Annotated in this window: 42 protein-coding genes, 20 tRNA genes and 1 rRNA gene; 9 read left to right on the top strand and 54 right to left on the bottom strand. The window is 38.7% G+C overall.

Translation table 11 applies throughout. The features are described 5' to 3' along the window. The first annotated feature begins 178 nt into the window (after positions 1-178). Positions 179-1,264: a helix-turn-helix domain-containing protein gene (locus FYJ75_RS12410; protein ID WP_154430741.1), complete on the top strand. Its 1,086-nt coding sequence runs from the start codon at positions 179-181 to the stop codon at positions 1,262-1,264. Then, positions 1,245-2,960 (top strand): ABC transporter ATP-binding protein, encoded by a 1,716-nt coding sequence (locus FYJ75_RS12405; RefSeq protein ID WP_154430740.1) that lies wholly within the window; start codon positions 1,245-1,247, stop codon positions 2,958-2,960. The genes FYJ75_RS12410 and FYJ75_RS12405 overlap by 20 nt, the downstream gene beginning before the upstream one ends. Here FYJ75_RS12405 and FYJ75_RS12400 read toward each other — a convergent pair. Beyond that, positions 2,942-4,159 (bottom strand): HD-GYP domain-containing protein, encoded by a 1,218-nt coding sequence (locus FYJ75_RS12400; RefSeq protein WP_328596942.1) that lies wholly within the window; start codon positions 4,157-4,159, stop codon positions 2,942-2,944. The genes FYJ75_RS12405 and FYJ75_RS12400 overlap by 19 nt on opposite strands. On the opposite strand from FYJ75_RS12400, the gene FYJ75_RS14960 reads away from it, so the two are divergent. Together FYJ75_RS14960 and FYJ75_RS12390 are read left to right on the top strand one after the other, a co-directional pair. Further along, positions 4,143-4,421: a hypothetical protein gene (locus FYJ75_RS14960; protein ID WP_154430738.1), complete on the top strand. Its 279-nt coding sequence runs from the start codon at positions 4,143-4,145 to the stop codon at positions 4,419-4,421. The genes FYJ75_RS12400 and FYJ75_RS14960 overlap by 17 nt on opposite strands. Further along, entirely contained in the window at positions 4,339-4,548 is a 210-nt protein-coding gene (locus FYJ75_RS12390; protein WP_154430737.1) for a Fe-Mn family superoxide dismutase, read from the top strand. The genes FYJ75_RS14960 and FYJ75_RS12390 overlap by 83 nt, the downstream gene beginning before the upstream one ends. Here FYJ75_RS12390 and FYJ75_RS12385 read toward each other — a convergent pair. The 3 genes from FYJ75_RS12385 to yfcE are packed head-to-tail and all read right to left on the bottom strand — an operon-like array spanning position 4,532 to position 7,179. Beyond that, the gene (locus FYJ75_RS12385; protein WP_154430736.1) at positions 4,532-5,704 is read right to left on the bottom strand and encodes an MFS transporter; all 1,173 of its coding nucleotides are present in this window, start codon (positions 5,702-5,704) and stop codon (positions 4,532-4,534) included. The two genes, FYJ75_RS12390 and FYJ75_RS12385, sit on opposite strands and share 17 nt — an antisense overlap. A gap of 29 nt (positions 5,705-5,733) precedes the next feature. Beyond that, positions 5,734-6,630 carry a LysR family transcriptional regulator gene (locus FYJ75_RS12380; RefSeq protein WP_154430735.1) on the bottom strand — a complete coding sequence of 299 codons (897 nt, stop codon included), beginning with the start codon at positions 6,628-6,630 and terminating at the stop codon, positions 5,734-5,736. 12 nt (positions 6,631-6,642) lie between these two features. Next, positions 6,643-7,179, bottom strand: coding sequence for a phosphodiesterase (gene yfcE / locus FYJ75_RS12375; RefSeq protein WP_154430734.1), 537 nt, complete (start codon positions 7,177-7,179; stop codon positions 6,643-6,645). Between the two features lie 131 nt (positions 7,180-7,310). On the opposite strand from yfcE, the gene FYJ75_RS12370 reads away from it, so the two are divergent. Continuing rightward, on the top strand, positions 7,311-8,519 hold the full coding sequence (locus FYJ75_RS12370; protein ID WP_154430733.1) for a glycerate kinase family protein: 1,209 nt from the start codon (positions 7,311-7,313) through the stop codon (positions 8,517-8,519). Positions 8,520-8,593: 74 nt separating this feature from the next. Continuing rightward, the gene (locus FYJ75_RS12365) at positions 8,594-9,409 is read left to right on the top strand and encodes a bacteriohemerythrin (protein WP_154430732.1); all 816 of its coding nucleotides are present in this window, start codon (positions 8,594-8,596) and stop codon (positions 9,407-9,409) included. A gap of 161 nt (positions 9,410-9,570) precedes the next feature. Here the strand turns inward: FYJ75_RS12365 and FYJ75_RS12360 are convergent, their stop codons facing one another. Both FYJ75_RS12360 and FYJ75_RS12355 read right to left on the bottom strand, forming a co-directional pair. Continuing rightward, on the bottom strand, positions 9,571-10,491 hold the full coding sequence (locus FYJ75_RS12360) for an aminoglycoside phosphotransferase family protein (protein ID WP_154430731.1): 921 nt from the start codon (positions 10,489-10,491) through the stop codon (positions 9,571-9,573). Between the two features lie 67 nt (positions 10,492-10,558). Beyond that, positions 10,559-10,861 carry a hypothetical protein gene (locus FYJ75_RS12355; RefSeq protein ID WP_154430730.1) on the bottom strand — a complete coding sequence of 101 codons (303 nt, stop codon included), beginning with the start codon at positions 10,859-10,861 and terminating at the stop codon, positions 10,559-10,561. A gap of 544 nt (positions 10,862-11,405) precedes the next feature. Here FYJ75_RS12355 and FYJ75_RS12350 point away from each other — a divergent pair. Both FYJ75_RS12350 and FYJ75_RS12345 read left to right on the top strand, forming a co-directional pair. Then, positions 11,406-11,561 (top strand): hypothetical protein, encoded by a 156-nt coding sequence (locus FYJ75_RS12350; protein WP_154430729.1) that lies wholly within the window; start codon positions 11,406-11,408, stop codon positions 11,559-11,561. 102 nt (positions 11,562-11,663) lie between these two features. After that, positions 11,664-12,416: a plasmid recombination protein gene (locus FYJ75_RS12345; RefSeq protein WP_154430728.1), complete on the top strand. Its 753-nt coding sequence runs from the start codon at positions 11,664-11,666 to the stop codon at positions 12,414-12,416. A gap of 251 nt (positions 12,417-12,667) precedes the next feature. On the opposite strand, the gene FYJ75_RS14625 is transcribed toward FYJ75_RS12345, so the two are convergent. Next, positions 12,668-12,799: a hypothetical protein gene (locus FYJ75_RS14625; RefSeq protein ID WP_268878606.1), complete on the bottom strand. Its 132-nt coding sequence runs from the start codon at positions 12,797-12,799 to the stop codon at positions 12,668-12,670. A gap of 255 nt (positions 12,800-13,054) precedes the next feature. Between FYJ75_RS14625 and FYJ75_RS14695 the strand changes: the two genes are divergently transcribed. Then, positions 13,055-14,323, top strand: coding sequence for a tyrosine-type recombinase/integrase (locus FYJ75_RS14695; protein ID WP_154430727.1), 1,269 nt, complete (start codon positions 13,055-13,057; stop codon positions 14,321-14,323). 91 nt (positions 14,324-14,414) lie between these two features. Here FYJ75_RS14695 and FYJ75_RS12335 read toward each other — a convergent pair. The 47 genes from FYJ75_RS12335 to FYJ75_RS12110 form a co-directional block, all read right to left on the bottom strand. Then, positions 14,415-14,486 (bottom strand) — tRNA-Lys (locus tag FYJ75_RS12335). A gap of 96 nt (positions 14,487-14,582) precedes the next feature. Then, positions 14,583-15,464 (bottom strand): hypothetical protein, encoded by an 882-nt coding sequence (locus FYJ75_RS12330; protein WP_154430726.1) that lies wholly within the window; start codon positions 15,462-15,464, stop codon positions 14,583-14,585. 12 nt (positions 15,465-15,476) lie between these two features. Beyond that, the gene (locus FYJ75_RS12325) at positions 15,477-15,890 is read right to left on the bottom strand and encodes a hypothetical protein (protein WP_195839020.1); all 414 of its coding nucleotides are present in this window, start codon (positions 15,888-15,890) and stop codon (positions 15,477-15,479) included. 148 nt (positions 15,891-16,038) lie between these two features. Further along, positions 16,039-16,674 (bottom strand): hypothetical protein, encoded by a 636-nt coding sequence (locus tag FYJ75_RS12320; protein ID WP_154430725.1) that lies wholly within the window; start codon positions 16,672-16,674, stop codon positions 16,039-16,041. Between the two features lie 815 nt (positions 16,675-17,489). Then, complete coding sequence (locus tag FYJ75_RS12315) at positions 17,490-18,818, bottom strand: phage portal protein (protein ID WP_154430724.1); 1,329 nt, start codon at positions 18,816-18,818, stop codon at positions 17,490-17,492. Between the two features lie 123 nt (positions 18,819-18,941). Next, the gene (locus tag FYJ75_RS12310; protein ID WP_154430723.1) at positions 18,942-20,528 is read right to left on the bottom strand and encodes a phage terminase large subunit family protein; all 1,587 of its coding nucleotides are present in this window, start codon (positions 20,526-20,528) and stop codon (positions 18,942-18,944) included. Continuing rightward, positions 20,518-20,937, bottom strand: coding sequence for a hypothetical protein (locus FYJ75_RS12305; RefSeq protein ID WP_154430722.1), 420 nt, complete (start codon positions 20,935-20,937; stop codon positions 20,518-20,520). Before FYJ75_RS12305 ends, FYJ75_RS12310 begins: the two co-directional genes overlap by 11 nt. Further along, on the bottom strand, positions 20,930-21,076 hold the full coding sequence (locus tag FYJ75_RS12300) for a hypothetical protein (RefSeq protein ID WP_154430721.1): 147 nt from the start codon (positions 21,074-21,076) through the stop codon (positions 20,930-20,932). The genes FYJ75_RS12305 and FYJ75_RS12300 overlap by 8 nt, the downstream gene beginning before the upstream one ends. A gap of 77 nt (positions 21,077-21,153) precedes the next feature. Then, positions 21,154-22,419 carry a hypothetical protein gene (locus FYJ75_RS12295; protein ID WP_154430720.1) on the bottom strand — a complete coding sequence of 422 codons (1,266 nt, stop codon included), beginning with the start codon at positions 22,417-22,419 and terminating at the stop codon, positions 21,154-21,156. A gap of 18 nt (positions 22,420-22,437) precedes the next feature. Continuing rightward, the gene (locus FYJ75_RS12290) at positions 22,438-22,611 is read right to left on the bottom strand and encodes a hypothetical protein (protein ID WP_154430719.1); all 174 of its coding nucleotides are present in this window, start codon (positions 22,609-22,611) and stop codon (positions 22,438-22,440) included. Between the two features lie 402 nt (positions 22,612-23,013). Continuing rightward, positions 23,014-23,178, bottom strand: a complete 165-nt coding sequence (locus FYJ75_RS12285) for a hypothetical protein (RefSeq protein WP_154430718.1) — start codon at positions 23,176-23,178, stop codon at positions 23,014-23,016. Between the two features lie 402 nt (positions 23,179-23,580). After that, complete coding sequence (locus FYJ75_RS12280; protein ID WP_154430717.1) at positions 23,581-24,468, bottom strand: hypothetical protein; 888 nt, start codon at positions 24,466-24,468, stop codon at positions 23,581-23,583. Between the two features lie 106 nt (positions 24,469-24,574). Continuing rightward, the gene (locus tag FYJ75_RS14365) at positions 24,575-24,751 is read right to left on the bottom strand and encodes a helix-turn-helix domain-containing protein (protein WP_195839019.1); all 177 of its coding nucleotides are present in this window, start codon (positions 24,749-24,751) and stop codon (positions 24,575-24,577) included. A 13-nt stretch (positions 24,752-24,764) separates the two neighbouring features. Continuing rightward, on the bottom strand, positions 24,765-25,001 hold the full coding sequence (locus FYJ75_RS14955) for a helix-turn-helix domain-containing protein (RefSeq protein WP_154430716.1): 237 nt from the start codon (positions 24,999-25,001) through the stop codon (positions 24,765-24,767). A 66-nt stretch (positions 25,002-25,067) separates the two neighbouring features. Then, positions 25,068-25,931 (bottom strand): hypothetical protein, encoded by an 864-nt coding sequence (locus FYJ75_RS12270; RefSeq protein WP_154430715.1) that lies wholly within the window; start codon positions 25,929-25,931, stop codon positions 25,068-25,070. Between the two features lie 14 nt (positions 25,932-25,945). Further along, positions 25,946-26,227, bottom strand: a complete 282-nt coding sequence (locus tag FYJ75_RS12265; RefSeq protein WP_195839017.1) for a hypothetical protein — start codon at positions 26,225-26,227, stop codon at positions 25,946-25,948. 46 nt (positions 26,228-26,273) lie between these two features. Beyond that, the gene (locus FYJ75_RS12260) at positions 26,274-26,768 is read right to left on the bottom strand and encodes a capsid assembly scaffolding protein Gp46 family protein (protein ID WP_154430713.1); all 495 of its coding nucleotides are present in this window, start codon (positions 26,766-26,768) and stop codon (positions 26,274-26,276) included. A 2,112-nt stretch (positions 26,769-28,880) separates the two neighbouring features. After that, positions 28,881-30,005, bottom strand: coding sequence for an Ig-like domain-containing protein (locus FYJ75_RS12255; RefSeq protein ID WP_154430712.1), 1,125 nt, complete (start codon positions 30,003-30,005; stop codon positions 28,881-28,883). Beyond that, positions 30,002-30,145 carry a hypothetical protein gene (locus tag FYJ75_RS12250; protein WP_154430711.1) on the bottom strand — a complete coding sequence of 48 codons (144 nt, stop codon included), beginning with the start codon at positions 30,143-30,145 and terminating at the stop codon, positions 30,002-30,004. The genes FYJ75_RS12255 and FYJ75_RS12250 overlap by 4 nt, the downstream gene beginning before the upstream one ends. A gap of 15 nt (positions 30,146-30,160) precedes the next feature. Next, positions 30,161-31,096, bottom strand: a complete 936-nt coding sequence (locus tag FYJ75_RS12245) for a tyrosine-type recombinase/integrase (protein ID WP_154430710.1) — start codon at positions 31,094-31,096, stop codon at positions 30,161-30,163. Positions 31,097-31,191: 95 nt separating this feature from the next. Beyond that, a tRNA-Lys gene (locus FYJ75_RS12240) sits at positions 31,192-31,264 on the bottom strand. A 6-nt stretch (positions 31,265-31,270) separates the two neighbouring features. Further along, a tRNA-Gln gene (locus FYJ75_RS12235) sits at positions 31,271-31,342 on the bottom strand. 23 nt (positions 31,343-31,365) lie between these two features. Continuing rightward, positions 31,366-31,439, bottom strand: a tRNA-His gene (locus FYJ75_RS12230). A 6-nt stretch (positions 31,440-31,445) separates the two neighbouring features. Continuing rightward, a tRNA-Arg gene (locus tag FYJ75_RS12225) sits at positions 31,446-31,519 on the bottom strand. A 43-nt stretch (positions 31,520-31,562) separates the two neighbouring features. Next, positions 31,563-31,633, bottom strand: a tRNA-Gly gene (locus FYJ75_RS12220). 12 nt (positions 31,634-31,645) lie between these two features. Further along, a tRNA-Pro gene (locus FYJ75_RS12215) sits at positions 31,646-31,720 on the bottom strand. 64 nt (positions 31,721-31,784) lie between these two features. Next, positions 31,785-31,857, bottom strand: a tRNA-Lys gene (locus FYJ75_RS12210). A gap of 57 nt (positions 31,858-31,914) precedes the next feature. Continuing rightward, positions 31,915-31,988: transfer RNA gene (locus tag FYJ75_RS12205), tRNA-His, on the bottom strand. A gap of 7 nt (positions 31,989-31,995) precedes the next feature. After that, a tRNA-Arg gene (locus FYJ75_RS12200) sits at positions 31,996-32,069 on the bottom strand. Positions 32,070-32,099: 30 nt separating this feature from the next. Then, positions 32,100-32,170, bottom strand: a tRNA-Gly gene (locus tag FYJ75_RS12195). A 19-nt stretch (positions 32,171-32,189) separates the two neighbouring features. Beyond that, positions 32,190-32,264, bottom strand: a tRNA-Pro gene (locus FYJ75_RS12190). An 88-nt stretch (positions 32,265-32,352) separates the two neighbouring features. Next, positions 32,353-32,946, bottom strand: coding sequence for an XTP/dITP diphosphatase (locus tag FYJ75_RS12185; RefSeq protein WP_154430709.1), 594 nt, complete (start codon positions 32,944-32,946; stop codon positions 32,353-32,355). A gap of 1 nt (position 32,947) precedes the next feature. Continuing rightward, on the bottom strand, positions 32,948-34,006 hold the full coding sequence (locus FYJ75_RS12180) for an N-acetylmuramoyl-L-alanine amidase family protein (RefSeq protein WP_154430708.1): 1,059 nt from the start codon (positions 34,004-34,006) through the stop codon (positions 32,948-32,950). Positions 34,007-34,022: 16 nt separating this feature from the next. Next, the gene (locus FYJ75_RS12175) at positions 34,023-35,732 is read right to left on the bottom strand and encodes a lectin like domain-containing protein (protein ID WP_154430707.1); all 1,710 of its coding nucleotides are present in this window, start codon (positions 35,730-35,732) and stop codon (positions 34,023-34,025) included. A gap of 15 nt (positions 35,733-35,747) precedes the next feature. Next, positions 35,748-36,896, bottom strand: a complete 1,149-nt coding sequence (locus FYJ75_RS12170) for a THUMP domain-containing class I SAM-dependent RNA methyltransferase (protein ID WP_154430706.1) — start codon at positions 36,894-36,896, stop codon at positions 35,748-35,750. A gap of 60 nt (positions 36,897-36,956) precedes the next feature. Further along, positions 36,957-37,271 carry a rhodanese-like domain-containing protein gene (locus tag FYJ75_RS12165; RefSeq protein ID WP_154430705.1) on the bottom strand — a complete coding sequence of 105 codons (315 nt, stop codon included), beginning with the start codon at positions 37,269-37,271 and terminating at the stop codon, positions 36,957-36,959. An 84-nt stretch (positions 37,272-37,355) separates the two neighbouring features. Then, on the bottom strand, positions 37,356-37,532 hold the full coding sequence (locus FYJ75_RS12160) for a hypothetical protein (RefSeq protein WP_154430704.1): 177 nt from the start codon (positions 37,530-37,532) through the stop codon (positions 37,356-37,358). 283 nt (positions 37,533-37,815) lie between these two features. After that, complete coding sequence (locus FYJ75_RS12155; RefSeq protein WP_154430703.1) at positions 37,816-39,855, bottom strand: cyclic nucleotide-binding domain-containing protein; 2,040 nt, start codon at positions 39,853-39,855, stop codon at positions 37,816-37,818. A gap of 156 nt (positions 39,856-40,011) precedes the next feature. Beyond that, positions 40,012-40,085 (bottom strand) — tRNA-Arg (locus FYJ75_RS12150). Positions 40,086-40,116: 31 nt separating this feature from the next. Further along, positions 40,117-40,200: transfer RNA gene (locus FYJ75_RS12145), tRNA-Leu, on the bottom strand. Between the two features lie 21 nt (positions 40,201-40,221). After that, positions 40,222-40,294 (bottom strand) — tRNA-Val (locus tag FYJ75_RS12140). Positions 40,295-40,374: 80 nt separating this feature from the next. After that, positions 40,375-40,448 (bottom strand) — tRNA-Asp (locus FYJ75_RS12135). Positions 40,449-40,479: 31 nt separating this feature from the next. Then, positions 40,480-40,553 (bottom strand) — tRNA-Ile (locus FYJ75_RS12130). A 9-nt stretch (positions 40,554-40,562) separates the two neighbouring features. Further along, positions 40,563-40,635 (bottom strand) — tRNA-Thr (locus FYJ75_RS12125). Positions 40,636-40,676: 41 nt separating this feature from the next. Beyond that, positions 40,677-40,748, bottom strand: a tRNA-Glu gene (locus tag FYJ75_RS12120). A gap of 22 nt (positions 40,749-40,770) precedes the next feature. After that, positions 40,771-40,842, bottom strand: a tRNA-Asn gene (locus tag FYJ75_RS12115). Positions 40,843-40,892: 50 nt separating this feature from the next. Further along, positions 40,893-41,123: ribosomal RNA gene (locus FYJ75_RS12110) — 23S ribosomal RNA — on the bottom strand; the annotation flags it as partial.

Genomic DNA, 41,123 nt, shown 5'->3' with positions numbered 1-41,123 from the left:
TGTGTTATCATGTAGGTATATCTCCTTTAGGTGGATTGGTTGATATTTTTTCGCAACTCTATTTTACCATAAACCTTGAGGAGATATTTTATTTTAACAACAAAAAATGCCGTATTTATGCGGTTTTGGGCGTTTCGCAAACACCTAAATAAATAACAGATCGAGAGGAGAAATCATTATGACATTAAAGCTTTCCGATAATATCCGTTCATTTCGAAAAGAACGCTCACTCACCCAGGAGCAGCTGGCCGAAGTACTCGGAGTAACTACAGGTGCTGTATACAAATGGGAAGCGGGTCTGTCGATCCCGGATCTGAGTCTGATCGTTGAAATGGCTGATTTTTTTGACACTTCCATGGATGTCCTGATCGGCTATGAAATGAAAAACAACCGGGTTGAAGAGACTTTAAACCGGATTCGGGAATATATCTACAACAGAGACTACACTATGATTTCCGAAGCTGAAAAGGCACTCAAAAAATACCCAAATCATTTCCGGATTGTTCATCGCTGTGCACAGATGTATCGCATCTTCGGACTGGAGCTGGCCGATGAAAAAAAACTCCGGCGTTCCCTGGAACTCTACGAAAAAGCCCGTCTTCTTCTGAACCAGAATACCGATCCGCTGATCAGTGAGTTTACGATTTACGGGGATATCGCAGATGTCTATCTCTCTCTTGGCGAAAACGAAAAAGCCGTGGAAATCTTCAAAAAGCACAATTCCGCCGGACTTTATAACGACCGGATCGGACTTACGCTTGCCACCAACGGAGGAGACAAAGATGAATCTCTTTTCTATTTATCCGAAGCACTGATTGCCTCGATCAGTTCGATCATACGTACCATTACCGGGTATGTAAATGTATTTTTTGACAATGAAGAGTTTGAAGATGCCGAAGCGATACTGCTCTGGCTTGATCAGATCCTGTCCGGCTTAAAATATGATAATATTCCCAATTCCTTTGACAAGCTGAACGGAACTTTTCTGTCCTTGCTTGCACATACGCAGCTTGCACTTCACAAACCGGATGCGGCAAAGCAGACTCTGCTCCGTGCAAAGGAACTGGCATTATGTTTTGATGCAGCACCGGACTATGCTACAAATGCCATGCGTTTTATGCATTGTGAAGAACTTTCCAGTACTCATGATGATCTTGGTGCCACCGCAGTCTCCGGAATTGAGAAAACAATTTCCTCTCTGGAAGATCAGACACTGACCAATTTGTGGAAGGAGATATTGAAAAATGAAACAGAAACCGCTTAAAAAGCAGTTGATCGAACAATTTTATCACAAAAACAAACTATTTTTTACCATCGCAATCATCGCATCCCTGCTGACCGGATCACTCAATCTGATCCTCTCATGGCTGATCCAGCAGTTGATTGACGCCGCATCCGGTTCTTCCGGATGCTTTACTTTAAAAACCCTAACTCTCATCAGTATCGGATTCATCTTCCTTTGTATCGGAAGCCTGCTCCTTGATTACATATCGGAGCCACAATATATCGAAAAAGCGATCCGTCAGTACAAAGATTTAGCATTTCAGAAACTGACCCAGAAGGGCATCGCTTCCTTCAGTGATGAGACGACTGCCACCTATCTCTCTGCTCTGACCAACGATGCCACAAGCATTGAGAATGATTATATTTCCCAGCAGTTTACACTGATCACCAAATTTGTCATGTTTGTGGGTTCACTTGGCATGATGCTCTGGTATTCTCCGCTTATGACAGCCATTTCCGCCGGCCTTACCATTCTGCCGCTGGCCGCTTCTGTCATGACCGGAAATAAACTTGCCCCTGCAGAACGCAAAGTATCGGACCGCAACAAAGATTTTACCTCCTCTCTGACAGACTGCCTTACCGGTTTCACCGTTGTCAAAAGCTTTCAGGCAGAAAAAGAGATCTTTCAGCTTTTTGCCGGAAATAACCAGACGCTGGAAAAAGAAAAATTTCACCGCCGCCGTATCAAAAACATGGTGTCCATGATCGGCGCTACCACTGGAATCTTCGCCCAGCTGGGTGTATTTATTGTCGGCACTTACCTCTCTGTCGCCGGACATGGACTCACACCGGGTACTGTCATCATGTTTGTAAACCTCATGGGATTTCTTGTTGATCCAATCGCAGAACTTCCTGGACTTCTCGCAAGCCGTAAGGCTGCAAAAGGACTGATCGGCAAACTCGCTGATGCACTGGAACAAAACAACGAAAAAGACGGTGGAACCGATATCCATACCCTTACCGATGGAATCCGTCTTTCCCACGTATCCTTCGGCTATGAGGAAAACAAAGAAATTCTGCACGATATTTCAACCACACTGGAAGCAGGAAAATCTTATGCCATTGTCGGAGGCAGCGGGAGCGGAAAATCCACACTTTTAAATCTTCTGATGGCATCCAATTCCAATTATTCCGGCGAGATTCGTTTTGACCATACCGAACTGCGTGAGATCAGCAGTTCTTCCCTCTATCGCCTGATCTCCATCATTCAGCAGAACGTCTTTGTATTTAACGCATCTATCCGTGATAACATCACCATGTTCCGCAATTTCCCGAAGGATGCAATCCACTCAGCGATCGACCATGCGCACTTAAATACGCTCATGGAAAAACGCGGTGACCAGTATCTTTGCGGTGAAAATGGAAAAGGCTTATCCGGAGGCGAGAAACAGCGAATTTCCATTGCACGAAGCCTGCTTAAAAATTCTGCTGTCCTCTTTGCGGATGAAGTCACTGCTGCCCTCGATCCACAGACCGCTTATCAGGTCTCCAGCGATATTCTGGATCTCAAAGGCATCACACGTGTTGTGATCACACATTCTCTTGACGAAGCCCTTTTGAAACGCTACGACCGTATTCTGGTCATGAAAGATGGCAGTCTTACCGAACAGGGAACCTTCGATGAACTGATGGCAAAGAAAGATTATTTCTATGCACTTTATACTGTTGTGCAATAACAATCAATCAGTTTTTCTGTAATCTCACCGTCGATCCAGTTTTTGGCGGCCATATCCCTCATAATGGCAAAGGCCTGCTCCTTTGCCATTCCTTTTTTATACGGACGTTCCTCGGTCAGTGCCTGAAAAATATCCACACATGCCATCATGCGTTCCTGAACTCCAAGGTCCTTTGCCGTATAACCAAATGGATACCCGCTTCCATCCAGTCTTTCGTGATGTAATGCAGCCCACCTGGTAATCTCTTCAAAGCCCGCAACCTGATGCAGCATCTTATAGGTGTACCACGCATGATCTTTCATGCTGTCATATTCTTTTTCCGTCAGTTTGTCCGGTTTCTCCAGAATATCATTTTTGATCGTAATCTTTCCAATATCATGCAATGCCCCTGCAATATACATTTTCTGGGCAGTATCCATATCCATTCCCATAAAAAGCGAAAGCCGGTATGCACTCTTTGCAACACCGATCGAGTGCTGACTCGTAAAATGCGATTTGTAATCCGTAATCCCGGCAAATATGTCCGTCAGGTCTTTTAGCACTTCAAAGCTATACTCTTCTTTCTGTCTTGGCAGCATCTCCCACAGCTGATTTGTAAATTCCCCCGACTCTAACAATCCAACGTATTTTTCTTTTGCAACCCGCTGAAGCGCCGCCACACACTCACTGTCAAACCATGTATTTTCATGCTGTTTTACAAAATCCTTGGCATTTTCCCACACATGTTCTGCATAATTGTCCGCCTGAAAAAATCCATCCAGCACATCACACATATGTATGATCCTTGCAAAAAGATGCACCTCATTCCATTTTTTTTCAAATGGTCCCGTTCCATCCGCTTTCTCATGATGATACAGGATCACATTTGTCATGTCGGTGTGAAACGGATATTTCCGCATATTCCGCTCTCCATAAATACAATGAAGTCCGATCCTTCTAGGCGGCTGTTTTGCGCTCGCAATGAAGGGCTCGTTGTGATACTCTTCTGCAATATACTGCGTCAGCGCATTGTCATGCATCAGCGCACAGGCCGCCAGATCCTGAATAGCATTCCCTGAAATTTCCATTTCCTGTGCAATACAGATGCTCATGTATGCAACACGCTTTGCATGTCCTGTTGTAACATGAATCAGTTCACTCTCCACACAGTCTAATGCATAGGAAAATGAAATCAAAAGTCCAATGATATCTATTTTCACCAATCTATCCTCTTTCAAAACTATACGAATGTTTTCTGTTGTACCTTCTAATTATAAATCGCATACACTAAAAAGAAAAGGATTTCACACCATGAACTATCCTTTCACCAATCCACCGCTCCCATATGCATATGATGCATTGGAGCCTTATATCGATACTTTGACGATGCATCTGCATCATGACCGGTCATCTGCAGATCCTTCCACTTGCCAATCAGGATACTCCTCTTCCACTCCGGCTTACCCCACTTTTAAATATTGATGTGTGGGAACATGCCTATTATCTGAAACATTATAACCTTCGAAAAGACTACATTGCCGACTGGTTTCAGGTTGTTCACTGGAGCAACGCAAACAGGATCTATGAAGAATTTATTTCTTTTTTGTAAAACAGATTGCTGCGATCAGCAATACCGGAAATACAATTGCTGCAAGGATTCCGATTCTCAGATTATCTGCTGCTGCACTTGACACGTATCCGACCAGAGTCGGTCCGCCGGAACAGCCCAGATCTCCGGCAAGCGCAAGCAGTGCAAACATCGCAGTCCCACCATTTCGAATCGCTGCAGACGCCTTGCTGAAGCTTCCTGGCCACATAATTCCAACGGACAGACCACAAATGGCACAGCCAGCCAATGACACCACCGGTGATGGTGCAAGTGCAATGCAAAGATATGAGAACACACAGAGTCCGCCGCTCGCAATCATAAATCTGTCCAGATTCAGCTTGTCCCCAAACTTCCCGTAAAAAGCACGTGCACTTCCCATCAATATTGCAAAAGCCATCGGTCCGGCCAGATCACCGATTGTTTTGGTCACCCCAAGCCCCAGCTCTGCAAAAGTAGATGCCCACTGGCTTACTGACTGTTCACTTGCCCCTGCACATAACATCATAAGCATAAGAAGCCAGAAGATCTTGTTCCGGAATAATTCCTTCATGGAAAGCCCGCTCTCTCCCTCTTCGATCAGTGGTGCGATCGGGCTTTTCAAAAATACGATTCCATTCACGACAGGTATCACTACCCACAAAAGTGTAAGGATTCTCCAGTTTTCAATTCCTGCCAGGCGAAAAAATATCGTAGATAGCAGCACAACCCCAACATGTCCCCAACAGTAAAAAGAATGCAGAAGACTCATTGCCTTTTCCTTATTGTCCGTCGGACAGCTTTCCATGATCGGGCTGATCAAAACCTCGATCAGTCCGCCGCCAAGTGCATAGATCACTACGGAAATGCAAAGCCCGGTATATGCATCCGGCAAAATCTCAGACAGAAAAACAAGTCCAGCCAGCCCTGCTGCTGAAAATATATGAGCAAGTACAATAGAGATCCGATATCCGATCTTATCTACAAATCCAGCCGACAAAAGGTCTACCACAAGCTGAACACCAAAATTCAGCGTAATCAGCATTGTGATCCGGCTCATTTCGATTCCATAGGTTCCCTCAAATGTTAAAAACAAAAGAGGCACAAAATTATTTACAATCGCCTGAACAATATATCCTGCAAAACATGCATACATTGTTCTCTGATAATTCTTATTCATAACTGATTCTCCAAAATCATTTTTTATGGTCAGATATATTTTCTGAGAGCTTCCAGATATGTTGAAGCAAGCCTTCCCAGTTGTCCCTTCTGATGCATGATATAACCAATGTGCATGTCCTGATCATCTTCAAGTGGAACTGCAATAATATCCTGTCCATTCAGTTTCTTGTCAATCACACCACTGCATACCGTGTAACCATTCAGGCCGATCAACAGATTAAACAGTGTTGCGCGGTCGCGTACTCGTATGTTTTTCTTTCGCTCTTCCTGCGCAAATATTTCTTCGGAAAAATAAAAAGAATTGTGTTCGCCCTGTTCAAACGACAAAAACGGATATGGCTCAAGATCCGAAGCAGAGACCGACTTTTTCCCTGCAAGTGGATGTCCACTGCTGATAAATACATGTGGTTTTGCAACGAAAAGCTCCTGAAAGCTCAGCTTCTGCTCCTTTAAAATCTTGCGGATGACTTTCTCATTAAACTCATTCAAATATAATATGCCGATCTCACTCTTCATGCGCGCAACATCCTCAATGATCTCATATGTCTGCGTCTCTCTCAGGCTGAAATCATATTCATCCTGACCGTATTTTTTGATCAGATCCACAAATGCATTCACCGCAAACGAATAATGCTGGGTTGACACACAGAACTGTCTTTTCCCGCCGTCATTGCCTTTGTACTTATCTTCAAGAATTGCTGCCTGCTCCAATACCTGCCTTGCATAGCCTAAAAAGACTTCTCCTTCTCTGGATGGCGTAATTCCTTTATTAGTCCTGTGAAAAATCACAATGTTCATTTCTTTTTCCAGCTGCTGGATTGCACTCGTCAGACTTGGCTGTGAGATATAAAGTTTCGCTGCCGCATCGGTGATCGTTCCAGTCTCCGCAACTGTCGTCACATATTTTAACTGCTGTAATGTCATACTGCCTTCCTTTTATCTTTCCATCTGGATATTTCCGTCCAGATCCTTCCATAGAAAATGTCCGTTTTCAAGTATCATATATCCATGCCAGCTTCCTTCTTTCGGGATGGACACAGACCCCGGATTCATATACGTATACTCTTCATGCTCAACACATTTCGGTACGTGTGTATGTCCGTGCAGCAGAATATCCCCTTTATGCAATGGTGGCAGATGATCTTCATGGAAAATGTGACCATGTGTCGCATAAATCAACTGTTTGCCCTCTGCGATCACGCAATAATCCGCCAGAATTGGAAATTCCAGAACCATCTGGTCCACTTCTGTATCGCAATTGCCACGCACACAAAGAATATCCTGTTTTCTTGCATTCAAAAGCTCAATCACCTTCTTAGGATTGTATTCCCTTGGAAGATCATTTCTTGGTCCATGATACAGAATATCCCCAAGCAACAGCAGGCGGTCCGCTTTCTCTCTGTCATATGCCGTGCAGAGTTCCCTGCAATAATATTCTGAACCGTGAATATCCGATGCGATCATCCATTTCATTTAGCAATTCCTCCGAATAAAAAGTTTATCTCCGTACATTATATCATTACTCTGATTTTCAATACAATGTTCCATTTTGCATATTTTTTGTTATGATTAGTATAGTAAATATCTACTTCTGGAGGCGTAAAATGCGAGTAACCATAGCAATCGATTCATTCAAAGGCAGTCTTTCTTCTATCGAAGCCGGTCAAAGTGCTTCGGAAGGAATTTTAAGAGTTTTCCCGGATGCATCTGTTCAGGTCTGTCCCATTGCGGATGGCGGTGAAGGCACCGTTTTGGCTTTAACCTCCGGTATGGGAGGCGAATTACATGACATCACCGTGACCGGACCTTTATCTGAGCCGGTTCTCTGTCATTATGGAATTTTTCACAATTCAGATGAAACTTCCCAGGCTCCATCCAAAACAGCGATCATTGAAATGTCCGGTGCTGCCGGGATCACGCTTGTTCCGGAAAACAGGCGTAATCCTCTTTATACAACCACATATGGTGTTGGCGAAGTGATTGCCGATGCCATACAAAATGGATGCCGGAATTTTATTATTGGGATCGGCGGAAGCGCTACCAACGATGGTGGTGTTGGAATGCTCCAGGCTCTTGGCTTCCAGTTTCTTGATAAAAATAACCAGCCTATTCCACGCGGTGCCATTGGTCTGAAAGACCTTGCTTCCATCCATTGTGAACAGGTTCTTCCTGAACTGAAGGACTGTCATTTCCGGATTGCATGTGATGTCACCAATCCACTTTGTGGCACAAATGGATGCAGTGCAATCTTTGGGCCTCAGAAAGGAGCTTCTCCGGATATGATTTCCGAGATGGATCACTGGCTCAAAAACTATGCCAGGATTGCCTGTCCTGTAATGAACTCTTCCACTTGCAACAATTCTGATTTTCCCGGTGCAGGAGCTGCCGGCGGTCTTGGTTTTGCATTTCATGTATTTTTGAATGCTGCACTTGAACCCGGAATTGACATCGTTCTTGAAGAGACGCATCTTGAGGATTTCATCAAAAATTCAGATATTGTTATTACTGGAGAAGGCAGATTAGATGACCAGACCGCAATGGGAAAGGCACCTGTCGGCGTTGCCAGAATTGCCAAACGCTATGATCTGCCAGTCATTGCGCTATCCGGCTGTGTCACCGATGGTGCCCATGTATGCAATGCATCCGGAATTGATGCATTTTTTCCAATCTTAAAAAATGTTGTCACCCGTGAAGAAGCTATGTCCACAGAAACTGCCCGAAAAAATCTCGCCGATACCGCAGAGCAGATTTTCCGGTTAATTCATACCTGTTTCCTGTATGAACAAAATTTAAAACCTGGCTTTTCTAACTAGACCGCCTCCATCTGCCGTGGTATACTCAAGTCATCACAGGAAGCATCCGTCTTAGACAGAAAGAAGGTATACTTATGATACAGTTTACAGATGATTGTAAAATCGGGGTAGAACGCATTGATAACGAACATGCACATTTATTTTCTCTTTTAAATGATGCTTATGAATTACTGCAAAATACTGAAGAAGATTACAGTGCAAAGGTTCAGGCTCTCTTATTAGAGCTTCAGGCTTATGCCGCTACGCATTTTAAGCATGAGGAAGATTACATGATCGAGATCCGCGATCCGGAACTGATCTCCCAGAGAATCCAGCATAAACATTTTAAGGATAAGCTTGCAGAATATGATTTTTCATCCATTGACGTTTCCACCCAGCGTGAAACACTCCTGGAGCTGATTGATTTCATTACAAAATGGCTCTATAAACACATCCTTGGAAGTGATATCCAGATCGGACAGTTTGAGCCGATGGAAGAATGGATGACACAGGAAAACGTATTTGCTTTTACAGATGAATACCGGACTGGAATTGAAATGGTCGATCTGGAACACGAACAGCTTTTCCATATTATTGACAAAGCCAATACTCTGGTTGAATCTTATAATCCGGAATTCGGCTATGATAATGTCATGGAACTGTTAAATGAACTGAAAGAATATACGGAAATGCATTTCCATGATGAAGAAGAATATATGGAAAGCATCCATTATGACGGACTTGCCGCCCAGCAGAATGCCCATAATGCTTTTATTGAAAAACTTGGAAGCATTAACCAGTTACAGCTTGATGAAGATCCGGAAAAATATCTGCACGACCTTATTGATTTCTTAACCAAATGGCTCATACAGCATATTCTCCGGATGGATAAACAGATTCCCGTTAAATAACAAAAACGTCACTCAGGTAAATGAGTGACGTTTTTGTTGTCCGTGGTTCGAATCCGGTATATATGATTCTCATAATGAGACATCGGGGATTCGAAGTTCTACGAATTTCCCAAACCCGCTAAAAGAAAGGAGTTCAGCGGTTCTTTTTCTCGACTTACTCATTACTTACTCAAAGCACATTTTTTATACTTATCTGTATACCATTTTGGTATATATGTATTAAAATCTTCATAGTCTTCAAATGCCATACGACATCGTGCTACCATTCCATCAATTTCCTCTTGTCCAAATTTTTCAGCCCATTTGATTGAATATAATGAAGCATGTGCAACATATACTGCAAGTGTAATCCAAAAATCATTTGGTATTTCATCATCAAAATAAGCATCTATCTGACCTATACAATATGGAATACTATTTTCAATTCCAAAACTTTCGAGTTTATAAAATTCTTCGTAAGGGTCGCCTATTTCCCAACGATTAAAATCTATTACACCAATTGCCCCCTCTTTTGTATAAATTAAATTTCCTGGATGATAGTCGCCATGCATATATACTGGTTTCTGTCGCCATATTTGGTCAATATTTTCCTTTACATAGTTGATAGCAATCTCATCTCCATCTATTCTAACTTTTGAATCCTCATAGCGAGATAACTGTAATATTTTTTTTGGTTTTTTTGTATCTTTAGGCAAATCATCTTCCTCAACCACTATGGAATGTATTTTCTTCAAAATCTTTCCCGCTTCTCTACCAAGTTGATACTGTTCATTTTCAGTCAATGTAGGTAATATTTCTTCCAAATCTTTACCCTCTACCCAAGTAAGCAACATATATACATTTTTTTCATTATTGCAAATTCCAAAATCAATAGGCAAAGACATATTAATACCAAGCTTTGAATACTTTTTTATAATCTCATACTCTTTTTGCTTGATACTATACTGCTCAATATCGGATATTCTAAGCAATAAGCATTTTCCATCTTTTGTCTTGATAAAATATTTGTTATCACTTGACCACCCCTTTGAAACTTTTTTAATACTCTCCCAAGTTTCACTATTCTTTATATCTTTAAACATTTCTACACCTTCCCTTTTAAAATCTGTTTAACGGATTCTATTCTACCACATTCCCCAAAACATTTCTTCAATCAAATAGATTAAACTTTGGAATCTCTTTTTTATCTCTGTAATTTCTTAAATGATTTACTGCTTCCATGAAGCCCCATCCATATAAAACTTGAAGTGTGCCGATATTGTCTTTATATGCTTTCGTGGTGGTGTTGAACTGATAACTATGGTCATCATATATCACGATGTGCGATTTGTCCTTTTTTACGATTGTTCCATTATTACGAACCCTATAACTTGCTCTATCATACTGGAGTAAATACTCCTTTAAATTGATTTGTTTAAGTTCTTCTATTTCTACTCTTTCTATTCCGTGCATTATTAAACCTCCATAAATTGTTATGCTTAAAGAAAAAGAAGCAAAAAGAAAGTTCTTGGTAGCAAGCGAAGCCCTAACGGGCTTAACGCAATCTTTTTTCTTTTAACTGCTCAATCTCTCAAGCGTCTATTGTTTCTCACGCTCATCTTCCTCTGCTCGCTCTTGTACGCTCTAGAGCTCTCAAGGTGTTTTTTGACAAAAAAAGAACAGCAGAAAATAAGCTATTAAGTTGCATACCTTTAATAACCAAATGAAATAAATATAAAATTGCCAGCAATCAAATAAATGCACACTGGGAAACAAAGAAACCGAATTACTGTTTTTCGTGTGCGTGTTCTTCCCCTGAGAAAGTCCAGTGATTAAAAGCATGGTGTTCTCTGTGAGTTAAATGAAAGGTTTTTAAACATTGCTTTTATGTAATTTTGACTTTCTACTCACAATATGCTCGATTTCATTTCAAATGTGAGAAAATTTTTCAAAAGTATAAAATTTTATGCTTTTGCTACTAGTCAACAAGCATATTTAGATTGAGGAGGTGGCAGGAATGAACGAAGATAAAGAAAGTTTAGACAGTAAAATTAACCGCTATCGTGAAGAATGTAAAAGAAAGGCTTCTTCCAGTTCTTCCGATGGTACGGAACAATTTACGGAATTAGTAGAAAAATACAAACCATACACTTTTGACGATGACGAAAGATGATTTTACCCGCGACCTTGCTTGCCAAGGTATAGCGGGTTAGACCTTTACAAGATTTAGAAGCATAGGCGGTCTTGTAAGGTCGCAGATGAAAGGAGGGGAATTATGGCAGTTTTATCTTTTCATTGCCAATGTTATAAAGCAGGTGCATTAAAAGGAATTGACGCACATAACAGACGATTACATAAAAAACACATAAGCAATCCTGACATTGATAATAACTTATCATGTAATAACCGAATATATAAAGCACCCGTGAAGTCTTTATATGCCGATTGTAAAGCCTTAATACAAAAGAAAGTGATAGCAAACGGAAACCGAGTAAGAAGAGACAGTAATTGGATTGTTGAATGCATCTTTACATTTCCCGAAGATTTGCCCTTGGAATTACTCGATAGTTATAATACACTTGTGCTTTCTTATATGGATTCTCGTTTAGGTGGCAATGAGAATCTAATTGAGGCGGTGTGTCATGTCGATGAAATAGGAAGACCGCACCTACACGCTGACTATTGCTTAATAACATCAGAGAACCGTTTATCTTCCAAAACGCTTATTACAAGAGATTTCATTAAGTCCATACACGACAAACTCCCTCTAGTATTGCAACATCATAATTTTGATGTGCAAAGAGGAGAATCCATTCCACAAAGGCAGGGAAAATTAAACCCTGCGGACTACAAAAAAGCAAAGGAACGAGAAAAGAAAGAACTCAATGATAAAATCAATAAGTTAGCAGCAGAATATAACCGCCTTGTAGAACTTTATAACAAACTACTAGCGGAAGCGGTCATGTTAAAGGAAAGAAATATTCAAAAGGCAAGAGCCATTCTTGAAGAAATGGAACGAAGCCGATAAAAGACAAATAGGAATTGGGCAACCAATTCCTATTTTGCTAGATAATCTTTATAATCTTGTAAGTGCTTATTATAAATCTCTTGTAAGGTCATATCATCGTAAATGAATGTATATGGCTTACCATGATATATCATTTTAAAATCGTTATAATCTTCTATTTTCGTTTCCTTTAAAGTGAGTTTACTAGCTTTAAAGTTTAAATTCCCTGTGCTATGTACTGAATACCAATGAATTGGGGACATATCCGTTCTTTACACATAAACTCTTAACAGTTCATCTTTATCATGTAATATAACTACTTTGTGAAAAATACCATCATGTATATCTTTCTCTATCTGTTTAAAGATTGCATTTAGTCTTTGTCTTTTTCCATCGTATTTCATCAATCCCACCTCCAACAAAGTGATTATATCATAGATACCCATAATTTGCACCAACTGAAAAATGTGCCATGGCACGAAGTGGCTCGGTACATTTTGAAGGCGGTAGGACAAGGCTTGTCCTTGTCAGATTCTTTTTCTAATCTATCGAAATACTTCGGCAAAATTGCTTCATTTTGGCTATACAGACGTCCCACACTTTCTTTCTATCTTGCATGCTATATATGTAAGACAAAAAAAATCCTAAAATGAAAGGTGGTGATTTCTATAACTGAACTTGAAAAAAATGAACTCTTGAAAATTCTTGAAAGCGGAGTTACACTCGGAGCAGACGAGAAACAAGAACTCGCTGATTTAGTTGAAAAAATGAATAAAAGAAAAGTTATAGAAAACCACCCTTATGCTATCTCTGTAATACAGATAGACGGAAAACCATACTATACGACCTATGTTGCAGATGATTCTAAAAAGGACGGACGACGAAAGATTTCAGCCCAAAAGCGAGAACACCTTGAAAACAAAATATATGAAGATTATAAGCAGAAAACAACTCTCTCTTTTGACATGGTATGTAAAGAATGGTTAAAAGCACATAAGAGCGAAGTGAAGCCACAAAGTTTCCAACGCCTCATGACCGATTACAACCGCTTTATTCCTAATTGCAATTTTGCCAAGAAGCCAATTAAAAGCATTGAAGCACTTCAAATAAGGGAATACTTACAAAAGACGATTATTGATGAAAAACTCGGCGAGCAGGCATATAAGAATTTAAAAACGATACTTCGTGGAACATTTGCTCATGCAGTGGAACGCAAATATATTCTCATCAATCCTATGAGAGATTTAACTGTATCTACTGTTAATTTGGCAAAGCCAAAGAAAAAGGCAAGGGAAGAAGTTGTATTCACAATCAAAGAACGAGACTTACTTCGTGATTACATTACAAAAGATAGTGAAAACTATGGCGATACTGTACCTTATTCCATTCTGTTAAGTTTCCAGTTGGGTTTGCGTGTTGGCGAGTTAGTTGCTTTAAAATGGTCTGACATCAGCAAAGGCACTATTCACATTCAAAGACAAGAAGTGATTTATGATGTGTATGATGACGATTTAAACAAAACAAAATCCTCTGTGCATGAAGTTGTAGAATATACAAAGACGCAGGCAGGCGAGCGAATTTTACCACTCACACCAGAAGCAAAACGCATTTTAGACAAAATCAAAGAATGGAATAAAATCCACAAGTTAAAAAGTGATTTCATCTTTGTAAATGCAAGCAATCACAACTTTAACAGACAACGAATTAACACCTGCTTATATTCTTACTGTGAAAAAGTAGACATTATTAAAAAATCATCTCATAAAATAAGACGCTCTGTAATTTCCAGTTTATTGGATAACCTCGCCAATAAAAAGGCGGTGCAGGAATTTGCAGGACATGAAAACATTGAAACAACTTTCAACTCTTATTATAAAAATATTAGTGATGATGATGATTTAATAACTGGAATGTGTGCTTGTTTGTAAGTAAAAATTACTTACTCACTACTTACTCAAAAAATTTAGACATAAAAAAGCGGAAGTGCCTAATTTTAGGTACTTCCACAATTTTACTTAATGAGACATCGGGGATTCGAACCCCGGACAACTTGATTAAAAGTCAAGTGCTCTACCACCTGAGCTAATATCCAAGAAAATCAATAGTCTCACTTAACTTTTCCGATTCTATTACGCTTAACTATCTGCGCTATGTCGTTATAGTACACCATCAGATTTAGATTGTCAACTACAATTTTGTATATTTTACAAAAACGTCACATCCATAAGAATATACCCTTTTTCCTTTTGAAATGTTTATTGTAAATTTAGTATCATTATCAACCCAGCAATTTAGTGTTCTCTGTACAATATTGTCATTAGCACTTGTCACAGTTGATACCATATCACTAATGTCTATAGTATTACCAGTTATTACACGAGTATCACTTTTCCACAGTGGAGTCACTGAGACAATGGTTTCCGCAAATTTGTTTTGTTCTTTGTATGATGAGAAAATTATACTTGATGATGGTTGCGAACTTGAACCATTTATATGAAACACTTTAAGATAAATAGGCTTACCATCTACCCATGTTTCACCTGTGGCAATCTCAGTATCATAAGCATATGTAATTGCTGAACCACCACCAGAAGAACCACCACTAGCACCATCTTTACCATCCTTGCCATTAAGGATGTTGAAACTCTGTGTGCCATTAACGTCTGTAATAGCAACTGTATGTCCATTAGTTGTCTCAGTAACAGAAACAGTAGGAGATACACCATTAGTACCATTAGTACCTTTTTCGCCCTGTGCTCCTTTTTCTCCACGTGCGCCCTTTTCTCCACGTACATTGCCAAGATTATGAACTGTGCCATCAGTCAGCGTAATGATAAGTTCATAGTTGACCGATTTAATAGAAGAAATTCCAACACCTGCATCACCCTTGTCACCCTTTGTACCAGTGCCACCGCTAGGCAGATTAGCAAGTAACTGATCTGTTTCTTCCTTAGTATAGTAATTAGTAAGGTCTACTGTTCCACTAGGTAAATCAGTAACCTTATTATCTACATAAGATTTTAATTTGGTCGCAAGATATTTGCCACCATCTCTGTCTAAATATTCCATTGAAGCTCCTTTCTAAAACCATGAATCAATCTCTGAGTTAGGAATAGATGAAATATTACCGCCCACATTCTGTCTAGGTGGTTGAGCATTACCATCTGTATACATCAGAGAGAAACAAGAATACTCCTCATCTGGCTCTGGAATTGAAGCTATCTTATCTTTGATTTGTCCTATTCGTTGCTCTATATATTTATATGCAGCACCTACTGTTGTAAACTCTGTACTGATTGACTGCATGAGGTCGGTATCATTTGCAACCGCTTCAAATATGTCTATTACAGTAAGCAGTAACGGTTTCTGCATTGTTGATTTATCATATTCATCTGTTGGAGTTAATGAGTTCTCTGCAAGGAACTGAATGTATTGCTCATCAGAGAAATACTGTTGATTGGATAACTCCATCTTTAATCTATCTAATACTTGCATTGTTGTCTCCTTTCTTTATTATATGCAATAAAAAAGGATACGAAAAAAATTCGCATCCTCTTAGGGTTGTTGTGTATAATTTTAATTTTTATTTGCTTTTACTTTCGCAATTTATAATAAACTATCAATTTATATTTCTCCCTTATTTTTACTCTCGTTTATAATACCATTCAGAATATGTACCATCTTTATCTATATGAATAATAGTGTTTTTTCTTATTTCACCAAAGAAAGATATTGTATATCCAATAATAGGAAACTGGCTTGTCTCTCCATATTTAGTTCCTTCATACATTAAAATATCATAATAATACTCATTGCCATAACCTGTTCTATTATTACTTGATTGAGCATTTATAGATATTGGATTATCAAAAAGTATAATTTCATCTTCTGATTTTTGCTTTTCCAAATTTTGCTGAAAATGAGTATAAAATAATTCAAGAAAATCCAAAACAGGTACACTTAATTTAGGAACTGAGCATCTGTTTTCTGTCGATAATCTTTTCCTGTAATTTATAAGTAGATCGCAGTCACAGTATTCATATCCATATATTTTTTTAAATTCAGTCATCGTAATATTAGTAGCGACAATTTTTTTATCAACAGGAATCTTATTACTTATAATGAAGTTAATCCTATATATTTTATCCATATGTATAATATCAAAACAAGTATCTATAAAAAAATACTGCTTCTTTGATTTGATATACTCATCTAATATTTTAACAGAACCTTTATCAAATAAAGTGGCTTCAAATGTATCTTGTGGTCTAAGTTTCATTTGCTATCCCCCGATATATTTTTATTAAATTATACCATATATAGCAAGAACTGACCACTATTTTGTGGGAAGTGCATTGTGTGCATATCTGAATAGAATTTTCAAATTTCTGAAAAGGCTATTAGTCCATGATTGTCTAAACCGACTATATCGGTTTAAGGGTACACACTATCTGTGTAACGTCTACGATTTCGTGGTGGTTGTGGATGTACCTTGCAAATAAGGCTTCCGAAACTTTCGGAATCTAGCTTGCCGAATAATTCGGTTCTGCCAAATTTTGCTCTGTGGGGGAATTTTTGATTAGCTATTCGACCGCTTTAACACTAGGGGTAATTGGTATTTTTGCACAATATAGGCATTATAAACACTATAAATATATAGCATTTTGCACAATTTTACACTCATTTGATTGATAGTCAAGTGAATGTAATCCCATGAAATTTCGGTTTCTTCTGATTATATCCCCATCTGATACCCCATAATTCTACGGAAAAATGGGAAAATACCGTAGCACCCATTAAAACAGTGCCTAATAGTACAATATTAGATACTGTTTTTAATACCAGATGCGTCAAATATAAGCAAAATGCCTGATAAACTGTACGGATAAAGCCATTACCACCAGATATTGTGGTTGCCGAAATTTCCAAAACAAAATGTATGAATTTTATAAAATACATAAATGCGTCATAAATACAGCCGAATTTTCGGCTATGATATAAGCAAAATGCGTCAAATATAGTGTGTATATTACCTTTGAATTACCACATATAACCACCAAAAAAACTTCACTCCGTGAAACATCCGTGAAACATTTATTTAATTCCTACTTCTTTACTAGGATTATCAACCTTCTGTGAAACATTTTGTGAAACATTTTCACCACTCAACCTCTTCTTTTCAACCTCTACATCACTGACAATATCGCTCTTTTCCATAATTGTTTCCTTACTAATTGCTCCCATTTCCTGCAATGCCTTCAGATTAGCAATCATTTCAGTAGTAGCAACTGGCATAGACACATTATAGATAACATCAACGTCACTCTCTACACTTATGCCCTGCATACTCAGTATCTTCTTGAATCTCTCAAATCTCTCTCTGAATCCAATATTAAGCCACTTCTTAGTTTCATCTGCATTAACCTGAGCCATAGCATACAATATCTGCATAGCTACGGAACTAACATTAGCAATATTGGTACTAGAACCTAACACACTAGGAATACAACTAATATCATTGAGCATCTGTTTAAGGTTATCCAAATAAAGCTTAATCGTATTATAATCCATAGAAGCACTAACTACCTTATAGTCACCTGCATCCAAATTTAGTACATAGCCTACAGCCGTACTAGGAATTGAACTCTCTATTCTCTGTCCGATTGCTACATTCATAGGATTGAGTGAATTAACATAAATAGCATCACCCATCTTGCTCATAACGTCCTCTAACTCATCCATTATAGGTTTAATGTCCGTAAGCATACTCACACCATAATTATAGTCTTCATCACTGAAATTATGATAGTGGATAGGCAGACCAACAGACATAGTGGTAGATACTAAATGCTCATCTGCACCCTCATTACTCCAATGCTCAACGTATGTAGGATAATATACGTTCCAATAAGTGATACTAGAGAATACATCAGTCCATGTTTCAATGAAAGCAAGATACTCTCCCAACTCATCATATACAGGATAACTGCAAGCACTATCAAGCACCTTACTCTTAATCACTCCATTATCAATGTATACAACCTCATATGCGTCACCAAACTTATTTACTCTGTCAAGTATCTGATAGTCAACTGTCTCGTACTGACCAAGCCTATAAATATCATTGAATGTATTAACTGTATCATTATCATTTGAGCTTAATGAAACCTTCTTTCCAAGCAGAAATGTATCATGGAAACGTAGAACAGTTTTAGCATAATTCAATATAGTCTTACGTGTCTTTAATACCTTACCTTTGTAATAGCAATCTTCTCTGCTTAATACCTTGTGTCGTCCTGCAAGATAATCCATATTTGCTACAACACCTGCAATTCTAGCCACATGATTCTTCTGATTAACTTCTTCCATGAACCAAGTAGCAGAACCATCATACTGCTTATCTATATATTCTTGTATTGTCATAATTCTTCCTTTCTATTTACTGTTACAATAGGGAAAATAGACAATAAAAAAAGCTAGGCATATAAATCTATACCTAACATCATTAAAGTCCTAAATTCCCTATTCTGTTAATAATTATTACCTTTAGAATGGATACCAGAACCCACTCTTCATGCCCTGAATACAGAGCCAAAATGCTGACACTAAATCGTCGTGACAGCCAGTAACCGCATTAAATGAACCATTCTCTTCTGCAACAAATGTTTTCATTTCCTCTAAAAGATTATTGCTCATAATACGAACCATACCTTTATCAAACCATTCCCTTGAATCATTAACCGCAATGCTCTTTGTTTTGTTATTGGTATCGAATCCTACCTTCCATACGGCACGATTATATTCATCATAGGTCTTATATTTAACCATGTTCATATACTTATGCTCATATCTCAATCTCTCAATAACAGAATGACCGCCTGATGCTTTCTCGACACAAAGCAAAGCTTTATTATAGAAGCGTCCGACTGCATTACATATATCTGCATAGAGATATGGTTGTACCTTATTATTATGGAACTCCGCTACTTGCTCACCATCCTTATCCATTACAAACATAGTAGAATAGTCATGTTTACCTCCGAGTCCCTCCGATACATCTATCCCAATCGTGTATTTCATTCCTCTTTTTGGAACTGCATATATATCAAGTGATTTATTCTGCACATAAGTCCTAAGTATCTGTGGCAGACCAACTATCTTATCAACAGATAGTGGCTTAACCTTTTGTTCTACTAATGCCTGTTGTAGCTTAACTACTTTAGCATTGTCATATACAACTGCACTTCCTGTTGCCACAAAACTCTGTTCTGGTGTCGCAGGATATTCAACGTGGAAAGATTCTAAAGAAGATTCTGCAATTTTTCCTCTTCTCCACACGGCTTGTTCTGGTGTCATACCTAATTTAGCCAACTGTAATTCTTCCTCATCATAATCACACTCAGTGAGCATCTTGCCATTGTGACGAGCCTTATACAATCTGACTGCTTCATCATACTGTGGCTTGAAGAGTGCTCTTCCGTTTATAAAGTTAAAGAAAAATGGTTTCCAGTCATTCTCTCCATTCTTTGCTCCTAAAAAGAGTGACGAATACTCATTGTAGCCATTCGATGTTGACTCAATTATCACGGTTGCCGAACTTGTTACTGCCTGCATAATAGAGGTCAACTGTTCCTGCTGATTCTTATAAAAAGCAAACTCAGATAAATGAACTATGCCATTATAAGTAGAACCTCGTCCAATCGGACGATTACCACAAGTCATACATACGATACTAGAACCATTTTCAAATGTAAGTGCCTGTCTGTTATTAGTAAGCAAATTTGGTCTTAACCAATCTGGTAAAGAATAAAACTGTTGCTTTAATTTCTCGAACACGGCATTGGTACTTGTCTGTGTATGAGATATAAGCACACACGTTGTATTAGGATATATCACACTCTGTCTTATGGATAAGGCTAGAGTTATTGACGAGATTCCGCATTGTCTTGACTTGCTTATGATATTTTTATGAGCCAGATTCTCAACAAGATTTCTCTGCTCATCAGTCAAGATAAATGGAACTGTATGTGTCTCTTTATCCGTAATCTTAATAAAGGTTTCTATCCATGCAATCTTGTTTTCATCTTTCCATAGCCAATTTAATTTCTTGGCAGTATCTAAACTAATTGACATTGATATTCACCCCCATGAGCAACTTATCAATCTCATTTTCAGTATTCTTATCAACATTCATTTTATCAAGCATTTTATCCATCTCATCAACATACTTTGCACTGTTCACATCACCGCTTAATGCTTTCTTATTCATCTCTTGGTAACGCTTCATAAAGTTATAACGCTTCATATATTGTAGATAAACAATCATTGCCTTTTGAACATCATCTCTAATGAGCCAGTTCTGTTCTGCAAAATCCTCTGTTTTATTCTCTCCATTTTTACTTCTAAAGTTAGAATCAGTTTTACACAAATCATCCCAAGTAATTCTCTTGTTAGGGTCAGAGTAATACCAACAAAGATATGACGCAAGATAGTTAGGAACAACCTCTGTTAATGCTTGCATAATTGTCTTTTCCTTAGTCATGATATACCTCTCTTTCCTTAAGCATCAAGCAAATATCCTTTATATCTATTTGTGTCTTTGCATATGTCAACTGACGCTTTAAATCTTCAACCTCATCTTTTAATCTTTTGTTCTCTGCAATTAAATCTTTCTTTCTCATTTTATGTTCCTCACTTTCTATAATCTGACTCCACAGAATCGTGCCACAGAATCGTGGAGTAAACTAAAATAGGATGCCTATACAATAGACACCCTATCAAATAATCTGTTCAATTCTTCCTCATCTTCCGGAGATGTCGGTATCTCCATAAATCCATCAGTGTTTCCATTTTGGGAAACGTCATCCAATAAAAAATCCTTTAATTCATTATCAAGCACCGCTAAATCAAGTGACGTTCCATCATCAAAGTCCTCGTCAAAGTGTGTGAATAATAATTTCTCAATAGCCACTATATCAGTAGCATCTTCCCAAGCGTCATAAGTCATATGAACATTTCCATATTTATCTTTCCACTTCTTATTGAGTAATTCTCTACGACTAACTCTGCGAATAACATTTGTAACGGCTGTTGCAAGACCATCTTTATCACAGTCCTGATTGATTGTTTCTTCTATAGAAGTAATATGTATTGCTCTATAGTAGGATTGAATTTTATGATTTTCATCAATATTACAATTACCATGTGAATATTCTTCATCAATACGCACGTTGAGAATATCCCACACAGGAATATCATTCAAATCCTGATTCATAAAATCATCAAACTGTTCCTTAATCTCTGGCTTTCTATTTATACACATAAGCAGTTGCCTGCCTGCCATCTTCTGACTGAGATTGTAAGCATCATTGAGTTCATTACAATACTTCTCTTCAAGACAATGCACTGTATCATTCAACTCATTTGTGAATATATTTCCCATGCGACCACGTTTATTCATCTTGTAATAGAACTCATATCCATCTATGTACTCGACTAAATTTTTCTTAGCCATGACCTCTAAAGCTTTTAAGAATATATCCTTTGTATGCTTTCTAATCATTCCCATGTACTCACGAAATAATCTCGGCTTGGAGATATGATACTCAGCACAAAATGCTTGTAACTCTTCATCTGAGCCAAACTGTTCAACATATATATCCCTATCCATTAAGTCAAGACCTGCACTGCCACAGAACCAATGAGTTAATGTCATATCATTATCTATATTGATGTCGTTTGCAATACGAAGAAGATAATCAATCATAGGTGTAATATTCTTATTATTATTGCTACCACCATTATTACTTTTACTTGGTTCAACTGGTTCTCTTAATTGCTTTGTAAAGATATAGGATTTCTTCTCCTTGTGGGTTTTCTTATTTATAGGATGATACCATTCAAAGCAACTCTCAATCTCTTTGATTTGTGCTTTCTTAGAATTACCACCTGAATATTTTTTCCATCCAACGATTTCGCAAATCTGCGAATATGTATATTCTTTATTTAATATAATTTGCTTCATTTAATAATCTCCTTCAAGTTAATATTTCATTTTGTTTTCGTTATTAAGCCAACGAGTAAATAATGGATTGCTCTCGTCTTTATCAAACTCCCAAACCCATTTACCTCTACTGAAATAAATATCTAATGGCTTTAATCCATTCTCATAATAAAAACCTGCTTGTACTGGATTGATAATTTTTACTGTCTTCATTCTTTAATCTCCTTTTTGTGCTTTGTTTTACATATTTATTAGTTCGTGCTGACGCACTCACTCTTGTCGCATTTTGATTTTCCATTTTCGTCCATTCAGAAAGTACATATCTATTATTATCTTCTAATATGTGTGTTCTGAATGGACGATTTTGGAAAGTTGTAGGTACGAGTGGCATACGCCTGTGTTGTTTTCTTCACTTGGTTTCCATTAAGAAATGTGTTTCAAAATGTAAGTTAAGATATGATAAAACTGGACACGCAAGTGGACAGTTAATGAATATGTATCTTCCAAGTGAAAAATTGCAAACTTCTCTTTCTTACTTCAAGGAACGGATGCCCGACAGGGCAGACGATTATTCCTTTAAGTGATAAAGATAAATTTGATTCAATTTTGAGCCACTTATATATTCTCCAAAATTCCGTCTTCATTCTTGAAAACGAATACACTGCGTTTTCCATCTGGATCAGTTTTATCTGGCTTAATATCCACAAGCGTATAACCCATCTTCAATAAAGCTCTCGATTTCTTCGCTGTGAAGATTATCACTGTATCTTTTTCTTTCATGAATCTTATTCTCCTTTCTGTATCTTGCAAAAATATTTGCAAACTCTCTGTTGTTTAAGTCCTTTGTCATTTCATAAAAATATTCATTCATCTTTCTGTGTCCTTTCTTTTTGGAGGATTAGGTAGCCCATAATGGACTACCTATAAAATATTAACTATGCAAAAAATTTAAGGAGTATTATGGAAAATACTCTACCTAAATAGGTAGCTAATTCATCTGCTCAGTAATAGAGTCAATAGCTCTTTCTATATTATTCTCCACTTTGAATAAGAATACTGAGCGTTGCTTGTTCTTCTTATCTGCCTTGACGTGAGTTATTCTGTACCCACGACGAAGCAATTCATTGGCTACATATCCACTGAATATATAGCACTCTGTTTTATGTTCATTTGAATAATTCATTACATCACCTGTTCTGATACTGCTACTGCATATTTACTTGTCATGGCATAAGAAAAAGGATTATCACAAATAGTCTTAATACTACTTGGAAATCCTTGTATGTTTACAATGTTGTCTTTGTATATGCCATTACGATAGAACTCGGCTTCTGGTAGCTTAATTTCTATGTCAGTGTTCCACCATAAGATTTCATTTACTGCTTCAAGGTCTATGTCAGTGCATAACTTTTTATCTTCTACCCAAATCTTGCTACGACCTTTTACTAAGCCTAGCTCTCTTTTAAATTTGTTAAAATCTTCCTTTGTATGACTGCGCTCAAACTCTAATAATTCTGGCAGATCAAGTACCTCATTTATCCAATACTCATGTATGCCAACCCATCTCTTATCTGTGTAAAAGCCAGCATCGCTTGAATCAATCGCTATGAGCAACATCATTAGTTCATCTGTTAATTTTGTCTTTGGTAAATCATATAAAGACCATAGAAGTAGTACAGTTGATAGATTATACTTCTTGCAGTATTTCTCTCTGTAAATGTTCTGTACTCTGTTTAAATTGATTGCTTGTGAATTTATTTCTTCGTGATATGTAAACTGTGTAAGATGATTGTCGAAACATTTTCCCTCTGCTTTTGCAAAGTCTACACCAATCTGCTCATTATCTGTATCAGCAATTTTATAATAGCAGTCAAGTTTCTGCTTATCTTTTTCATGCACTTTATTATCATTGAATATAAATGCACTTTCAATATTCCAACCTTTAATATGTTGTAGTATGGCACATGATAAAAGTGAATCCAAATCGTCAGTTAAAGTAAGACCATATTTATCTGTACCATCAATCCATTCGTTTCCTGTTAATAATTTCTGTCTATATTCTTCCTTCACTCTTTAATCCATAGTGAGATAATCCGCTACGAATTAAGATGAAGGTGAAATAATTACATAACAAATTATCTCACCTTCCTTTCTCGACCTATAGTCGCTTATTTGTTTATTTGTTATTTGTTTCATAAAATTCCATGACCTTGTTATATAGGTCTGGATATAAATTGATTTGTTCTTTTTCCCAACGACAGATAGTTGACTTATTACATTCCGCAAATGACGCAACTACTTGTTGAGAAATCTCTTTGTATCTTCGCCATATGCGAAACTCTTTTCCTGTCATTGTGTTGCACCTTCTATTCTTTTTGTTTCTTTTTCCTAGAGGTCTGATTACATCGTGGTTCATGTGGCAGTGGCTTACCAGTACCATAGACACAGTTCAGATAAGCTTCATATGTTTCCTCGCTTGGTACTTCTTTATTCTGTTCAATATAAATGATGTACCTCTTAGATACATTGCACCAATCAGCCACTTGCACTAATGTCTTGCCCGACCTCATTCTTAATCTTTGTAATACAGTTCCGTCTAACATTTGTCTTGTCCTTCCTTAAAAGGGCAGTGTCATTTAAGACACCACCCCCACTAAGTCAAATTATTTTTACGCTTTAGCACGAACAACAACGATTCCTGATTCGTCAATCACACCGATTGCATAAGCATCTGAGCAGTAGATTGTATTAAGTCTCTTAGAAGCGTCACGAGCAACCTCAGAGAATGGAGTCTCTTTTGGAATAATTCCAAGAGCATCAGTTTTGATGATAAGCATTACTGGTTTGCTAGACTCTACACATCTGTCAGAGAGGTATACGTTGATTCCAAGGAATGAACCAATGCAATCGTTTCTTACGATACCATTACCTGCCTGTGCAGTTGTTGATGTACTCTTAACGAATAAATCCATGCCGTAGAATGATTTAGCAAATGCAGAGTGTGCTACGATACCTGCTCCTGCGAAGTCCTCGACATTTCTGTCGTCACCAAACAGACCAAGAGCGTCAAGTAACTCATCCTGTGTAATCACACCGCTTGTAGCTACAGTTGCTCTGAATGGAGCTTTAAGTGCTTCTGTGATACAATCGGCATCCATTTTTCTTGCGATGGCTGTGGACTGATTTTTCGAAGCGTTCTCAATAGAGTTACCCATCTCAACCTCATTGTCGAAATCATAGATTTCATATGCAGGTGCTGCGATTGCTTTGATTGTAAATGTCTTTGTCTTTGTCTTGAGATTTGTTGCTGACATAGCAGTACCAGGAGTCCAGTCAGTTGCGTCTGAATCATATACGATTGAAGGTACAGTAAGTGTCTCGCCTGGCTTACCCATTAAGTCACCAAGTACCTTTGCCATGTTTGCTACGTGGCACTTTCCTGCAATCTTTTCCTGTACAAGTGCTGAGTACACTTCTGGAATAATCATGTTTTTATTTACTGCGCTAGTTGTTGTATTGTTAATTGTTGCCATATACATTCACCTTATTAACCTTTCATGTTTTGCTTAATTTCTGTTACATCGTTCTTAATAGTGTCCAAATCAGATTTGTATGAGTGTAAAACTTCTACAAATTCTGAATTAGTGTTGGTCAACTGTTCATTGACCGCCTGTGCTTTGCCAAGATACTCATATAACTTATCCTCTCGCTCTTTGTTCTGATCTTGCTGACTCATCCAGATCTTCCAGATGAACCAACCCAAGAAAAGAACACACACGATAGGAAAGCCAAGCGTACTTATGGCAGTTTGGATTGTGTTTACATCCATTCGTCAGTCCTTTCCGCACAATAAAAAAAGAACTGCTTAACAGTTCCTATTTACTAAGTGCTTTATAAAGTTCATTGTTCTCCTGAAAAAGTTTTGCTCTTTCAGAGTAAGACATTTTGGCGAAATCGGCTTTGGTGATTCCTTTGTTGGTAGCGTGATTGCCACTGGGATTTGATACCTGTCCGAGAAAGTAGTTGCCGAGTGCGTCACCTACCTTATCAATCGAGCCATCAATATCCTCACCAATATTAAGATACTGAGCCAGTTCGCTAGGAAGTCCTTTAGCTTTAAGTTTGTCGGCAATCGTCATTGCTCTTTCCTTATTGGCTAGTTCCTTTTCTTTTGCTTCAAGGTTAGCAATACGCTGTTCTAAAGCAAGTTCAGAATCAGATTTCTGCTTTGGCTTGTACTGTGCTAATTCATCATTGACAGTTTTAAGTTCCGAACTGTACTTTGTTCTGACCTTATCTGTTTCCGACTGTACAAGTTTTGTTACTGCTTCAATCTGTTCCTGTGTTAATCCTTCAATATTAAGTTCCATTAGATTTCTCCTTCCTGTGTTGCTCTATCATGCCCTCATTGAGTTCATGTTTACGCCCCACAATACATTGTGTGTTTGTTATATATGTAAATCAAATCCGAAAGGTTCGGACTTGAATCTACGCAACTTTGTTTCATCAAAAAAGGAACATACCGAAGTATGCTCCTAAAATATTTCAATATTCTATTTACTATACATAATAAGAAAAATGGACATAGTGCCTGTAACCCTAGTAAAATCAAGGGTTGTAGGGCTTTTATAAAACTCGACAAATTGAGGTTTCTTCTATATACATTTAAGAAAAACATATTTTTTGTAAAAATGTACCAAAAAACTATTGATATATAATGATTTTGAAGATTTTCTATTTGTTCTTAATTTTCGTTTTCTCTTTCTACATTTAAGGAAATCGAATTTTTTACAAAAATGTGTCAGAAACCATTATAAATTAAGGGTTTTAACAATTCTCTAAAAAGTAACATTTTGCTTTTCTTCTTTCTACATTTAAGAGAATCGAATTTTTTGTGAAAAGTACCTTGAAAGCATTATAAATTAAGGACTTTCGAACTTGCTTGCTTCGAACATTTTTGTGTTTCTCATTCACATTGATTTCCATATATGATATATGCGAAGCCAAAAACAGGATTTTACCCTTATAATTTATAGGAGATATAAGGATTTCTATTTGTGGTAATGTCCATTTCTAAATCAAACACTGTATTCCATATATGATATATACATACACAAAAATACAATTTTACCCTTATAATTTATAGGAGATATAAGGATTTTAAAACGTCTAGTATATGATTTGGCTTAGTCTTACTCTTTCTCCTCATAAGGGGGCATTTACTTAAGCTCTAAAACCATTGATACTGCTATGTTTTCTGTATGTCAAAATAATTATGTCTGCACGAAAATAGTCCATTTTGGATGCGAATTTTTCTTCCCTCCATATAACACCCATTGTAATGACCTCGGAATGCCTTATTTTACAAGGGTTTATGGAATTTAATTCGGTAATAATCGTGCAGTTTTTCTTCCCTCCATATTACACCCATTAAGTCAAACGCTAAAAGCATTGAAAAACCTAAGAAAATCAATGATTCTGAGAGAGTTACTAAGTAATAATCGTGCAATAATTACACCATTTTTTGTGCATGATATGTTCCCTCCATATTACGGACGTTGTTAAAATCGCTGGAAGCCTTGATTTTACTGACTTTTTGTTAATTATTCATAAAGTTACTAAGTAAAATTTGTGCATGATATGTTGTTCCCATATAGCCACAAATGAAAGTCCATATTGAATGGACTATCCATATAATCGTAGTCCATTGAGAGTGGACGAATCAACTGGTGGGACATAAGCTAAATTCAGAAAAATTACCCTCTCCTATGTAACTTTAAAATATGCAGTAGAGCTAGAGTTGTAATTAGCTATCAATTTCGCATTTTTGTGATTTTTTGTAACTACCCTCTCCTATGTAAAATAAATTTGGTCACGAAATTCGTTGTCTGAGATTTACTCGATTTGCGAATTTTATAATAAAAAATGTCAAGGTGGATTATACTCCCCCATAGTAAAATAAATTTCGCCCTCACATCAGGAGCGAAATAAGCCCTCAATTTCGCATTTTGCCTGTTTTTTTGTAATTTTGAAGCCGAGCCATATTAAAATAAATCAATGTTTTTATTTTTGCTCGTCCCCCTTAGTCCGTTTTCTCATTTTTTGGAAATCGCTGAAACGCTTATATAGCAAGGGTTTTGGGGAATTGATGTAACGCAAGCCTAAAATTTTATGCAAAACTTATCTTCCTACCATAATAAGAAAAACGGACGTGGTTGTTGTAAACCTAGTTAAATCAAGGCTTTCAAGATTTTTCTGAATCAAGATTTACACTTACTATACATTTAAGAAAATCAAATTTTTTTTAAAAAGTACCCGAAACCTCTTATAAATCAATGGTTTTCAAGACTTACTTGCTTCGAACATTTATGCGTTTCTCTTCTATACATTTAAGGGGAACGAAATTTAGTTCCAATATCCCCATAATCACCTGATATATAAGGCAAAAATGGGGATTTCTATTTCGCTACAAAATTTAGTTTCTACTCAGTTATTTCCAAATCCTTACTTGCCGTTACACCATTGACTGTAACCTTGACAGTGAGTGTCTGTCCAATGTAATTATAATCAGAACCAAGTTTAATCTTCTTGCCATTAACAGTAGTTCCTGCTTTCCATGTAACAAATGTATTATCTGTATATTCAGTTCCGTCAATAAAACAAGTCCATGTAAAGTCAGCAGTTGTCATATCTGCAACAACTGTTTCTGTAATATCCTGTCCGTCTTTATCAGCAAACAGACAAGTAAGTGTCTTATAATAGCCACCAACTTTAATAGTATCAGATGATGATGTAATACTAAGTGTATATGTCGATGCTGATGTATTAGCAATAGTCATGGTTGTTGTACAGGTAGCACCACCGCATGAAGCGACAATATCAACTGAACCCTCTTTGAGCATAGTCATAAGACCATTCTCGTCAACTGTAGCAATCTCAACATTAGAAGATTCATATGATATATGTGGATTCTTTACAACATTCCCATTGTTTGTCACGGAATAAGTCAACTGATATGTGTTGCTCTCCTTCATATCTAATGTGGTAGCACCTGTATATGTGATTTTATAATAATCGTCTTGTGGCTTAACTGTCTGCTTCAGATTGAAATATACAATACGTCCGTCAATGAACCTATTTCCTACTTTATAATAATTGCCAAAGGCTTGTAAGACATCATTGACTGCAACGGCTGATGTTATATTATTCAACTGAGCATAGATAGTTACGTCACCATTAATATAGTTCAATACTGAACCATTTTGTATATTAAAAGTTTCCTTATCAATTGCAACTGGAATTTCATTTCCTGCAAGCGTAACAATCTCATTACACTGTTTTGCTATGGCTGAATAGAAATATCCACTCTCATCTGCATCTTGATTGATTACAATATACTGTTTACCATTCAAAGTAAATGTAGTTCCGTAGTCAATCTTAGAGGTTTGCTTATAATATAATCTCACTTTACCCTCTGGCGATACGCTTCGATTGTTTCTACGGAAGAACACATCATACTTTGTTCCATTAAAGTAATCAATTACAGATACATTCTCACGTTGCACTGTCTTGTCAAACTGACGCTCTGTAATGTTCTGTATATTCATTTGCTCTCCTTTCTTAATAATTCATCATCAAACCATTTCAAGTTACCATTCTTATCTAATGGCAGTTCCATCTTTGAGCCATCATCAAATTTAATCACCTGTGTTACTCTTCCGTTATCTGCATCGATCCATTTCTTCATAGTACTATTCTCCTTCTACATCCTAATCTGTGATTCTTTCTTTTTCATGTTGTCTAGTGGATTGAATTTTTCAAAATCCATTTGTAAGTCTTGCCCGAACATTTGCAGATATTCATTTGTCACGGCTATATTACTGTGACCAAGTATGGTTTTAAGTCTCATAATATCTCCATGATTGAGCAACCATAGACGTGAGAACGAATGACGGAAAGCATGAATTGAGGTAACATTGACACCACGTTTAATATTGTAGCGATATACCAATGTCTGCCATGTTCTGTTACTTGCCTGTCCACCATAGTTATTGCAGAAAAGAAAATCATCAGGATCTCCACCACGTACAACTAAATACTCTTGTAGGATTTCCGCTAGGCTTGCGCTTAGTGGGATAATCTGCTGTTTGCGGTTCTTTGTCTTACGCAAGGTAATTAGTCCGTCATTAAAGTTTAAATCCTTAATATGGACGTTTAGAGCCGTACTGAGACGATTTCCTGTGGCTATCATATAATTCTCAAATACCCATGTCTTGTATTCTGTAAAAGAACAAGTATTTGTGTTTGGCTTAACCAATAGCTTCTCTAAGTCCTCGTCTGAATAGATTTCCTTGATAGCTTTTTGAGCTTTTGGCAAATGGATTTTAAATGTAGCCATGTAATTACATTCCATACAGTAATATAGGAACGCTCTCACTGACCGTAAATAAGATACAACGGACACGTCATTAACATGATGTTCTGTCTTAAGCATATCAGTAAATCCATCGACTGTATCAATAGTTACTGAAACGATATTACCGCCATTACAATAATCAATGAACGGTTTGATTTTAGTATTGTAGGATTGGATTGTTGCATCAGATAAGTTTTTAACTCTACACTTACGAATAAATAAATCATAAGCGTCTGCAACTTTAAGAACTTTTTGATGATTCATTTGAATCTGTTGTGACATATAACAACCTCGCTTTCTGTGTGCTTAACCTACACTTTCTTAGCGAAATAGTTATACGCAATAAAATCAGTATCAAGTAGTATGAATACTGAGAATGAGACATCGGGGATTCGAACCCCGGACAACTTGATTAAAAGTCAAGTGCTCTACCAACTGAGCTAATATCCCATATAACAGGGCTAGTTGGATTCGAACCAACGAATGCAGGAATCAAAATCCTGTGCCTTACCGCTTGGCGATAGCCCTACGTGTTGTCATTCTGACAACAGGGTGGATACAGGGATTCGAACCCTGGGCCTCCAGAGCCACAATCTGGCGCGCTAACCAACTGCGCTATACCCACCATACATGTGCCCAAAGGGATTCGAACCCCCGACCCACGGCTTAGAAGGCCGTTGCTCTATCCAGCTGAGCTATGGACACATAATGCATATTTGTGATATTACCTGTTTTTGGGTAATATCAAAGCGGGTGATGGGAATCGAACCCACGTATCCAGCTTGGAAGGCTGGTGTTCTACCATTGAACTACACCCGCATGTTTGTTAAGTCGGGGTGACAGGATTCGAACCTGCGACCTCCTGGTCCCAAACCAGGCGCTCTAGCCAAGCTGAGCCACACCCCGAAGGATTATTTGATTGCTATATGAATTATCCGTGGTTCGAATCTACCACATAATAATTCTTAAATGAGACATCGGGGATTCGAACCCCGGACAACTTGATTAAAAGTCAAGTGCTCTACCAACTGAGCTAATATCCCATATTCCAACATTGGCTTCGCCATTATCGGATTGTTGTCTTCATTCGAAAACAACAGGGTGGATACAGGGATTCGAACCCTGGGCCTCCAGAGCCACAATCTGGCGCGCTAACCAACTGCGCTATACCCACCATATAATGTGCCCAAAGGGATTCGAACCCCCGACCCACGGCTTAGAAGGCCGTTGCTCTATCCAGCTGAGCTATGGACACACATGGATACTGTCAAAATGACAATATCAGAGCGGGTGATGGGAATCGAACCCACGTATCCAGCTTGGAAGGCTGGTGTTCTACCATTGAACTACACCCGCATATATATAAGTTGTTGAATCGGGGTGACAGGATTCGAACCTGCGACCTCCTGGTCCCAAACCAGGCGCTCTAGCCAAGCTGAGCCACACCCCGGAGTCGTTGTCTGCTTTGTGTCACACCCGTGACGCAAGTAGTATTATATGACATAGAAACACCGATGTCAACAACTTTTTTGATTTTTTTACAGTTTTTCCAATAACAGATCTCTCATCGCACGCAAAGCTTTTCCTCTGTGGCTGATCGCGTTTTTCTGTTCTCTTGTCAGAGCTGCGGAAGAACATCCATATTCATCCAGATAAAAGATTGGATCATAACCAAATCCATTCTCCCCTTCCGGTTTATTGCCAATGTAACCTTCCATAGTCTGTCTTGTGACCAACACTTCTTTATCCGGAAGCACCGCAGCGATCGCACATACAAACCGTGCTGTGCGCTTTTCTTTTGGTACGCCCTGAAGACGATCTAAAAGTGCCTGATTCTTGATTGTATAGGAAGTATCTTCTCCCATATAGCGCGCAGAATATACGCCCGGTTCTTTGTTCAGATAATCAATTTCCAGTCCGGAATCATCTGCAAGAACGATTGCATCGGTATAGTTTGCGATCGCCTGGGCCTTAATTCTTGCATTATCTTCAAACGTCTCTCCGTCTTCCACAATATCCACCTGGATTCCAGCTTCTTTCATAGACTGGATCTTAACGTCCATATCTGCCATAATCTCACGTATTTCACGCATTTTATCCTGATTGCCTGTAGCAAAAATAATTTTTGTCATTTTAATATCCTTCCTCAAATGCCTGTTTGATTGCCTCATAAATGCCTTCTGCGGCTTTTGCCTGATACTCCTGGGAATTCAATTTTGCCAGTTCGTCCGCGTTCGTCATAAAGCCAACTTCCACCAAAGCGACCGGAACTTCGCTTGACCGGATAATATAGATATCATCGCCAGGAAGCAGACCGATGCTTGTACTTTCAAAAGCGGATGAAACATAATCCAGACAAATCTGTGCAAGACGCTGGCTGGAGAGTTCCGAATCATCACTTTCACTGTAAAGAACCTGTGTGCCATTCATGCCTGTCATCTTTCCACTTGCAGACGAATTATTGTGAACACTGATAAACAGGTCCGCTTTGGCTTTATTTGCAAGCTGGACACGTTTTTCCAGAGAAGGATCGCTGTCATCGGTTCTCGTATAGTAAACACCAATATTATCCTCTGTATCGGCATCGAGGATCTTTTTCAGTTCCAATACGATTGCCAGGTCGATATCTTTCTCATAGATTCCCTGTTTTACTGCACCAACGGCCTTCGCGCCATGTCCTGCATCAATGACAACAACCTTATCATAGATCTCATGTGGATCAATAAAATTAACATAAAGATATCCGGAATCCACCGTATCCTGCAGTTCGCATACCTGATCGAGTTCCATCATGATAACACCGTCCCCATTCTCTTTGTAATATGAGATCCCTGCGATGTGATCACTGCTTCCACTCATACTGTAATCTGCGAAATAATCATCCACTCCGTTTGGAAAACGGATATATATCGTCTGATCGAGGTAATCATTCTCAAAAGAAATATCCTGCTCTGTCAGTCCTTGTGGCAATTCAATTTTTAATTGTGCAGACATACTGTTATCTGCTTCTACGACCTTTTCCGGGTCCTGACGTTTTATCGTAATGTGTTCGTTCGCTCTTGCTGTCTCCCTTGCCTCACGCGCTGCCACTGCATAGGTATGCAGCTTTGGGAAAAACGGAAACGTAACACAGACAAGTATGGTCAGGATTCCAAGAAATACAGTCACTGCTTTTAATACTTTTTTATCCATACTCTGTCAAAATCATCTATCTGTCATCTGAATATGCTTTGATACACAGATTACAGTTCTGCTTTGTTTTTACATTGGTAAACTGGGCACCATTGTAACTGATATACCCTTCTCCATCGTCCAGATCCACTGTTGCCAGTGAAGGATCTCCGGTGTCGTATTCGATTGCCATCGGATGCTCGGATTCCGGTGTTTTCACATATACGACCACCGCATAACGCTCACCTTTTGACACCTCAAACGGTGTATCAAAATCTATTGTGTAATACCCTGCCTGATCGAGTGTTCCGGACGCAACCTCCTGCATATTTACAAAAGAAGATTCATCCGTAAAATTCGGAACCATATAAACTTTATATTCCGTATCGGAACCTGTCGCATAAAATCCGGCGGCACGGACAGATTCATCTCCATTTGCCGAATAAACATTTGCTCCAAAAATCTGGTCTTTTTCATATCCCAGCTGACCTACCCATCCGCAGAGATCACTCTGGTAAATATGATCATAATTATCTGTATCTTCTACTTTGGTATATACCACGTTGTGCGTACCAATATTGGTATCATAATATGATACATAGAAAAATCCGTTGTCACCAAAATTGGTTCCCCAGCTGTTCTGACAGATAAATGCGCCATCCCCTTCCAGCGGCACAGCAAAATTATCCTTGGAATAGTTATCATCCCATCCAACGATCACAACATCATGGTTTGGTTTTTCCGTACCAATATAACAGTAGGAGTTGGTATCACGATTGTAAAAGCTGGATTTGCTCTGGGAACTTTTCAGCGTACTGTATAAAGAGGTCTGAACACCTCCATATTTGAAAACTGCAGCCTTGATGGCTTCATAATCCTTACCATCAATGATCTGCATCTCCTGAACATGTTTCACCGGCTGCAGCGATGCATCGGAATAGTCATCCCCATATGGATCGTCCGCTTCGTAAACCGGTCCCTGCCATGCTGCAAGATACGCCATACCCATGGTATATTCTCCACCATCATACTGGTTAACATTGAAAGAATTGCTCATCGTCATATGATCCACGGAAAAACTTGTCTTTTCTTCCGGTAATAATGAAGATTCCAGCGCACTGATCGCAGCAAATCCCCAACAGGTTCCATAAGTTCCCTGGTTACGTACATCCGAAACCCGGGATTTTGTGCGCAGATCATATTTGGCCGGTGTAATGCTTGCACTCTCTGATGAATCCACGGTTGTCAATGTATTCGATGCAATATCATAACTGCAGTTATATCCAAGAAGATCGGAAAGATCATTTAAACTGATATAATAATCATCTTGATCTTTTACCAGCGTCGATGATACATCTACCACTTCTCCATTTACATTCGCCTTCAACTGATCTAGATCAAAAGTTACAGAAAGGTTATGCTTCTCAACTAAAAGCTGGCTGTCATTATACATGTGAGAACTGCAATTCAATGCATCTCTGAGCATCTTTACCGGAACCATAATATTACGGTTTACATCCATATAAAAATTATGATTTACACTGTCATATTCTTTGTTATCGATTACAAGCTTTAACTGTCCGCTGTTTACGTCATTTGCAACAAGTTCATTCCAGACTTTTGTATCGAGATTCCCGCCACGGAATACGCCAACCTCTGCATAATCCTTTCCGAATGTATTAAATTTGAACAAAAAGACGATTACCAGAACAATCGTAAATGCAATATATCTTTTTGAATATTTCATATGTTCCCTCTGATTTTACTGTTTGCGTTTTGGAGGCTTTGGCCCCATAAACTGATAGAAATATGTCTTCAGCATACCATTATAGATCTTGCGGTTCTTGTCCGCTTTTCTTCCAATATAACGTTCTGCCTCCTCATAGCTTGTGATCATATATAATGACCAGGAATCCAGCGCGTTATATACTTCCCCGATCTGTGTGTACAATTCTGGAAGATCCGCTTTATCCTCCAGTCTCTCTCCATATGGCGGATTGGTGATGATAAATCCATATTTCTTTGGGTGATGCAGCTCTGCCACCGGTCTCTGCTGAAAATGGATCAGCTGCTCAACACCGGCACGTTTCGCATTTTCCCGTGCTGCCTTTACAACATCGCCATCCAGATCATATCCCTGGATATCGGTTTCAATGTCGGTATCGATCATATCCTGCGCCTCTTCTACCGTATCATACCAAAGCTGTTTTGGTATAAGGTTTGTCCAGTTCTCTGCTGTAAATGAACGGTTCATTCCCGGTGCGATATTCGCTGCAATCATTGCAGCTTCGATCGGAAACGTTCCACTTCCACAGAAAGGATCAACCAGAATGCGATCCTTATGCCATGGTGTAAGCATAATCAGCGCTGCAGCAAGAGTCTCCGTAAGCGGTGCTTTACTCGTCAGCAGACGATACCCTCTCTTATGCAGAGAATCCCCGGAAGTGTCCAAAGTGACCATGACCTCATCCTTCAAAAGAAAAATGCGCACCGGATAAGATGCTCCTGTCTCTTCAAACCAGTTCACATCATAATACTGTTTCAATCTCTCAACCATTGCCTTTTTCGCAATCGACTGAATATCAGACGGACTGAACAGTTTACTTTTAATGGAAGACGCCTTGGTCACCCAGAACTTTCCGTCCTTTGGAATATAGTTCTCCCATGGAAGTGCTTTGATGCCTTCAAACAGTTCGTCAAATGTTGTTGCATGAAATCTTCCAACCTGAAGCAATACACGCTCTGCTGTTCTTAAAAATATATTTGCCCGGCAGATTGCCTCTTCATCACCTTCAAATGTGATACGACCATCCTCTACGCGGACGATCTCATATCCAAGATCATAAATTTCTCTTTTTGTAACTGCTTCCAGTCCAAAATGACATGGAACAACCAATTCGTATGTTTTCATATATATCTCTTTCTATTTGTTCTTCTAGTATTTTTGATATATATATTGTTACACAGAATGCTAATTTTTGAAATAGTTTTCTTGGATTTTTTTTATTGCTTCGTACCCTCCGATCACGGTATACACACGATATCCTTTTCTTCCCAGTTTTCTGGCCGCCTGCATGCTGGTTCCTCCATGATCACAGTAAAGGATCAGTGTTCTGCGATATGGCAGATTGCGCCCCCAGCTGTCCGTTTCCTCATAAGGATAGACAATCGCCCCTGTCCAGTGCCCTTTGTAATATTCTTCTCTGCTCCGAATGTCGATCACAAGTGCATTTTCCTCTCTTTGTGTGTTCATCAGATCTTTTGCATAAAGAGTTTCAAAAGTCATAGCGCCCTCACAAAAAAACAGACTATAAAGACATGCTTTATAATCTGTTTTTTTGTATTATATGCAGTTTTGTAAAATTAGAAGCTAGTCCTCATACTGGTCAGAAACTTTTTTGTTCTGAGAAGAACTATTCTTTCCGGAACGATTCTCAACCTTATTCTGGTTCTGATTGTAGCTGTTCTGTTCTGATTCGCTCTTGTCGAAACTGTTCTGATTTCTGTTTGTACTATTTGTGCTGTTTGTGTTCTTATTTCTAGCCATTTTATTTACCTCCTGAATTCGCGTTTCCATCAAACCCTTGTCTGGAAACGGTTCTGTTGATTAACTGCAGAAATAGTATTTGAAAATCTTCATAAAATATTCATGAATTAAGCATTGCAATTTTATTTTTGTTCCGTTATAATTAGTCACTAGAAAAGACATATGTCTTTTCTATGTTATACCCCTTATTAATTATTTATACTCCCCTCAAAAAAGACCCAATCCCTTGGGTCTTTTTTTCTTGCTCAATATGTAACAAAAACAGTTATTGTCGTATGAATATTTATAATTCAAAATAACTTAAATATTCATCCATTTCCGGTAATAACTCTCCACCAGACTTCTCATACTTGGCAAACGCATTCTGAACTTTCTTTACTTCACGGTCGTTTAAGATCTCGAATTTACCAATCATATCCCGATACATTGGACTTTCCTTCAGCTTATTCCTGATATTCTTTGAGAACGGGCAATAGCGGAATACAATATCACGGGCTACTTTGTTCAAGCGCACACTTCCCTGGGATTCATATTTAATCCATGCCACATAATCAGCAACAAATACTTCCCGGAAATTGTTTTTCGCTTTTACAATTGATCCCTTGATCTTCTCTCTTGCTTCCGCTGTCAGACTATGGTTTTTCCGATAAAACTGCAGATAATCACAATATTCTGCGGTAAGTGAATTCTCACGGATATCATTCCAACGCATTCCCTGAATTCTACGGCACATCTCCCAACGGAAACGCCCGCAGCATTCCAGAATCATATCCTCGACGCTTCCGGTATTAAATATTGGAAGCATAAATCTTGCCGGGAATTCTCCTCTTGCTCCTGCAGCCTCCTGCCACATCATGGCCTTACATCCACAGTTTGGCATAAGGATAACATCCGGGAAAAGTTCATACTTCACTTCCTGTTTTGGCAGATTGTGTGCCGGATCCGCCACATACATAGAACGATAAAAGCAGGAATAATCAATGTCCGTCACATGTTTCAATGCTTCATCGATCTTTGCCACGGTGGTCAGAAGCGTTGTGACCGAAGTTGTCAGATCTTCTTTTCTTAAAATTGGACAATATGTTGCATAACGTCCGTATGTTGCACGGTTTGTGCTCTGGAACATATTGCGGATCTCAAATTTGACTTTCTCTTCCAGATCATCCGACAATGCTGCAAGCTCTTCTTTTCGGATGTTTCCGCTCTTCATCTGATCTCTCAGATACTGATTGTAATCCATGTCGAATTCATTTCTGGAAGGCTCTTTTCTTCCTTCATATACTGCAAGCAGCCACTCATAAATTGTATAAACATGGTTGGAATTGCACAGCTGTAAATGCTCGGTAAGACCATATAATGCATCTGCGTTCTCTGCTCCAGCCAGTTTTACATCCATAAATCCAAAATTCAGAAACATCTGAATAATCTCATCTAATGGTTTCCCCTCTTCCGCTGCGCGGAAAAATACCTTCTCATATATCTGGAAGAAAATCGCTGTCAGTTCTCTTCTTAAACGACGTACATCATCATCCGTCGAATAAATATCTGGGAGATTCCGAAACTCTGCAATCTTTTCCCGTATGAGTTCAATATCTTTTTCATTTTGTCTGGCATACCGAAGGATTGTCTGCAGACAATCAACTCCCTGTTCCTCTTCCTCTGCATTCACTGTCTGTTCCTGAATTTCCGGTTCCGTAACGTTCTCCTCACAAGCATTAGTTTCAGCCTGTGCTTTCTCCACAGTTCCCTCTCCAAATACCTCTTCCAGACTGCATTCTGCGTTATCGAGCATCTCATTAATTCCATCAATCACTCTCGACATGAAATCAGATGCTCTGAGAATCTCACCAATACACAGATTATTGTCTTTTCCATACATCTCAGATAATAAATTCGTATCTTTCTCCTGTAGAGATTTGTAATAAAGAACCTCCCACACTTCGATATCTTCCGTTGGGGTTTTACCATGCTTCCTCAACCATGCAGCCAACGTCAGATAACGTTCGATCAATTGCATGCATTCTACAATTGCGCTATGGAAAAATGCAAATGCATATTCCTGATTTTCTTCAAAGATCTGCTTAAAATCGTCAATGCTCTGAAATGGATATGCCACAATAATCGAATCTTCCTCGGCATAATAATCACAATTATATGCCATACCTGAGCATTCCAGTAAACCGATAATACTGCCATTTGGTACTAAAAAACGATCATGTGCAGATTCCATTCTCATAGATCCACTGACAACAATGTGTATCTGTTTCATCTCATCTCCACAATGAATCAGGTAATCTCCTTTTTGAAGTTTCATTGTTTCCATCGTCCCTTATCCCCCTAATTAATTTTCAATTATTGTGGCTATATTGTCTATTATAATACGATACTTCCAAACAGGAAAGCCGAATTATTTATTTTGAATCCACGAACTCTTTTTATCATAAACTAAAAAATCCCTCATAATTACTTATGAGGGAAACGTGCGTGAGAAGATTCGAACTCCCGACACCTTGGTCCGTAGCCAAGTGCTCTATCCAGCTGAGCTACACGCACATCTTAAATTATGTAATCAATCAGATTACAATGCCGGCGACCGGAATCGAACCGGTACTGTGTCACCACAACAGGATTTTAAGTCCTGCGCGTCTGCCAGTTCCGCCACGCCGGCATATGCAGTAACCACTGCAAATGGGACCTACAGGGCTCGAACCTGTGACCCTCTGCTTGTAAGGCAGATGCTCTCCCAGCTGAGCTAAGATCCCATAAATAACATATAGTGAGTGTTACGAATGATACATCTGGGTCATGACATATTTATAATGTCATTATTCAACTCACTAAGCGACCCAAGCGGGACTCGAACCCGCGACCTCCGCCGTGACAGGGCGGCGCTCTAACCAACTGAGCCATTAGGCCATATTCCATATAACAGCTTTTGTATAACTAGTGGACCATCGGGGACTCGAACCCAGGACCGACCGGTTATGAGCCGGTTGCTCTAACCAACTGAGCTAATGGTCCATAAATATAAGCCGATGATCGGACTCGAACCGATAACCTGCTGATTACAAATCAGCTGCTCTGCCAATTGAGCCACATCGGCATATGTAACTATTTGCTCAGAAAACCTGCTCAAAAAGCTAGTGACTCCAACGGGAATCGAACCCGTGTTACCGCCGTGAAAGGGCGATGTCTTAACCGCTTGACCATGGAGCCATATCTTTCTTTCGAAAGAAAACTCCCCGAGTAGGGCTCGAACCTACAACAACTCGGTTAACAGCCGAGTGCTCTACCATTGAGCTATCGAGGAATATTTCAGAAGGTTATACCTTCAAAACTTCATACAGATCATCCGTCTTATTGGTCAAGCCCTCGACCTATTAGTAACAGTCAGCTCCATGTGTTGCCACACTTCCACCTCTGCCCTATCTACCTTGTAGTCTTCAAGGGGTCTTACTTCCTCTTGGGAAGGGATATCTCATCTTGAGGGGGGCTTCACGCTTAGATGCCTTCAGCGTTTATCCCTTCCGGACTTGGCTACTCTGCCATGCCGTTGGTCGACAACAGATACACCAGTGGTCCGTCCATCCC

Origin of the sequence: Roseburia porci, assembly GCF_009695765.1 — a bacterium.
Classification (GTDB): domain Bacteria; phylum Bacillota; class Clostridia; order Lachnospirales; family Lachnospiraceae; genus Roseburia; species Roseburia porci.
Note: the sequence above shows the minus strand (reverse complement) of the source record. Positions and strands in the feature narration are given on the sequence as shown.

What these genes read in the sequence shown, in the direction of transcription:
- FYJ75_RS14960 (WP_154430738.1), top strand. Translation starts at nt 4,143, where the DNA reads ATGATATCTATTTTCACCAATCTATCCTCTTTCAAAACTATACGAATG.
- FYJ75_RS12270 (WP_154430715.1), bottom strand. Translation starts at nt 25,931, where the DNA reads ATGGCAACAATTAACAATACAACAACTAGCGCAGTAAATAAAAACATG.
- FYJ75_RS12350 (WP_154430729.1), top strand. Translation starts at nt 11,406, where the DNA reads ATGAACGAAGATAAAGAAAGTTTAGACAGTAAAATTAACCGCTATCGT.
- FYJ75_RS12385 (WP_154430736.1), bottom strand. Translation starts at nt 5,704, where the DNA reads ATGAATAAGAATTATCAGAGAACAATGTATGCATGTTTTGCAGGATAT.
- FYJ75_RS12175 (WP_154430707.1), bottom strand. Translation starts at nt 35,732, where the DNA reads ATGAAATATTCAAAAAGATATATTGCATTTACGATTGTTCTGGTAATC.
- FYJ75_RS12370 (WP_154430733.1), top strand. Translation starts at nt 7,311, where the DNA reads ATGCGAGTAACCATAGCAATCGATTCATTCAAAGGCAGTCTTTCTTCT.
- FYJ75_RS12180 (WP_154430708.1), bottom strand. Translation starts at nt 34,006, where the DNA reads ATGGATAAAAAAGTATTAAAAGCAGTGACTGTATTTCTTGGAATCCTG.
- FYJ75_RS14625 (WP_268878606.1), bottom strand. Translation starts at nt 12,799, where the DNA reads ATGAAATACGATGGAAAAAGACAAAGACTAAATGCAATCTTTAAACAG.
- FYJ75_RS12160 (WP_154430704.1), bottom strand. Translation starts at nt 37,532, where the DNA reads ATGGCTAGAAATAAGAACACAAACAGCACAAATAGTACAAACAGAAAT.
- FYJ75_RS12410 (WP_154430741.1), top strand. Translation starts at nt 179, where the DNA reads ATGACATTAAAGCTTTCCGATAATATCCGTTCATTTCGAAAAGAACGC.
- FYJ75_RS12300 (WP_154430721.1), bottom strand. Translation starts at nt 21,076, where the DNA reads ATGAGAAAGAAAGATTTAATTGCAGAGAACAAAAGATTAAAAGATGAG.
- FYJ75_RS12390 (WP_154430737.1), top strand. Translation starts at nt 4,339, where the DNA reads ATGACCGGTCATCTGCAGATCCTTCCACTTGCCAATCAGGATACTCCT.
- FYJ75_RS14955 (WP_154430716.1), bottom strand. Translation starts at nt 25,001, where the DNA reads ATGTTAGACGGAACTGTATTACAAAGATTAAGAATGAGGTCGGGCAAG.
- FYJ75_RS12360 (WP_154430731.1), bottom strand. Translation starts at nt 10,491, where the DNA reads ATGTTTAAAGATATAAAGAATAGTGAAACTTGGGAGAGTATTAAAAAA.
- FYJ75_RS12170 (WP_154430706.1), bottom strand. Translation starts at nt 36,896, where the DNA reads ATGAAAACATACGAATTGGTTGTTCCATGTCATTTTGGACTGGAAGCA.
- FYJ75_RS12380 (WP_154430735.1), bottom strand. Translation starts at nt 6,630, where the DNA reads ATGACATTACAGCAGTTAAAATATGTGACGACAGTTGCGGAGACTGGA.
- FYJ75_RS12355 (WP_154430730.1), bottom strand. Translation starts at nt 10,861, where the DNA reads ATGCACGGAATAGAAAGAGTAGAAATAGAAGAACTTAAACAAATCAAT.
- FYJ75_RS12325 (WP_195839020.1), bottom strand. Translation starts at nt 15,890, where the DNA reads ATGCAAGTATTAGATAGATTAAAGATGGAGTTATCCAATCAACAGTAT.
- yfcE (WP_154430734.1), bottom strand. Translation starts at nt 7,179, where the DNA reads ATGAAATGGATGATCGCATCGGATATTCACGGTTCAGAATATTATTGC.
- FYJ75_RS12260 (WP_154430713.1), bottom strand. Translation starts at nt 26,768, where the DNA reads ATGGAACTTAATATTGAAGGATTAACACAGGAACAGATTGAAGCAGTA.
- FYJ75_RS12310 (WP_154430723.1), bottom strand. Translation starts at nt 20,528, where the DNA reads ATGTCAATTAGTTTAGATACTGCCAAGAAATTAAATTGGCTATGGAAA.
- FYJ75_RS12250 (WP_154430711.1), bottom strand. Translation starts at nt 30,145, where the DNA reads ATGAAGAAATGGATCGATGCAGATAACGGAAGAGTAACACAGGTGATT.
- FYJ75_RS14365 (WP_195839019.1), bottom strand. Translation starts at nt 24,751, where the DNA reads ATGACAGGAAAAGAGTTTCGCATATGGCGAAGATACAAAGAGATTTCT.
- FYJ75_RS12320 (WP_154430725.1), bottom strand. Translation starts at nt 16,674, where the DNA reads ATGAAACTTAGACCACAAGATACATTTGAAGCCACTTTATTTGATAAA.
- FYJ75_RS12255 (WP_154430712.1), bottom strand. Translation starts at nt 30,005, where the DNA reads ATGAATATACAGAACATTACAGAGCGTCAGTTTGACAAGACAGTGCAA.
- FYJ75_RS12365 (WP_154430732.1), top strand. Translation starts at nt 8,594, where the DNA reads ATGATACAGTTTACAGATGATTGTAAAATCGGGGTAGAACGCATTGAT.
- FYJ75_RS12330 (WP_154430726.1), bottom strand. Translation starts at nt 15,464, where the DNA reads ATGGAATATTTAGACAGAGATGGTGGCAAATATCTTGCGACCAAATTA.
- FYJ75_RS12345 (WP_154430728.1), top strand. Translation starts at nt 11,664, where the DNA reads ATGGCAGTTTTATCTTTTCATTGCCAATGTTATAAAGCAGGTGCATTA.
- FYJ75_RS12185 (WP_154430709.1), bottom strand. Translation starts at nt 32,946, where the DNA reads ATGACAAAAATTATTTTTGCTACAGGCAATCAGGATAAAATGCGTGAA.
- FYJ75_RS12285 (WP_154430718.1), bottom strand. Translation starts at nt 23,178, where the DNA reads ATGAAAGAAAAAGATACAGTGATAATCTTCACAGCGAAGAAATCGAGA.
- FYJ75_RS12305 (WP_154430722.1), bottom strand. Translation starts at nt 20,937, where the DNA reads ATGACTAAGGAAAAGACAATTATGCAAGCATTAACAGAGGTTGTTCCT.
- FYJ75_RS12290 (WP_154430719.1), bottom strand. Translation starts at nt 22,611, where the DNA reads ATGAAGACAGTAAAAATTATCAATCCAGTACAAGCAGGTTTTTATTAT.
- FYJ75_RS12165 (WP_154430705.1), bottom strand. Translation starts at nt 37,271, where the DNA reads ATGACTTTTGAAACTCTTTATGCAAAAGATCTGATGAACACACAAAGA.
- FYJ75_RS12405 (WP_154430740.1), top strand. Translation starts at nt 1,245, where the DNA reads ATGAAACAGAAACCGCTTAAAAAGCAGTTGATCGAACAATTTTATCAC.
- FYJ75_RS12155 (WP_154430703.1), bottom strand. Translation starts at nt 39,855, where the DNA reads ATGGAAACAATGAAACTTCAAAAAGGAGATTACCTGATTCATTGTGGA.
- FYJ75_RS12295 (WP_154430720.1), bottom strand. Translation starts at nt 22,419, where the DNA reads ATGAAGCAAATTATATTAAATAAAGAATATACATATTCGCAGATTTGC.
- FYJ75_RS12265 (WP_195839017.1), bottom strand. Translation starts at nt 26,227, where the DNA reads ATGGATGTAAACACAATCCAAACTGCCATAAGTACGCTTGGCTTTCCT.
- FYJ75_RS12315 (WP_154430724.1), bottom strand. Translation starts at nt 18,818, where the DNA reads ATGACAATACAAGAATATATAGATAAGCAGTATGATGGTTCTGCTACT.
- FYJ75_RS12245 (WP_154430710.1), bottom strand. Translation starts at nt 31,096, where the DNA reads ATGTCACAACAGATTCAAATGAATCATCAAAAAGTTCTTAAAGTTGCA.